Genomic DNA, 57,671 nt, shown 5'->3' on the forward strand with positions numbered 1-57,671 from the left:
ACAAGACCGAACTGGTCCGCGGTCCCGCCCGGCCCGGTCCATGGAAGAGCGTCGAGGACCTCGAGCTCGCGACCCTCGGGTGGGTGCACTGGCACAACACCACACGCCTACACGGATACCTCGGCGACCTCCCACCCGCCGAGTTCGAGAACGCGTTCTATGCTGAACAAACCGACCATCAACAGCTGGTAGGAATCAACAACAGCTGGTAGGAATCAAATAGGGCGAGTCTCCATCAAACCCAGTGCGATTCAGCTTGCCTGCAGGAAGTACGGGTCGGACAAGTTAAGTCCCTCATAGTGGTGTAGTCCCGCAGTGGCCGTGACCGTCGATGACGGCAGGGCGGTCACCGTGGGATCCTTCGAGTTCATCTCTCACAACTCTCTCAAAGGAAATCAACCACGATGACCGCTCCTCACATTGTCGACCCTGCTCACGTGCTCAGCAACCTCCTCACCGAGGCTTCGCCGGACATGATGTGCAGCCTGCTGCAGACGATGATCAACCAGCTCCTGTCCGCCGATGCCGATCTGGTGTGCGGCGCCGAATGGGGCCAGCCTTCCACGGGGCGGGTGGCGCAGCGCAACGGCTACCGCCACCGGCCCCTCGATACCCGTGTCGGCACCGTTGATGTCGCCGTCCCTAAACTCCGCACCGGGACCTACTTCCCCGAATGGCTGCTGGAGCGCCGCAAACGTGCCGAGGCGGCGCTGATCACGGTGCACGCGATTCCATCATCCCGCGATAGCGGGTGGCCACCGTCTTGGGCGCGAAGAAGCGCGCGATCTTGCTGCGCTGCTGCCGGTGCGGTTGGCCGTCCACGAACAGGATGGGTTGATCGGCCATGGTGCCGTCCGGGATGGATTCGGAGTTGAAGCCGGCCTGCGTGGTGGCGTCGCGCTCCCTGAGGATCTGGCGGACGGCATCGGTTGAACGCACCCGCCAGACTCCGTCGAAGCATTCCACGCTGGGGGAGGTGGCCTCCCCCGGTTCGACGGAGATCCGTCGGCAAGCACCGTCGCTCATCTCCTCAGCCTGCTTCGGGCCGCCCCGCTCCGTTCGGATCCACCGATCCGAACGGAGCCGGAGCCCGGGATCAGCTGGCCGGCGCTGGGGCGGGGAAGCGCTCCCACACCCGATGGCTGGCCAGGAGGCCGGCCAGCCCGGCCACCACATCGCCGGCCTCCCCGGTCAGCACGCCCGGCGCATCGAGAGGGACTCCGGCGGCCGTCAGCACCTCCCTGGACCCCGGCTCGACGCCGATCGCCTTGCAGTGCCGGTACATTTCGGCCACCAACTTCACCACCCGCGGATCGACGGGCTGGCCGACGGTGTCCTGGCCTGCCTTGGCGTCGAACGTCGGAAGGGCATCCGGTGCAGGCTCGGGCGCGTCGACCACCATCAGTGCGTCGAACTCGATGGAAGCGGCGGTGAGGAACGTGCGATCCACCACCACGTCGCCGAGCTTGCCGCCATGCGGGGCCGTGACGAACGGCACCATCCCCGCGGCCATGACGGCATCCTTGGCGGCGGTGATCGCCTTCGGCGGTGTGTCGGCGTCGACCACGAGAGCCACCTTCCGCCCGGTCACCGGCCATTTCTCACCCACCTGCGACAGCGCAGGGCTGGGTTCCACGTCGGCCGGCGGAACCGTCGGCTCAGGCACCGGCAGGCCGAGACCCTGCGCCACCTGGGCGCACAGATCCGCGTCGATGTTGGCCAGGCATGCCAGTTGGCGCACCTTGATGGCCTCCTCGTAGCACTTGCCGAGTTCGAAGGTGTAGGCCCGCGCCAGGTGCTGCCGCTCTACTGGGCTGAGGGAACGGACGAAGAGCGTCGCCTGGCTGAAGTGATCCTCGAAGCTCGCCGGGCGCTCCCGCGTCTTGTCGCCCGCCACCGGCGTGGGGATGTCGATGAATCCTGCGTCGTCCTCGGTGGCCTCCGCAGGGTTCCCGCCGTCGAGGGAGTTGGGCTTGTACGGCGCGACCCCGCCGTGCACGGCGTGCTGGTGGAAGCCGTCGCGGAACATGTCGTTGACTGGGCAATGGGCCCGGTTGATGGGTATCTGGCTGAAGTTCGGGCCGCCCAGCCGGGTGATCTGTGTGTCGACGTAGGAGAACAGCCGCGCCTGCAGGAGCGGGTCGTTGGTGAAGTCGATACCGGGCACGAGGTGAGCGGGGTTGAACATCACCTGCTCGGTCTCGGCGAAGAAGTTGATGGGCCGCCGGTTGAGCGTCATGGTGCCGATGATCTCCACCGGGCACAGCTCCTCGGGCACGAGCTTCGTCGGGTCGAGCAGGTCAATGCCCTCGAACGTCTCTTCCTCGGTGTCCGGCATCACCTGCACGCCGAGGTCCCAGGACGGGTAGGCGCCCGCGTCGATGGCGTCGTAGAGGTCGCGACGGTGGAAGTCGGGGTCGTTGCCGGCGGTGAGCTGGGTCTCTTCCCACACCTGCGAGTGCACGCCCTGTCGCGGCTTCCAGTGGAACTTGACCAGGCTGGTCTCACCGGCGTCGTTCATCAGGCGGAACGTGTGGACCCCGAAACCCTCCATCATCCGATACGACAGCGGGATGCCGCGGTCCGACATGTTCCAGGCCGTGTGGGCCTGCGCCTCGGTGTGCAGGGACACGAAATCCCAGAAGGTGTCGTGCGCGCTCTGCGCCTGGGGGATCTCCTTGTCAGGTTCGGGCTTGACCGCGTGGACGACATCGGGGAACTTGATGCCGTCCTGGATGAAGAAGACCGGCATGTTGTTGCCCACCAGGTCGTAGTTGCCCTCAGAGGTGTAGAACTTCGTGGCGAACCCGCGGGTGTCGCGGACCGTGTCCGACGACCCACGGAACCCGACGACGGTCGAGAACCGCACGAACGTCGGCGTCTCGACCCCCTTCTTCAGGAACGCGGCGCGGCAGATCTTCGTCGCGCGCCCGTTGGCCACGAACACGCCGTGCGCGCCGGTGCCACGGGCGTGGACCACCCGCTCCGGGATGCGCTCGTGGTCGAAATGGGTGATCTTCTCCCTCAGGTGGTGGTCCTGCAGGAGAATCGGCCCACGGGGCCCGGCCTTGAGCGAGCGGTCAGTCTCACGAAGCCGCGCGCCCACCGACGTCGTGAGGAACTCGCCCTGCTGGCCCACCGCCTCCGGAGGCGCCCCGGTGGGGGCTCCCGTCGGGGTGACCGTGTCGGGCCCCTGCTGTGAGGGCTTGGGCGGGGGCGGCGCCGTGGGGGCGGTCGGTTCCTCCACGGCCGGGTTCTCGACACCGGGGCCGGGCGGCGGAACGGAGAGGGCGCCCTCGTCGACGGCGGCCTGCTGGGGCTTGGCGGACTTCTTCGCGGGAGACTTCTTCGTGGCCATGCGCGACTCTCCTTGATCGGGCGCCTGACGGCTGGATCCGACGGCGTTGGGGATCGGTCGAGTTTAATCAGGGGATCGGCTCACCGGCGGGCGTTCATCCCGCCAAGAACGCGTGCAAAAGGGTGGCTGACATGACATGAAGAAAGGCCTAGCCGGTCATGGACCGGCTAGGCCTTCCGCTGGCGCGCTCGGCAGGATTCGAACCTGCAACCTTCTGATCCGTAGTCCCCGCGTTTGCTGTTCGGCAGCGTTCGCTTGTGTCCGATATTACCCCTCTGACAATGCCAGATGCTGGGATAACGTTCTAGAGCGTTCGCAGGGGTACACACTGGTTGCCCCCATCGTTGCCCCCATGCCACTGCCCTCCTACGCCACTCCACGGCGCGTGGCTCGCCAGGCCCACGCCCCACAAGAGAGGCGATTCATGGCTCCGCTGTTCGCCCACTCTCGGCAGGATCCGCCACGCTTTAGGCCTCTAGCCGTGCTCGTTAGTAATAGGCCAGAAGTTCCGCGTTTGCCTGATTGGACGAAGAGGCCTCTTAGTAACTGTTAGCCCTGCATCCCACATGGTGCGTCGGCACAGCGGGATCGAGCAGCACGCACCTGCCGGGAGCCCCTGGGCCCGCCGGTCACTGGTCATCGCTAGGGTGGGCCTCACCGAGCCACCGACGACCAGGGAGGGACGACGCCACATGGCCCCCACTACCAAGGAAGCCCAGCGCGCTGAGTTACACAAGACCATTTGGCGCATCGCGAACGACCTGAGGGGCAGCGTCGATGGCTGGGACTTCAAGAGCTATGTGCTCGGCATGCTGTTCTACCGGTTCATCTCCGAGAACCTCGCCTCGTATCTCAACGGGTTCGAGCGTGACGCGGGCGTGGCTGGATTCGACTACGCGGAACTGAGCGACGACGCGGCAGAGTTCGGGCGCGAAGTCACGGTCGCCGAGAAGGGCTTCTACATCCTGCCCTCCGAGCTGTTTGTGAACGTGCGTGCCCGCGCGAAGCACGACGCCAACCTGAACGAGACGCTCGAGCGGGTGTTCACCAACATCGAGGGCTCCGCGCTCGGCACCCCCAGCGAGAACGACCTGAAGGGCCTCTTCGACGATCTCGACGTCAACAGCTCCAAACTCGGCCCCACCGTCGCCCGCCGCAACGAGAAGCTGGTCAAGCTCCTCGACGCCATCGGCGACCTCCCCCTGGGCAACTTCGAGGACAACACCATCGACCTGTTCGGTGACGCCTACGAGTACCTGATGACCATGTACGCCTCCAGCGCCGGTAAGTCCGGGGGCGAGTTCTACACCCCGCAGGAAGTCTCGGAACTCCTGGCCCGCATCACGGTGGTGGGCAAGACGTCGGTCAACAAGGTCTACGACCCGGCAGCCGGATCCGGATCGCTGCTGCTGAAGTTCGCCAAGGTGCTGGGCAAGGACAACGTTCACAACGGGTTCTACGGCCAGGAGATCAACCTGACCACCTACAACCTGGCACGGATCAACATGTTCCTCCACGACATCAACTACGAGAAGTTCGATCTGGCCCACGGCGACACCCTCACCGACCCCGCCCACTGGGACGACGAGCCGTTCGAAGCGATCGTGTCCAACCCGCCCTACTCCATCAAATGGGACGGCGACGCCAACCCCCTGCTCATCAACGACCCCCGCTTCTCCCCCGCCGGGGTCCTGGCCCCGAAGTCGAAGGCCGACCTCGCCTTCACCATGCACATCCTCAGCTGGCTGGCCGTCGACGGCACCGCCGCCATCGTCGAGTTCCCCGGCGTCCTCTACCGCGGCGGCGCGGAACGCAAGATCCGCCAGTACCTGATCGACAACAACTACATCTACGCCGTCATCCAACTCCCCCCAGACCTGTTCTTCGGCACCACCATCGCCACCTGCATCATCGTGCTGAAAAAGTCGAAGACCGACAACCAGGTCCTGTTCATCGACGCCTCCGCCGAATTCACCCGCGCCGGGAACAAGAACAAGCTCACCGACCCCCACCAGCGCCGCATCCTCGACGCCTTCACCGCCCGCGTCGACGAGGCCCACTACGCCACCCTCGTCACCGCCGACGACATCGCCGACAACGACTACAACATCGCCGTGTCCTCCTACGTCGAACAAGAAGACACCCGCGAAGAGACCGACATCACCGCCCTCAACGCCGAGATCGCCCGCATCGTCGCCCGCCAACAGGAGTTGCGGCTGGCAATCGATGAGATCGTCGCCGACCTCGAAGGAACCGACGCGTGAGCCGCATTGACGACCTCATCGAGGAGTTGTGTCCAGATGGTGTCGAATTCAAACCACTCGGAGACGTATGCACCGTCTTTAATGGTTATGCCTTCAAGGCGGCCCTGTTCAATTCAGATCATATCGGACTACCGGTCGTTCGCATTCGCGATGTGAATACAGGCTTCTCCGACACATTCTACTCAGGCGAGTTCGATGAGAGGTGGATCGTTGAACAGGGCGACATTCTCATCGGGATGGACGGCGATTTCCGCGTGAACCGATGGAAGTACGGTCGAGCGCTACTCAACCAGCGGGTCTGCCGGTTGCAGAGCTTTTCTGCCGAGATCATGCCCGACTTCGTCTACTACCAGATTCAAGAAGTACTGGATCGGATTCACGCATCGATCACTGGGTCGACCGTCAAGCACCTCTCATCCCGGGAGCTGGAGTGCTCGCGCGTCCCGGTCCCTCCGATTGAGGTGCAGCGCGAGATCGTCCGCATCCTGGATCACTTCACGGAGCTGGAGGCGGAGCTGGAGGCGGAGCTGGAGGCGCGGCGTTCACAGTATGCGCACTACTCGACGGCCATGCTTTCCATGGCAGAACACGCGGCATCGGGCATCACACTCGCTGACGCTGTGTCGCTGATCATCGATCACCGAGGCAAGACGCCCCGGAAGCTTGGAGGTGACTGGAGCAAGAACGGTCACCGTGTTATCTCAGCACTCAACATCAAAGCCGGGAGCGTTGACGATAACGACCACCACTACATCGACGACACAATCTTCGCCAAGTGGATGCGCGAGCGGCTACTCCCAGGTGACGTCCTGCTTACATCTGAGGCCCCACTTGGCGCACTAGCCTTCATAGACCGTGAGGTTGACTGGGCGCTGGGCCAAAGGCTCTTCGCTTTGCGGCCACGACCGGATGTTCTTGAGGGGCGCTACCTGTACCACCTCTTGAGGATGGGCCCACCGCGCCTAGAGCTGATGGCTAGGGCAACTGGTTCGACGGTCGCGGGAATCCGGCAGGCAGAACTGGTCAAGATCAAACTCTCTCTGCCGAGCCTTCCCGAACAGCGACGCGTTGCTCGGACACTCGATTTGTTGGAGGCACTCACACACGGGCTCGACGTCGGCCTGCCTGCGGAACTCGCCGCCCGTCGTCGACAGTATGAGTACTACCGCGACAAGCTACTCACCTTCGAGGAGAAGCGATGAACGGCAAACACATCGAACTCTTCCTGGTTGAGGGCATTCCTGGTGGAGTCACGACCGCGGAGATCGCCGGCTGGACCGGGCACGTGCTCTCCGGTCCACGAGCTGACCTGGCCGACATCCTCAAGCGCGACGAGGCCCAGCGCAACGGGGCCTACTTGCTTCTCGGCGACGACGATGACGCCGTCGGGGGCGTGAACTGCTACATCGGCCGCACCGAGAACTTCCGCAACCGGTTCAAGGATCACAAGGCCAAGAAGGAGTTCTGGGACCGGGTCGTCCTCATCACCGCCAAAGATGACGGTTTCAACGAGGGCCACTGGGGCTACCTCGAGGCACGGCTGGTCGACCTGGCGAGGCAGGCCGCCCGCGTCACGCTCCGCAACGACAACACGCCCCAGGGCCGCAAGCTCTCCGAGGCCCAGGCCTCAGACATGGAGTCCTTCCTGAACCACCTGCAGATCATCTTGCCGGTCCTCGGGGTGAACGTGATCCGCACCCGCACCGCCCCCCAGGTGGAGCCCACACCGTCCACGGACTCCCCCGTCTTCACCCTCACCCGGCCCCACCTGGGTGTTCAGGCGAGGGCACAGCTGTTCGGTGATGAGTTCACGATTCTGGCCGGGTCGTTGGTGGTGGGTGCCTGGTCGGGCACCGGGAAGGCGCAGAGCACGCAGCGGGCATACGCCTCATACCGTGCGCAGCACCAGAAGTTGGTAGCGGACGGCTCGATCGTCGTCGAAGGCAAGGTGGGGCGCCTGACCCGTGACGTGCCGTTCACGTCGCCGTCGACCGCTGGCGCTATCGCGCTTGGCCGTTCCTGCAACGGGCGGGTCGAGTGGGTGTGGGAGGGCGGCACCTACGCTGCGTGGGAGAACCGGGGCCTTCCGGAAGCGACGGAGGGGATGTGACGGGGGCGACGCATTTCGAGCCGATCGCGATCAGTGCGGAGAGCACGGTGGTGGCCGAGTACCCGGCCGAGGCGTCGTCGGCTACGGGGTATCAGTCGGAGGCCGAGCTGGAGCGGGAGTTCATCCGGATCCTGGAGTCGCAGGCCTATGAGCGCCTTCACGTGCACAGCGAGGCCGATCTGGTGGCGAATCTGCGGCGCCAGTTGGAGGTGCTGAACCAGATCACGTTCTCTGATGCGGAGTGGGAGCAGTTCTTCACCAGCCAGGTGGCCAGCGCCAACGCGGGGATTGTGGAGAAGACGGTCACCATTCAGGAGGACCACGTCAAGCTGTTGCGCCGAGACGACGGGTCGACGAAGAATGTGCGGTTGATCGATAAGGAGCACATCCACAACAACAGGTTGCAGGTCCTGAACCAGTACGAGACTGGTGTCGGCGACGGTGGCGGGGCGCACGCGACGCGCTACGACGTGACGGTCCTGGTCAACGGGTTGCCGTTGGTGCATGTGGAGTTGAAGCGTCGAGGCGTCGACATTCGGGAGGCGTTCAACCAGATCGACCGCTACCAGCGCGACTCGTTCTGGTCCGGCACGGGCCTGTTCGAGTACGTGCAGCTGTTCGTGATCTCCAACGGCACCCTGACGAAGTACTACTCCAACACCACCCGCCGCCAGCACCTGGCTGAGGCGTCGGGGTCGAAGCGCGTGACGAAGACGTCGAACTCGTTCGAGTTCACCTCCTGGTGGGCGGATGCGAGCAACCGGCCGATCCAGGATCTGCCCGCGTTCGCGAAGACGTTCTTCGCCCGGCACACGCTGCTCAACATCCTGACCCGCTACTGCGTGCTCACCTCGGACCGGCTGCTGCTGGTGATGCGGCCCTACCAGATCGTCGCCACCGAGAAGATCCTCAGCAAGATCCAGATCGCCACCAACTACAAGCAGCTCGGCACCCTCGCCGCGGGCGGGTATGTGTGGCACACCACCGGCTCGGGGAAGACGCTGACCAGCTTCAAGGCCGCCCAACTCGCCACCCGGATGCCTGGTGTGGAGAAGGTGCTGTTCGTCGTCGACCGCAAGGACCTGGACTACCAGACCATGCGCGAGTACGACCGGTTCCAGAAGGGTGCGGCCAATTCCAACACCTCCACGGCCGTGCTGAAGAAGCAACTGGAGGACCCGTCGGCGCGGATCATCATCACCACCATCCAGAAGCTCGCCACCTTCATCGCGGGGAACAAGGGCCACGAGATCTACAGCGGCCACGTGGTGATCATCTTCGACGAGTGCCACCGCTCCCAGTTCGGCGACATGCACACCGCCATCACCCGGGCGTTCAAGCGCTACCACCTGTTCGGCTTCACCGGCACCCCGATCTTCGCCGCCAACTCCGGCACGGGTGGCAATCCCCAGCTCCGAACCACCGAGCAGGCCTTCGGCGAGAAGCTGCACACCTACACAGTCGTCGACGCGATCACCGACAAGAACGTGCTGCCGTTCCGCATCGACTACGTCAACACCGTCCAGGTCGGGCAGGTCGTCGACAAGCAGGTCTCCTCCATCGACACCGAACGGGCCCTACTCGCGCACGAGCGGATCGCCAAGGTCGTGGCCTACACGCTGGAGCACTTCGACCAGAAGACGAAGCGGTCGCAGGCCTACACACTGGGCGCGAAACGCGTGCGGGGGTTCAACGCACTCTTCGCCACGGCGTCCATCGACGCGGCCCGCCGCTACTACAACCAGTTCCACCTCCAGCAACAGGACCTCCCGCCGGATCAACAGCTCAAGATCGGGTTGATCTACTCCTACGCCGCAAACGAAGCCCTCGACGACAGCGTGATCGACGAGGAGGGCTTCGACACCTACGGCCTCGATGCGTCGGCGCGCGACTTCCTCGAGGACGCCATCCAGGACTACAACGACCTCTTCGGCACCAGCTTCGACACCTCGGCCCAGCGGTTCGAGAACTACTACAAAGACCTGTCGATGCGGCTGAAGAACCGCGAGATCGACCTGGTCATCGTCGTGAACATGTTCCTCACCGGCTTCGATGCGACCACGCTCAACACGCTATTCGTGGACAAGAACCTGCGCGCCCACGGCCTCATCCAGGCCTACTCCCGCACCAACCGAATCCTCAACTCGGTCAAGACCTACGGCAACATCGTGTCGTTCCGGGACCTGGAGCAGCAGACCAACGACGCCATCGCCCTATTCGGCAACCGCGACGCCCGCGGCGTGGTCCTTCTCAAACCGTACGCTGACTACTACGCCGAGTACGGCGAGAAGGTCACCGAACTGCTGGACCGCTTCCCCCTGCACCAGCAACTGATCGGCGAGGGCGAGGAGAAGGCGTTCATCGGCCTGTTCGGCGCCATTCTCCGCCTGACCAACATCCTGACCGCATTCGACGATTTCGCCGGAGAGCAGTTGCTGACCGACCGGCAGAGCCAGGACTATCGCAGCCGCTACCTCGACCTCCACGCGCAGTACCGAGCAGTCACGGACTCCGAACGGGAGACCATCAACGACGACGTGGTGTTCGAGATCGAGCTGGTCAAGCAGGTGGAGATCAACGTCGACTTCGTCCTCATGCTGGTCGAGCAGTACCGTCAGCAGCGCGGCGACGGCGACGACAAGGAACTGCGCGCCACCATCACCCGTGCCGTCGACGCGTCTCCGTCCCTGCGCAGCAAGAAGGACCTCATCGAGGAGTTCGTCGACTCGGTGTCGACGCAGGGGGAACTAGACCGCGAATGGCAGACCTATATAGTCGCCCGCCGCGACGCGGAACTCCAGGCCATCATCGATGAGGAGAGCCTCAAGCCAGCAGAAACCCGGAGCTTCGTCGACCACGCCTTCGCCGACGGTTCCCTCCAGACCGCAGGGACCTCCGTCACCAGGATCCTCCCTCCGGCCTCCCGCTTCGCCGCAGCAGGCGGAGGCCACGCCGAGAAGAAGAATCGAGTGCTGGCCCGCCTGGGAGCCTTCCTGGAGCGCTTCCTGGGGCTCGGATAGGTAGGCGCCGAAGGGGGCTCTATCCAGCATCGGCCGTTTCATCGTTGCTGTCCACGAGCTGCGTGACGGAAGGATGGCCTAGCGGCATCAGGCGGCCTTCGACAAGGTCTAGGTACTGCTCGGGCTCCCCCAGGAGCTCGACCGGCATGCCCGGTGTCAGCCCGAGCTTCCTGGCGTCAGCTTGGAACCTCTTGTACTGAGCTGGGGTGAGCACGTCCTTCGCCATCCCGGCTGCAGCGAGATGGAGATCTCCGAGCATCCTCCGCTGCTGCAGTGCTTTCAGGGGCCTGAGAGCTGTCATTATTCCGGAGCCTCCCGGAAGTGGGGAACCCCACCTGACGGCGTGCCAGCGGGCCTCCAAGGCCTTCCAGGAGGCCTCGGTGGAGACATCCCTGAGCTTGGTCAGCCCGTAGGTCTTGAGCCTGTGGCCCTGCAACTCCGCCTCGAACCTGAAAAGCCTGCCGTCTCCTTCTGTCACGGAACATTCGATGGACCGGTTGGCCAGTTCAGCCTGCTTGTCGTAGAGCCGGTCTTGGCCACTCCGTCGGGTGGAGTTGGACAAGGTCCAGCCCGCGGTGCTGTTGGTGTGCTCGGCTCGGCTGCGTCCGTACCTGCATGGGATCGCGGGCAGCACACGCTTGATGAGTGCGGCATCGCTGACGATGAAGTTGCGGGCAACATCCAGCCGCTTGATCGTCACCCGCCCAGGCCAGTCCTCCTCCCAATGCTGCAACCCGCCCCGGCCGGTGTGGATGAAATCGGGACCGGAATAGCGGCTCACTTCCCTGATGACCCCCTCAACGACCTTCTGCAGGTCTGCGACAGGAAGGAGGCGGGTGGATTTGCCGTGGATCAACCGCGCAGCGTTGAACTCCACATGGCAGACCTGATTTTGTGCGAAGAGTGTGACGCGTGCATTGCCATTCGGAAAGTGCACGAAGCCGATGTGGGTCTCGTCTTCGACGTGGGTACCCGGGCGGATCTGGCTACTGGTCCTTGCCCAGAACGCGGCATGAGTGAGGGACTGGTTGGGGTCCACCCGGAAGGAGAGCTTGACGGTGTCCACTCCCCAATCGGTACGGAGACTGTCTACCCCCGCTCCCGCATCATGCTCCTCCTCCAGATCGTGTGGAGACTGGAGTGCTGCATGGCGTTCCTCCATACCTCCGGCAATCGTCCTTTCCCTGTCATCCTTCGTGGCTCTGTCAGTAAGGGAAGGTGGACGGTTTTTGTCCACATGGACGGGGGTGGACGCACCTGGTGCTGCGGAGCCGATCGGCTCGACCACGGTGGAAGGCAGGTACAACGAGGATGCAAGTGTGTTCATTGTTCGCTCCAATCGGCGATTGGCGCGTGATCCATGTGCCACTGAAGTGGCGTGCTCCGAGTGCGCGGTGGGTTGGTTCAGTGGGTGGTGTGACGGAGGGCGTCGAGAAAGGTCTGCAGCGCGTCGGCGGGGATCCGGGTGGAGTTCCCGATCTTGACCTTCTCCAGGCTTCCCTGGTTCAGGAGTTCGTAGACTCGGGTTCGACCGATGCTGAGGAGGGAAGCGGCCTCTTTCACGGTGTAGAGGAGTGGTGCTGGCATAGGAGCGGTGCCTTTCGTATGGCGCATGTGGGTGTACATCCATGACACCGCAGCTGATCGCGGCTGTCCGCGTAAACCCATCTGGATTTCTTCGCTCCTCCTGCTGGGACTCTGGCCACTGCCCGCCGAGCGCTGGATTGCCCGTGTATGAAGCCTGGCAGGCTCTCCGGGTCCGTCCACTAAAGGGTGGGGGGTACCGGGCCTACGGAGTCTGGTCTAACCGAGGAGTCGGAAGGTCGCTCAAGCGGTCAGTCGCGCGGCAACGTTGGTAATCCCAAGAGCGCCGTCAGCGGGGGTGAGGTGGCCGTAGATGTCGACGGTCGTGCGGATGTCCGTGTGCCCCATGACCTGCTGCACGATATGCATACCCACTTCCTGGAGCAGCAGGGTCGCTGCCGTGTGGCGGGCGGCGTGCACTCGCACAGGCGGCAGCCCGGCAACTTCCAGCAGCTTGTACCAATGCTTGCGATCGTTGGCCGCGTCGATGGGGGTTCCCGCCGAGCTGACGAGCACGTAGCCGTCAGGGTTGTAGGTGCCCCCAGAGCGCAGCAAGATTTCCTTCTGCTCAAGCCGGAGCGCACGCAGGGCGTCCACCAGAGGTTGCGCAAGGTGCAGCGTCCGATGCGACCTGACCGTCTTGGGCGTGGAGCGGACCAGCCCCTTCCCCGTCTGCCGCTGAAGGCTGGCCCTGACCACGAGGTGCGGGTTCGGAGCGTCCAGCTCGACGTCCCGCCACTGCAGGGCGAGGAATTCTCCCTGACGCAAGCCCAGCGTCAACGCCAGGAGGAGGCGCACACGGGCCTGTACATCTTCGGGCGCGAGGGACCTCATCAGTTGTTGAGCCTGGCCCTCGGTCAGTGCTTGGATCCGCGCGCTGTCCTTCTTCAGGTGGTGGGCCAGCCGCACGGAATTGGCGAGGAGGTCGCCGTGACGGATGGCCATGTCGAACGCCTGGCTCAAGATGGTCCGGGCCTGGTGAATCGTGGAGCGGCTCAGCCCCTGGACGGTGCCCAGCTCATGCTGCCAGCGCTCGACGTCGGCGACCCTGACCGCGGTCACCTTGCGCGTACCGAAGTAGGGGACCAGGTGACGGGAGATGGAGCCCTCGTAGCCAATGCGGGTCTTGTACTTCAGGTCCGGGCTCCTCAGGTCCATCCAGTGCTGCAGCAGTGCGGCGACGTTCTTCGGCTGCCCGAGCCGACGCGCACCCAGAGCTGCCTCGCTCTTTCGTTCCTGCCACTTCCTGACGGCCTCGCCCTTGGTCTTGGCCGAGACCTTTCGCCTGATCGGGCCCGAACCTTCTTCGATGTAGCCCTGGACGTACCACCGCCCATCGCTCTTGTAGATCGAGTCCTCGCCGTTGCCGCGCTTGCCAGCCATCTCTTGCCCCTCGTGTCCGGCGGCCCCGGATGGAGCCGCTCTCCTATGGACGATGCCGAACAAGAACTGCGGTGTCTGGGTCAACCGAGGTCAACTTCGTGCGCCTTCACGAGCTGGTTGCCCCCATCGTTGCCCCCATCAATGCGAAAAGAGGCCCCCGAGGGAGCCTCTCATGCCTCCCAAATGGTCCTCACTTGGGGTGATGCTTGGCGCGCTCGGCAGGATTCGAACCTGCAACCTTCTGATCCGTAGTCAGATGCTCTATCCGTTGAGCCACGAGCGCTTGGGCAAGAAGAGACTATACGCGGTTCTTCGCCGATTCGCCAAAACGGGGCCTGGTGCACGGAAATCCGCGTCACCGTCGTGTCGCATTCCTGCTAGTTCAGGCAGTCGTCGTCAGTCACACTGGAGGCATGCACACCGACGAAGCCGCCTGCCTCAGGGCGATCCGCGCGAAGGACGCGCGCTTCGACGGGGTGTTCTACACTGGCGTCACGTCCACCGGCATCTACTGCCGGCCCTCCTGCCCGGCGCGCACCCCGCAGGCCGGCAACGTGCGGTTCTACCCCACCGCTGCGGCCGCGCAGGCCGCCGGGTTCCGCGCATGCAAGCGTTGCCTCCCGGGGGCGGCCCCGGGGTCGCCGGAATGGGACGTGCGCGGCGACACCGTCGGCCGGGCCATGCGCCTCATCGACGACGGCGTGGTGGACCGGGAGGGCGTCCCGGGGCTGGCCGCCACGCTGGGCTACTCGCCGCGCCAGTTGCAGCGGCTCCTCGCCGACGGCGTGGGCGCCGGGCCCGTCGCTCTGGCCCGCACGCGGCGGGCGCACACCGCGCGCACCCTGCTGGAGGCGACCGACCTGCGCCTCACGGATGTCGCCTACGCGTCGGGCTTCTCCAGCCTCCGCTCGTTCAACGCCACGATCGCCGAGGTGTACGCCGCCACCCCCACCGAGCTGCGCGCCCGCACCCGACGGCGGCCCACGCCGTCGAGCGGGGGCCTGACCTTCGTCGACCTCACCCTCCCCACCCGCACCCCCTTCTGCCCCTGCAACGTGTTCGGCCACCTCATCGCGACCGCGATCCCCGGCGTCGAGTCCTTCCACGACGGCGCCTACCACCGGACCCTGCGGCTCCCCTCGGGCTACGGGGTGGTCTCGCTGTGGCCGGCCGCCGCCGGTGGCGTCCGCGCCCGCCTCGGGCTCACCGACGTCTCACAACTCCCCACCGCCATCTCGCGGGTGCGGCGCCTGCTCGACCTCGACGCCGACCCCGTCGCGGTCGCCGACCACCTCGGCCGCGACCCCCACCTGGGCGCGCTCGTGCGGAAGCATCCCGGTCGCCGGATCCCTCGCAGCGTCGACGGTGACGAGTTGGCCGTGCGGATCGTCCTCGGGCAGCAGGTGTCCACCGCTGCGGCCCAGACCCACGGGGCGCGGTTGGTCGCGGCGGTGGGCGCCGCCGTCGAGACCCCCGTCCCGGGGCTCACGCACCTGTTCCCCACCGCCGAGGCCGTGGCAGAGGTCCCCGACTCGGCGCTGGCCTTCCCGGACTCGCGCCGCCAGACGCTGCGTCGGCTGGCCCGCGCGCTGGCCGGGAGTGAACTCGATCTGGGTGTCGGGGCCGACCGCGCGGAGGCCCGGCGGACGCTGGCCGGCCTGAAGGGGATCGGCCCCTGGAGCATCGAGATGATCGCGATGCGCGGGCTCGGCGACCCCGACGCCCTCCCCGCCACGGACCTCGGCGTCGTCCGCGGCGCCGAGGCACTCGGCATCAGCCCCGCCGGCCACGACTCCTGGCGCCCCTGGCGCAGCTACGCCACGCAGTACCTGTGGGCCCTCACACCCCACGCCGTCAACACCATCCCGGGCCGTCCGGCCTGCCACCCGGAGGATCAATGAGCACCTACAGCATCATGGACAGCCCCATCGGCGCCCTCACGATCGTCGAGCGCGACGGCGGGCTGGCGGCCATCTACATGGTCGAGCACCGGCACGCGCCCGGCCTGGAGACGTTCGGCGAACGGGTGGACGACGCCCTCCCCGAGGTCACCCAGCAGCTGCGCGAGTACTTCGACGGTGAGCGCACCGACTTCGACCTGCCGCTGAACCCGGTGGGCACCGAGTTCCAGCGCTCGGTGTGGTCGGAGATGGCCGCCATCCCCTACGGCGAGACGCTGACCTACGGCGACATCGCCGCGGCGCTGGGGAACCCGTCGGCCTCGCGTGCGGTCGGCACGGCCGTGGGCCGCAACCCCATCAGCATCGTGGTGCCCTGCCACCGGGTGGTGGGCAGCTCAGGGAAGCTCATCGGCTACGCCGGGGGCGTGGACCGCAAGGAGTACCTCCTGGCCCACGAACGCGGGCTGACCCGGTAGCTGTCCTTCAGATGTGGTCACCCCCACCGATGCGGGCACGGTGACCCCATCTGGAGGGCGTTCACGGGGTCGAGGTGAGCCGCTCCAGGACCTCGAGCGCGCCGGGGACGCTTTCGACGGGCACCAGGAGGTGGTCGTGGTGCAGCCCGGCCAGCATGTTGCAGCTGATCCCGGCCCCGGCGAGGGCGGTCGATACGGCGGCGGTCAGCCCCACCGCCTGGAGGGACGAATGCACCTCGAGCGTGATCCAGCCGAAGACGCCGTCGAACTGCTTGTCGTAGTCGAGCGCCACCTCCTCCTCGAGGATCAGCGTGCGGCCCTCCTCCTCCACGATCACGGCCTGGGCCTCCACCTCGAGCGCCTCCCAGTCGTAGTCGTCGAGGGTGTCGTCGGCCCGGAGCACGTAGACGAAGCGCCCGTCGCGCACGGAGGGGGAGAGTTCGCGCAGCATCGCGCCGAGATCAGTGAGGCCAGCCATGGGCATCAGCCTAGGGCCGCGGGCGGGAAGCACAGTGGCGCGGAGCGTCACGCCGGCGGGGTGAAAGCCCCGGAGACGCAGAAACCCCCGAGACGGGGGTTCTGGTTCACTGGCGGAGGTGGCGGGATTTGAACCCGCGATCGAGTTGAAGCTCGAAACCCGCTTAGCAGGCGGGCGCCATAGACCGGACTAGGCGACACCTCCAGTGCCGAACCAGCCTAGCCGAGCACAATGGTGAGCGCCAAAACAGTGCGGGTTACACTGGCGCGCAGGACCACCCAGGGAGCATGGATGAGCGACGACAAGCCGCGACGGGGCTACAGCCTCGGCGACGAGCCTGATTTCGACCTGCCCGAGGAGGGCTCGGAGGAGACGTCGGCGCTGCACCGCTCCCGCCTGGAGGATCACAGCTGGTTCCGGGCCAGCGCCAAGCCGACGCCCGTCCCGCAACGCGCCCTGCAGGCCCGCGACGAGTGGGCCGACGTGCCGTTCGGTGAGGAACCCAAGCCCCGTCCCACCGCGAAGCCGCGCCCCACTCCCCCGGCTGTGACGCTCGGCGGTACCCCCATCGCAGAGCCTGGCGCGTCGCTGCATCCCGACGAGGTGAAGCGCCGCAAGCTGCGCACCTCCCTGCTGCTCACCGCCGCGTCGACTGTCCTGCCCGGCTCCGGCCTGCTGGGCGCGCCGCAGCGCTGGTTGAAGGTCGTCGGCGCGGCCACCGCGCTGGGCTCCCTGGGCCTGGGCCTCTACTTCCTCAACTGGGCGCTCCGCGACACCGCCAGCTTCGCCAGCATCGCCGTCGACCCCGACTTCCTGAACCGCGCCAGCGTCTCCCTCATCGTGCTGGGCCTGGTGTGGGTGGCGCTCATCGCCACCACGCACATCGCCACCCGCCCCGGCGGCCTCCAGCACGGGCGCAGGCTCCTGGGCGCCGCCATCGTGGCCGCCCTGGCGTTCGGCGTCAGCGCGCCGTCGGCGTTGGGAGCCCGCTACTCGCACGACCAGATCATGCTGGTGGAGAGGGTCTTCGGCCCCGGCGGCGACACCGGCGACGGCGGCGTGCAGTCCACCTCGCGCCCCACGCTGGCCACCGAACCGCAGGTGGACCCCTGGAAGGACGTCCCCCGCGTCAACGTGCTGCTGCTGGGCGCCGACGGCAACGAGGCCCGCGCGGACGAGGTGGAGAAGTACAGCGTCCGGACCGACACCATCATGGTGGCCTCCATCGACACGGCCACCGGCGACACCCTCCTGGTGCAGATCCCCCGCAACGTGCAGTACACGCCGTTCCCGGAGGACTCCGAGATGGCCGAGGCGTTCCCCAGGGGCTTCCGCGGCGAACCAGAGGCGGAATGGCTGGTCAACAGCATCTGGGCCAAGGTCGAACTCGACTACCCCAACCTGCTGCAGGGCAACACCTACCGCGGCGCGGAGGCCCTGAAGGAAGGCGTCGAGGGCATCACCGGCCTGGAGATCGACTACTTCATGATGCTCGACATCGACGGTCTCCAGCAGCTCATCAACGCCATGGGCGGAGTCGTCGTCAACATCAACGAGCCGCTCCCGAAGGGCACGGCCACCAACTGCCGCGATGAGGACCGCTGCCTCATGCCCGGCCCGGACCAGCGCCTCAACGGCTACGACGCCATGTGGTACGCCCGGAGCCGCAAGACCACGTCGGACTACTCCCGCATGGCGCGCCAGTCGTGCCTGATTGACGCGGTGATCAAGCAGGCGAACCCCGCCACGATGTTGACCAGCTACGAGGGCATCGCGCAGGCCGCGTCCCACATGGTCACCACCGACATCCCCCAGCGCGACCTCAAGGCCTTCGTGCAGCTGGCGTTCCGCGTCAAGGACGCCAAGGTGCAGCGGCTGGTCTACTCGCCGGGCAAGAACGGCTACTCGTACGCGGATCCGGATTTCGAGGCGATGCGCCAGTCCGTCGAGGACGCGCTGAACCCGCCGTCGCCCACGCCCACAGCGGTCGCGCCCACGTCGGTTGCCCCCACCTCGGCAGCCCCCTCGACGCCGGCGCCCGCCGAAGAAGAGACCACGGCGTCACCGTCGCCCTCCGGCACGCCGGAGGAGTTGCAGGAGGGTGCGCAGACCGTCGCCGACGCGTGTGCGTGGAACGGCGAAGCCGAGTAGTCGGGGCCTAAATTCCCTTGACCGTGCGGAGACGCTCGCGGAGATCCGTGACGACATCGTCGACCTGCTTCGGGTCGTTCCCCGGGAACATCAGGTAGGTGGCCCGCTCGTGCCCGTGATGAATGGTCACCCGGGTGCCGCTCTGGGTCTGGGTGACCTTGCTCACGTCGAGCCAGCGGCCCTCGCCCTCGACCTCGCGGCCGCGCACGCGGTAGCCGTCGTCGTCGAACGTGACCTCCACCGCCAGGCGGCTCATCGACGTGAAGGCCAGCACCAGGAGGACCAGCCCGGTCACCATCACGACGCCTCCCAGCACCGCCCAGAGCACGTGCCAACCGGAGCTCAGCGACGCGACCAGGAGCAGCGCGCCCAGCAGGCTGCTCACGGCGGCGATCGCGAAGGCCCGCACAGGGGGACGCGGCTGGATGAGGTAGACCGTCTCAGGCATGGGCTGAGCCTACCTGCCGCCACCCGCTACCATGGTGGGGCACTGGCGAGGTCGCATAGTGGACTAGTGCAGCCGCCTTGAAAGCGGCCGAGTGGCAACGCTCCGTGGGTTCGAATCCCACCCTCGCCGCCAATTCGGAGGAGAACATGCCACCCAGGTCGCCGCTGCCGCCCCGTCACGGGCTGCAGGCAGCGTGGGTGCGCACCCCGGACAGGGATCCTGACAACGCCCTCCCCTGGCCCACCATGCGCGAGTGGCTCGTCCATAAACTCGCCACCTCTCCGGAGGACGTCGACGAGATGCTCGCCCGCGGCGCGTTCGTCGACGACCGAGGCCGGCCGTGGACCGGGCGCGAGGTCTACCGCCCGCACACCTTCGTCTGGTTCCACCGCGAACTCCGCGACGAGGCGGAGGTGCCCGGCGAACTGACCGTCCTCCACCGCGACGAGCGCATCGTCGTGCTGGACAAGCCGCACTTCCTCTCCACCATCCCCCGCGGCCGGCACGTGGTGCAGAGCGCCGTGGTCAAGGCCCGCCAGGCGTTGGACCTGCCGGAGCTGTCCGCCGCGCACCGCCTGGACCGCGGCACGGCCGGCGTGCTGCTGATGACCACCGAGAAGCGCTGGCGCGCCGCCTACCACTCCGTGTTCACGGAGCGAACGGCGGTGAAGGTGTACCGGGCCATCGCCCCGTTCGACGAGGGGCTCAGCTTCCCGCGGCGGGTGGAGTCGCACCTCATCAAGCGCGTCGGCACCATGCAGGCCGAGACCCTGGAGCGCGAACCCAACGCCTTCACGGAGATCGACATCGTCGAGGTGCGCGGCAGCCACGCGCTCTACGAGGTGCGTCCGCTCACCGGGAAGACCCACCAGATCCGCGCGCACTTCGACCAGCTGGGCATCCCCCTCCTCGGAGACCCCCTCTACCCGGACGTGCTGCCCACGGAGATCGACGACTTCTCCACCCCGCTGCGCCTGCTGGCCTATTCGTTGGAATTCCCGGATCCGGTCGACGGCGAACCCCGCCGGTTCGTCTCCCGACGCAGCCTCAATTGGTCCTGACAAGCACCTCCACCGGCTCGAGGTCAGTCACCACAAGGGGATGACGTGATCCGGTGCCGCTGTTAGGGTGACGTGATGAGGTGGCCTCTGCGACGACGACGTGCCTTGGGCTCCGGCCTGCTGGGCCTGCTGATGGCGCTCGGGTTCCTGATCGTCCCGGTGAGCGACACCGCTGTCGCGCTGGACGTCTACACCACCCCCGGTACGCACACCCTCAATGGTCGACAGTGGCGCACCACCTGCGAGCCGTACTCCTCCACCGTGGAGCGGTGCCGCACCGAGATCCAGGCAACCACCGTCACCTACAGCGCGGGCCGCTACGTCGAGAAGTACGGCTGGACCTTCAACAACCTCACCTACAAACCCTCCCCCCGGGCGCAGTGGGTGGGCAACGTGCTGGCCACGCCCGGCGAACACACCAGCGGCGGGCGACGCTGGAAGACCGAGTGCGACACGCAGTGGACCGGCCGCGGGGCCTGCCGGTCGTCGATCTGGATGACGACGTACACGCGCGGCTCCTCGGGCGGCTACGTGGCGCGCGATCAGTGGGTGTTCAACAACATCGTGCGCTTCACCGACTCCGGGGTGGTCGCCTCATTCTGTGAGCCGGACTCGGCGGTCGGCGGCCTTCGCTACACCGATCCGGGGGCCGCTTCAGGAAGCCCGGAGCCCTCGGACGCAGTCGCCGTCCCAGGAAGCCCGGAGCCCTCAGAGCCAGGTGCCGCTACGGAGGGCACCGCCCCTGCGACTGCGGCTCAGGACACAGCCGAGCCGCTCGTCGAGGCGACCCAGCAAGCGTTGGCCGCATCCGTGACCATCCGGTCGGTGCAGCACCCGGTGTATCCCACGGGAGTGCTCTACGACCGGCTCGGCGACATCGAGGTCACCGGGACGGTCAGCGGCGGCGACGACGGGGCCGCGGTCGCCGTCGAGCTGCGCGACGCCGCGGGTGTGGTGCGTTCCTCCTCCACCGCGACCCTCAGCGGCGGCGCCTTCACCGCCAGGCTGGCCGGCGGGTTCGTCGGCCAGGCCACCCTCGTCGTCACCTCTGCGGGAGGCGAGGCGACCCGCGCGGTGGAGCTCCGCCGCGCCGACGTCAGCCTGACCTCCGCCACCCGCATCGACCCGCTCGGCACGGCGACCATCACAGGCCGCGTCGCCCCCGGCATCGGCGACCTCCTCGTCCAGGCCTACGCGGCGGTGCCTGGCGGCTGGTTCAAGACCGGCGAGGCGCGGACCACTTCCGACGGCAGCTACCAGCTGACCTACCGGCACGGGCTCGGCACGCTCGGCACCACGCAGGTCAGGATGTGCGCCAATCTCCCCTGGGGGTCCACCATCCCCAGCAGCGCGTCGCTGGGCATCGAGCGGGCCCGCATCGCCAACCCGGTGATCTCGAACACCACGGCCGCCGAGGTGTCGGCCACGTACCGCAGCGGCTGCCCCGTGGGCCCCAGCGGCCTGAGCACCATCCGGATCAACCAGCAGTCGATGGACGGGCGCGTCTACCGGGGCGAGATCATCGTGCGGCGCTCGCGCGCGGCGGAGGTCGCCGAAGTCTTCCGGCGCACGTTCGAGGCCGGCTTCCCGGTCTACCAGATGACCAATCCAGACGTGTTCGGCGGCGACGACTTGGCGATGATGGCCGCCAACAACACCTCGGGCTTCAACTGCCGCACCGTGGTGGGCAACCCGTACGCCATGTCGCCGCACAGCTACGGCTATGCGGTCGACGTCAACCCGTGGCAGAACCCGTACCGCGACCCCACCGGGAAGTGGCACCCCAGCACCGCGTACGTGCAGCGCACCCCCGTCGTGCCGGGCATGCTCACCACCACCAGCGCCCCGGTGAAGGCGTTCCAGTCGCACGGCTGGAGCTGGTTCTCCGGGTGGGACTGGCACCATTTCGAGAAGCGATGAGCGCCAGGTTCGCGCGGCACTCGGCGCTCGCGGTGGCAGCGCTGCTGTCGGCGTGCGCCCCGTCCCCGGAGACGCCGGAACCGACGGTGGTCCCACCCACGCCCAGCGCCTCGACGGCCGCCGGGCCCACCTCCACGCCCAGCGCTGAGCCCACCGTCGAGCCCTCCCCGTCGACCGCCACGCCGACGGTGGACCCGAGCCCAGCAGGAACCCCGGCCTCGAGCGCCGCTGCGGGAACCGCCGCCCCGCCCTCGGAGCCGCCCCCGGCGCCCACCGCACCGGCGCCCAGCACTGCCGGCGGGCTCGCCCCCGGTGACGTCGCCACGGCCGAGGGATGGCGGCCCACCGCCAGGCCCGGCAGCCCCGACGAGGGGTTCATGGGCAACGACACCTGGGTGCACGCCACCTCGCCGGAGCACTCGGCCTACGCCGCCGTCGCGTTGGGCTGCACGGAGATCCGCCCCTACCCGCAGCCCGTGGCGGCCCTTGAGGGCAACCTCAGCGACGACGCAGGCAACGCCGGCGTGGGCCTGACGCTCGAGTTCGCCACCGCCACCGACGCCTCGGCGTACTTCGCCGAGTGGCTGCGTCAGGCTGAGGCCTGTGTCGGCACCGTCACGGAGAAGGTCAGCGCCACCGACGACACCTGGGTGGGACGCCGGAACCTGGGCACCGTGTGGTCAGAGACCGTCGGAGTCAGGGGCGACCAGGTGCGCCTCCTGATCGTCGACTCCCCCGACGCCGACCTCACCGGCGCACTCGGGACCACCTGAACCTCACCTCGGAACCCACTGCCCTGAGCACAGCGGTCGGCCCCACCCCGCCCGAAGGAGGGGTGGGGCCGACCGTTCGACGGTTACGGCTGGCAGGCCGGCATGTCGAAGTGACCCGGCGTGTTCGGGTAGGCAGGTCCTGCCGCCCGCTTCATGTCGGAGTTGTAGACCATCGCCGTCTCGGTGAAGGCGGAGGTGCCCTTCGTGGTCACATCCCCCACCGTCTGGCCGGCCCCGGCCGACCACGCCAGCTGGTGCACGAAGTCACGCACCGCCGGCGACATGACCCGCAGGTCGTTGAAGCCGCCGTAGGCCGCGTTGCAGTGCGAGTACAGGTTGAAGGCGCCTGTGGTGTCCATCAGCCGGTCACCGGAGTTCGGGCCGTTGGCCGTCACGTCACCCTGCAGCACGTCCCTGTCGAGGCCCCCGTAAAGCCAGTCCACGCCCTGGTGGTGCTGGTTGTTGGCGACATCGGCGTCTGCGGTGTCGGTCATCTCGAACCAGGCACACGGGTCAACGAGCTGTGCACCGAGATTGACCGGCCAGTCGCTGGTGGTGCAGCTGGCGAAGCCGCCGCGCGGCGCCCAGTCGATGATGTCCGAGCCGATGACGTCCTGCTTGGCCGTGTCCAGTTCGCCCGCGCCGCCGAAGACGAGGTCGACGAACCGGTCGTTGTCGCCCCGCGACGAGGCGTCGAACGCGCCGTTGGTGAGGCAGTCCGTCGTTGCGGCGTCGGCCAACGGGTCACACCCGCGGCCGCCCCACAGGACGTCCTCACCGTTGCCACCGAAGATCCGGTCTCCGCCGGAGTCGCCGTTGACCAGGTCGTCGTCAGCACCGGCGTCGATGACGTCGGAGCCCAGCCCGCCACGGATCCGGTCGCGGCCACCTTCCACCGTGCCCGGATGGGGCATCACGTTGGTGGTGCTGGAACCGAGCCACACGCCGCCGTTGGTGTCGTGCAGCAGGTCGATGCGTCGATCCAACACGCCCCGACGGAACCCGGTGAAGGTTTCGGCGGGCGGCTGCTTGAGCGACACCGTGAACCCTGCCGGGCCACGGTCGCCGTCGAGGTAGGTGGTCTTGACGCCGCCCCGGTCACCCAGGATCGCGTCGTCACCGGCCTCGCCGAACAGCTCGTCGCTGCCCAGTTCGCCGTAGACCTCGTCGTTGCCGTTGCCACCACGGATGGTGTCGTTGCCGTCCTGGCCCCAGAGGCCGTCGTCGCCGTCGTCACCGTAGATGATGTCGTCGCCGAAGGCGCCCACCGGCTCACAGGTGGTGCCGCTCGCGCTGCAGAACCTGGTCGTCGGCTCGCCGGAGGCCGGATCGGAGACCCGCACCGCGGTGGCACCCGAAGGCACTGCGCCGATCGGGTACCGCTCAGTGAACACGGCCTCGGAGAGCTCGCCCGGCATGCCCTGGAGCTTGCGCAGCAGGGTGCCGTTGTCGCCGATGACCACGTCGTCGGCGCCGTTGGCCTCGATGATGTCGCCCGTGTCGCGGAATGCGCGACGCGAGCTGCCACCGATGATGTCGTCCTGGCCGTCGGGTGCGCCCGGTCCCATCAGCTGGGCTGCGGCACTCGCCGAGCCCGGCCACCCGGGATCCGCCAGAACCGTGGCCCCGGGCGTCTTGGCCGACGCCTCACCGATCGGCAGGTCGCCGCGGATGGTGTCCGCGCCGCCGTTGCCCTCGATGTAGTCGCCGTCGCCGTCGCCGGAGATGACGTCTGCGCCGTCCTGGCCCCAGATGCCGTCAACGCCGTCGCCGCCGCTGAGGCGGTCGTCGCCGTAGCGGGTGGCCGCGCCACCGGCCGCGAGATCGAACCATTCGACCCAGCGTGCCGTGACCAGGCTGCCGCCGTCGGAGCCCATCCGCTTGAGCGCCGCGATGCTCGCCTCGCCGGTCGACGGACGCGTGATGCGCCCGTTGTCGCCCAGCAGTGCGTCGTCGCCGTCGCCGCCGAAGATGGCATCGGCCACGTCGGGTTGTCCGACGGTGGTGTCGCCAGTGCCGGACAGCGCCCAACTCGAGCCGCCGATGAGATCATCGTCACCGTCGTTGCCCTCGATCCAGTCGGTCCCGGCCCAGCCCTCGATGAGGTCTGCCCCGGCGTTGCCGATCAGGCGGTCATGCCCGCCCTGGCCCAGGATGACGTCGGTGCCGTCGCCGCCGTAGACCTCGTCCGCCCCTGAAGTGCCCGCCGTCGGCGCGTCGCCGAGGTCGAGCGGGACGATCGAGCGCCCATCGGTGATCCGGTTGCGCAGGATCTGATGGTTCTGCGCCAGCGGGACGACCGCGATGATGGCGTTGTCGCCGGCGATGAGGTCGTCGCCCTCTTCACCGAAGAGGCGGTCGCCGACGTCGGGTCGGCCGATGCCTGCGGAGGCCCGCTCCCACGAGCCGCCCACGATCATGTCGTGGCCGGCGCCGCCGAAGACGGTGTCTGCACCGTTGTTGCCTTCGAGGTGGTCTTCACCGCCCTGGCCGTACACCGTGTCGTCGTCGAGACCACCGAAGGCGGTGTCGTTGTCGTCGCCGCCCCAGACGGTGTCCTTGCCACCCAGCGTCGACGGCTGGTCCGTTGTCGCCAGGTCGACGGGCACGCTGAGCGCGGCCGCCGTGGCGTTGTCGCCGATCAACCGGTCACGACCCTGGTCGCCGTACAGCTGGTCGGCGCCGTCGGCCTTGCCTGCCGCCCTGGTGCCACCGACGACGAGGTCGTCGTCGTGACCACCCGAGGCCCAGTCATCGCCGGCGTTGCCCTCGATGACGTCCGCGCCGTTGCCGCCGTAGAGGAAGTCGTTGTCGGCGTTGCCGAACACGTCGTCCTCGCCGTCGCCGCCCCAGACGGAATCAACCCCTGCGCCGCCCCAGAGCTGGTCGTCGCCGCCCTGGCCGTCGAGCTTGTCGCTGCCGTGCTGGCCGCAGACCAGGTCGTTTCCGCCGCCTGCCTGCACGCGGTCGTCGCCGCCGCCCGCTGAGACGGTGTCGACGCCCTTCCCGCCGATGATGAAGTCGTTGCCGTCGCCGGTGGCGGCGGTCGTCGACTCTGCCACCGGGTCGGACACGACCGTCGCGCCGGCCTTGCACTGCTCGGCCTGGTTGAACTTGTCACCGTAGATCAGCGCGGCGCCGTCGCCACCGAACACGTGGTCGTTGCCGAGGCCGCCGACCAGCGTCTTGGTGTTGGGCGTCGCTCCCGGCGGGAGCGCGAGCGCGGTCACGCTGCGGAGGGGGCCGTAGGTGACGCCGTCGATGGTGTGCGGATCCACAGCGGGGTCCCCCACCACGGCGGGCTCTGCCGACAGGTAGTCGTCGCCCGGGCCGCCGTAGAGCTTGTCGGTGCCGAGGCCGCCGACGAGCACGTCGTTGGCGTCGCCGCCCACCAGCTGCGTGGACTGGTTGCTCAGCGAGCCGCTGGTCAGGTAGTCGACACCCTTGCTGCCCCAGACGAAGTCGTTGCCCTCGCCCGAGTTGACGATGTTGAACGTCGTCACGTCGGCGTCGTCGGAGCCGACATCGTCCACGCCGTAGTCGAGTTCAGCGCCGGTGAAGATCACGTCGTTGCCGGCCCCACCGTTGAGGCGGTCGTTGCCGTCGTCGCCGATGAGCCTGCTGCCCGTCGAGCTCAGCGTCGGCGTGTTGGTCGTCACCGAGATGGTGTCGTCGCCGGCGTTGCCGCGCACCTTGGTGGCGCCTAGACCGACGCGGATGGTGTCGCCGGCCCAGTTGTCGCCCTGGGCCTGGGTCGTCGGATCCTTCGCGGAGGCGTAGGCGATCACGGCCCCCACCGGGATGTCCGGCGGGTCGCTCTCGGCGTCCACTGCCTTGACGGTGGTGAGCGCAGAGGTGTTCTGGGTGAACGCCAGGGTGGCGTCGCCGGCCACCTTGTTGTCGCCGTCACCGACGGTGATGTTGTCGGCACCAGCGCCACCGGCGACCCACGCCTTGGAGACGAGACCGTTCACCGTGAGTCCGGTGTCCACCGTGGTGATGACGTCGTCGCCACCGGCGCCGTCGATGTACGCCGGGCCGTTGCCCGCCGTGATCTGGTCGGCGGATCCGGTGCCCTTGACGACGACCTCACGGTCGAACGCCGTGGTTGCCGGCGGCGGTGCGCCCTCAGGAGTGACCTCCGTCTGGCGCTGGCCGTCACCGCTGAACGTCAGCTTCATCGGCACAGGACTGTTGGTGCCGTCCACGACGACGCGCTTGATGCCCGGGTCGTGGAACTCACGCGTGATGCCGAGCATCTGCACCTTGATGCCGTCGTAGGCGCCGTCGGTGCCGTCGATGTTGGCCGTGGTCTGCGCGTAGTGGAGCTGCGTGACCTTGATGACCTCGGCGTCGCCGTCAGCCTTGGCGCCCCACGGGGCGCCGCGGTAGGAGTCCGTGCCGAGCTTGCCGGTGAAGACGTAGAGCGTGTCACCCACCACGCCGCCGACGTTGGGCGGAGGCGGCGAACAGTCCACCTTCACGGTGAAGTCCAACAGGGTCAGTTCCACCAACCGCACCGAGAACGACACGGAGAAGATGCTCACGCCGATCTTGATGTTGAGTTGCAGGAACAGATAGACCCGGCCAGACATCTGGAACAGACACAACGGGTTGACCACCAGTGCCTGGACGAATTCCGTCAGCCTGAACTTCCCGTCGTTGTTCGGATCGTTCCAGTAGAGGCCGACGGTGAGACCCAGCCCACCCTCGACGCCCACGGACACGACCAGGACGCTGACCATCGCGCCGGCGGCGATCTCGCCCTTGAGCGTGACCACCGGGAGCGGCTTGCCGTTCTCGTCATTGGTGTCGAAGTAGAGACCGTCGAGCACGCTGACCGCGAGCTCACCCGCGGAGGCGGTGTCGCGCATCTCGATGGCCTTGCGGATGCCGTAGGTGTCCATGCCGGCCCGGATACGCGCCGTGATCGACGCCGAACCCGACAGGGTCAGCAGCACCGGCGGCGGTGCGTAGACCGGTCCGAACTCCTGGCTGAAGGCGAAGCCCAGCGTCAGGTTGCCGGAGTCGAACTTGACGATGTCGATGTCGCCGCCCATCAGCAGGGCGAACGCCTTGGTGGGTTCCTGGAAGATCGGGAACGTGATGCCGGCCTCATTCGCCTTGCCTGCGGGCGCCGATCCCCCCGGAACGGTGAAGGTGGCGGGCGCGGACCCGTCGGCCTTCCCGTTGAGATCCGACAGCAGGGTGGCGTTCGGCACGCCACCGGTGATCAGGCTGCCGGCCACGTCCGGGGTGAGCGTCGTGTCGAGCGCCTCGTCGCCGAGCACGTCGAAGCTGCCGATCGTCACCCAGCAACTGGTGGTGCACTTGGGCAGCGAATTGAGCAGCGTGATCACGTTCGTGATGCGCTTCACCATGGTGAGGTCGGGTCCGTCAGCGAGCGTGCTGAACGTCTCCGCGAGGGTGAACAGGCTGATGTCGCCACCGCCTGCGGCCTTGCTGACGTCGGACAGCACCGGCAGCGGCGCGTAGAGCGCGTCGATGATCGGCTGGATGGGCCCCGTGACGCTCTTCACCTTCTCCAGGATGGGGCCGAGGATGTCCGAGAACACCTTGCCGGCGTCGATCTGGAAGTCGTTGAACGCGATCGTCGGGGTACCGACGCTGGACCGCAGCGAACCGCCGTCGTTGTCGGCGGAGATCGTCCAGCCCAGCTCGAAGTTGACCTTCACACCAGGCAGGAGCGAGTCGTCGCCGTCGATCTCGATCCGGGACTCGATATCCCAGTCGATGGTGACAGCGGCGCCGATCGACACTGCGAACAGGTCTCCCATGGCGGCCGTGCTGAGATCGGCGAACGTCAGCTTGGCGCTGTCGCTCGGCGCACACAGGGCGTCAGTGGCGGCGAAGCAACTGCCGGTCTGCCCGGGCTTGTGTAGATCCACCTTGAAGTGGCCGGTGAACACCTCAGGCGCCCCGGCCGAGGTGATGTCCACGCCGATGAAGGCGAGCTTCGCCTCCACCTTGGCGGGCATGGTGACGTTCAGCTCGACGCCGAGTTCGGGGCTCGCCACGGCGTTGCCGTCGACGGTGTCCCAGCCGTCCTGCGTGGCCACGTAGAAGCCGTCGTTGAGGTTCAGGCCCACCTTCAGGTGGAGCGCGAACTTCGCGCCCACGCTGACGGTGCTCTGACCGCTCGCCGGGTCAGCCTTCAGGGACAGGCCGGGGATGCCGATGTCCAGCGGACGCGACGCGCCGGTGAACTCATCGCGCACTGTCACCTCGAGCGTGACCCCGCCCACCTGGTTGGCGGGGCAGTCGATCAGCTGGGGCTTCTCGAGGACGAGGGTGTAGGCGGCCGCTGTGGCCGTCCCGTTGTCGGTGTAGGTCAGAGCGGAGCCCACGTCGAAGAGGAACATGAACTCGGCGTCGGTGGAGAGCTTGCGCAGCACCTTGTAGCCGGTCGCTCCCGCGACAGCAGTCCAGTCCAGCTTCACGCCCACGCTCGCGGACAGTGCAGCCTGCTCGACGGAGGCCACGCTGCTCGCGACGGTGTCCTCCTTGGCATCCGCCGGGCCCTGATAGGCGACGACGCGGTACTCGTACGTCTGCTTCACGGCGTCCGCCGCCGGAACAGGCACGGCCACTGCCGTCAGGCCCGTAGCCGGCTCCAGGAACGCCTTGCACTCCAGGCCGACCAGCGGGGACACCGCTTGGAGGCCGGCTGCGGTGAGCTTCTCGTCGAGGCGCTTGTTGACCTCTGCCACCCAGTCCTTGGGGCTGAAGCTGGTCAGGCCGCCGAGCACCTCATTCTTCAGCGTGGTGCGCAGCGTGCCGAGGAAGTCGGCGCCCTGCTGCAGGTCCTTGCCGACGAGCGGCAGCTTGCCCTCGAACGAGGCCGCCCGCAGTGCCACCTCAGCTGTGGCCAGGTAACTGTCGAGGCCGTGCTCGAACTGGCCGAAGTCCAGCACCGCAGCGGCGATGCGCGCGGCGAGATCAGCCGGGATGTCGAGCTGTTTGAGCGCGTCGTCGGGCGCGGGCAGGTTGCCGCTGGGCAGCAGGTCGGCCAGGTTGGACGAGCGCGGCAAGCGCACCTTGAGGGCGCCCACGGAGGTGTAATCGCTCACGCCCTTGGCGAAAAGCGGCACGTTCGCACACGCCATCAGGGGGGTGGTGATGCCGGTCTCACAGGTGACGTTCTGAGTGGTCATGCCCGTGGGGTTCAGCTTCACGCCGGCGCCCGCCATGAACGTCGCCCAGTCCACCGGAGTGTTCGCCGTGGCGCCGTCGACGCCGATACGCACGCCGAGATCCACGGCCACCTTGGCCTTCTCGGCGCCTTCCGCGCCGGACGGGTCACCCAGCGACAGCGACAGCGGGCCGAGGGTGCCGGTGAGAACACCCTCGCCGGAGGCGTTGGCGTGCACCGAGATGCTGGAGTCCTCCATCACCTTGAAGCCCGGATCCGCAGTGCTGAGTGGCACCAGGATCCCGACGTTGACGGAACCCGTGACGCCGGCCTGCGCCTGGCCGGTCGCCTTGACCGTGACCACGTCGCCGAGCGCGCCGAGGTCCACTGCGATGGGGGTGTCGGTGCGGTAGCTGCGGTTCCAGGCCACCTTCAGCACGAGGCTGGCCGGCGCCGGCGCCGTCCCGGGCACGTAGGCCACCGAGAGCGGTGTGCCGCCGAGCCTGGAGTTGAGTTGCGTGACTAGGTCCTGGATGGTGTCGGGGTTGTTGGCCACGAGCCAGTCGACGGCGTCGAGCAGCGCGGCGCGAGCGGTGTAGCGCGTGCCGGCCACCGGGGTGGCATCCCAGTTCTTGACCATGGTCAGGGTGGTGCCGTCATCGCTGACCGACTCCACGATGTTGACCTGCGTGCCGACGGTGATCGCGCGGCCCACCATGGCTTGGGTGAACTTGGCTGCCGCAGTGGTGCGGGTGCTGTCGACGAGGGTCTTGGCGCCGTAGCTGACGCCCTTGTCGCCGTTGGCTTCGTCGCTGAGCACCAGGTCGCGCAGGGAGCGGCCGATGCCCGGCAGCTTGGTGGTGTAGGCGCCGGTGGTGTCCTGGGCGGGGTCCGCCTCGGCGATGTTGTGCACCAGCGTCTGCAGCTGCTTGATCACCATGTTGAACAACGCCTTGGGGTTGTCAACGGAGAAATCGAGCGAGGTGAGCTTCGAGAAGTTCGGTGCGGTGAAGACGAGGGTGTCGGGGTCGGTCAGATCCGTCCAGTTGAGGGTGAACGTCACGTCGTTGCCGACGAAGCCCTCGAGCTCCGGCACGGTGATGCTCGCCGTCGCCTTGGCGCGGATGTTGATGTCGGGGGTCAGCACGGCGCCGGGATCGGTCACGAGCATGCTGACGAGCTTGCTGAGCCGGATGTCGTGCTGCGCATCGCCGATGGGTTTCAGCGCCATCGAGACCATGGGGTCGGTGCCGGTGTCGCTGCACGCGTCGTTCTGGCTGGAGCGGCACATGACGAGGTCGCCCTTGATGTTGACCTTGAAGAAGCCGGCACGGGCCTGCATGTCGATCGTCGATTCGATCGGGAAGTCTGCGGTGTAGATGGTGGAGCCGGTCCGCAGCATCACCCGGTCGGTGGGCAGCGGCCATTCGTCGACCTGCATCTTCATGCCCGCGACGGTGGTCTCGTACGGGCAGGGCTGACCTGCCTTGTCCGCCGGCGCGCAGGCGATGCCCGTCACCGGGTCGTTCAGGTCGAGCACGACGGTGATGGTGGCCTTGTGGGTGGCGCTCACCACTGCCGCACTGGCTTCGGCGTTCGCGCCGAGGATGCCCGCGCCGTCGTCGTTGGTGAGCACATCGGCGAACGTGATGGCGCCGGTGCGCTCCTCCGGGCCCGAGATCACCCAGTTAACGGTGCCGGTGGGCGTGGTGGGTGCCCAGTTGCCGGTGAGGGTGATGGAGTTGTCGGTGTTGCTGGCGATCTCGCCGCCCGATGAGCCGGCGACGACCCGACGTCCGGACAGGTCCTGGCCCGCCCAGGGGGTGCCGGAAACGGTCATGGTGGTGTCGGTGAAGGTGCTGCTGGTGCCCGAGAGGTCCTGTGCGGCCTTGTCGAGGTTCCCGGAGGCCGTGCCCGAGAACTCCAGCGGGATGACGAACTTGTTGTTGGTGGAGTCCCAGCTGACCGTGCCGAGATCGAGGCTGGCGTTGAGCTTGGTCAGGAGGTCCTGCAGCGAGCTGAACTTGGGGGTGCCCAGCCTCGCCGGGTCACCGTCGGACCAGACGTTGTCCGCGAGGAAGGCCTTCAGCGGTTCGGCGATGGCGATGACGTCGGCCAGGGTCCCGCGCATGAAGGGCAGGTCCAGGTTGCCGGTAGGCACGCCACCGGAGTCGTAGTTGCGCTGCTGGATCGCGTTGATGGCGGTGATCACGCGGGCGAGCCCGTCGGCGAGGTTCTGGAGGTTCATGTTCTGGAACTTGCCGAGGGTGGCGTCGAAGCCGGTCGCGGTGACCTGCGGCGCGCCCTGCGTGATGTCGGGCCAGTCGACGGCGACGGTGGCGTTCACCTTCGTCGGGAAGCCCGGGATGGTCACGGACGTATCGGCGCCGAGGGTGAACTCGCCGGAGATGGAACTCTCGCTGTCCACATCGAGGTCTGCCTGCACGAGGCCCTCGAGCGAGCCGGCCGCGGCCAGCTCAGCCTGGTTGCCCACGAAGGCGAGCTTGCCGTCGTTGTTGGGGTCGTTGAAGGTGGCCACGGTGTGGTGTTCGACCGAGAGGTCCGAGTCGGGCAGCGTCACGCCCAGGATGCCGACGGCGGCCTTGGCGTTGGCGGTCACGGTGGCGGTGACGTCGATGTCGAGGCGGGGCGACCGGGTTGTGGGGGCGGTGTCATGGATCATCCACACCCCGCCGCTGCCGTCTTCCTGGATGCTGAACTTCAGCTGGGCCGTGACCGCGGCGGAGACGCCGCCGGTGACGGAGAGGTCGACGCCGGTGGCGGCGTCGGCGAGGTGGAGGTCCAGGCCGGTGACGGTGCGGTTCACGGTCGCCGTGAAGTCGACGCGCCAGCCGGCGCCGACCTGCGTGGCGTTCGTGATCAGCGTGCCGCTGCGCCCGTCAGGAAGCGTGAGGGGGAAGGTGCCCGTGGTCAGGTCGGTGAAGTTCTCGACGCCCGACAGGGTGTCGACGACCACCTTCTGGATGAGGTCGTCCACACCCAGCAATGCCCCCGGCGACGACGTCACCAGGGGCAGCGGCAGCGCCAACGCACCTACCGTTCCGAGGTCCTCGGACCAGGTGGCCAGGTTCCCCGTGGGGTTCGTCGACAAGAACCCCTTGATGTCGGCAACCCCTTCTTCAGGGGCCGCCCAGGCCCTGTTGAGGGAGGCTGCGAAGAACCCGCTGAGAAGGACTGCAATGGCGATCATCCACGCCAAGGGTCGACGAATGCTGACTTGTTCCATGACTTCTTCCCCAAGAATTGATTAGGCACGGCGGAACGCACGGAGGCACCCGCAGTCGGGCCTGAATGTACGGGGGCTGCGTCCTGCCTCCCCCTGGCCAGCACTGGCTGAGGCCGACGCTAGAACAGTCGTTACGGAAAGGTCAATAGGTGGGGAATTCGGCCTGGAGTCGGCACTGTGACACGCGCGCCATAGGTGCGGTGATTCGCCTAGCCCAAGGCTGTTTGATCATGAAACAAAGGCTGCCGAGCCAGTTTGGAAACGGTTCTGTACCTCGGCGTGTCGTCAACTCCGGGGGTCAGTGGACCAGCACGATTTTGCCCACATTGTCGCCTCCGGCGAGCTTTTCGTGGGCGGTGCGCACCTCGTCGAAGGGAATGCGCGTCTCTGGGGAAAGTTTGATTCGGCCGTCATTCAACATCGGCCATACCTGCGCCTCCACGGCGGCACAGATCTCCGCCTTTTCCGTGTCCGGCCGGAAGCGCAGCGAGGTGGCGGTGATGCTCGCCTGCTTGGAGAGGAGCGCGCCCAGGTTGAGCGTCCCCTTCACCCCGCCCTGCAGGCCGATGACGACGATGCGGCCCCGCTTCTTCAGGGCCTTGACGTTGGCCTCGAGGTACTTCGCGCCGATGATGTCCAGGATGACATCGGCACCGCCGGTGGCCTCCCGGAGTTCCGAGACCCAGTCGCCGTGGTAGTCGAACGCGAAGTCCGCCCCGTGGTCCCTGCAGTGCTGGAGCTTCGCTTCGCTGCCCGCGGTGGCGACGACGACGGCGCCCAGCGCCTGGGCGTACTGCGTGGCGAAGGTGCCGATGCCGCCGGCGCCACCATGGGCGAGGAACACCTCACCGTGGGCCAGGTTCCCCACGCGCAGGTTCGACAACACGGTGGCCGCCACTTCCAGCACCCCGGCCGACGAGACCAGGTCCACTCCCGGCGGGGGCGAGATGAGCTGGCCCTCCGGCGCGACGAAGAACTCCGCGTAGCCGCCGCCTGCCAGCAGCGCCACCACCTCGTCACCCCGCTTCCAGCGCTCGACGCCTTCGCCCACCTCTTCCACGACACCGCTGGCCTCGAGGCCGATGATGTCGGTGATGCCGGGAGGGGGCGGGTAGTGGCCCTGGCGCTGCAGGAGATCAGCCCGGTTGACGCCGGAGGCGACCGTACGCACCAGCACCTCGCCAGGGCCGGGGGTGGGCTTCGCCGCCTCGCCGATGTTCAGGACGTCGACATCTCCGGGGGCCTCAACGATGACAGCGCGCATGTGTTCCACCCTAACGCGCAGCGGACGGCCGCGTCAGCCCTCCCTGTCGACCACCTCGGTGACCGTCATCGGCGGGAAGTCCGGCCCCGGTTCCGTATGGATGAAGCCGGTCAGCCGGTCGTAGAGACCCAGGATCCGCGGCTCGAGGTGCTGCCAGGTGCGCTCCGCGGCCTTCTCCGCCAGCAGCTCGGCGGGCACCGGCGACTCCAGGTTCTGCCGCACCGCGCGCAGGTAGTCGGCCAGGTCGCCGCTGCGGAACACCGTGCCGGTGCCCTCACGCCGGGTGAACGCCCGCATGGCGGCCGCGTCGGCGTGCACCAGCGGCAGGCGCGCGTGGAGGTACTCGAAGAGCTTGTTGGGGAGGGCCAGATCGTGGTTCGGCGACCCCTTGGGGATGGCCGAGACGGCGACATCCGCGCCGCTCAGGTAGTACGCCAACTCGTGCTGGTCCACCGGGGGCGCGAAGTGCAGGCGACTCTGGGCCACCCCGGCGACATCGGCCACCTTTCGCAACTCGGCCTCGCGGGGGTGCGGGTACGGAACCGCCACCAGCGCCAGGTGCACGTGCTCCGGGAGCTCCGCCAGGCCCCTGATCAGCAGGTCCAGGTTGCGGGCCCGGCTCAGGACCCCCGAGTACACGAGCAGCTGAACGTCGTCGCCCAGGCCGAGCGCCTCCCGCACCGTGCGCGTGCCGACGAAGGGGTACTCCACCGGATAGTGCAGCGCCACCGTCGGGCGCCGCGGCAGCCGGAACCTGGCCTTGAGGTCGTCTGCGAGGGGTTCGGCGACGGTGAGCACACCGTCGGCGTGCACGATGCCGGCCGCCTCCGCGTGCACGAGCATCTCGTGCCGCGCGCGGGCGCCCCGTTCGACGGCGGGGAGGCCGGCCCAGTTCTCGCGGGCGTCGTAGACCATCCGCACCTCGGGGCCGAGCCGGCGCAGCGCGACGCGGGCCGCGTCGAACACGTACGGGTGGTGGACGTGCAGCACATCGGGCTTCAGGCTCACGAGCAGCTGCGCGAGGGTGCCGGTGTGCGCCTCGATGATGGCCTCGGGGCGCTGCGACGGCGGGGTCACCAGCGCCCGGACCCGCGCGGGGGCGTCGCGCTGCAGTTTGGCGACGAGGCGCTCCGGCAGCGAGGTGGGCTTCGGCGGTGCGGCCGGCGCATTCTGCAGGGGCACCCGGATGATCCGCACGTCGTTCATGACGGCCTCGCCGGGGGCACTGCCAGGCTGCTCCACCGACACGATCGAGACGCGGTAGCCGCCGCGGCTCAGGGTCTGGGCGATCTTCTTGGCGCGGGTGTCGATGTCGACCGGGGCGTGCCGGAACAGCACCACGTGCGGCGGTTCGACGGCGGAGCCCGGCGCGCGGAAGGGCGCCTCAGCGGGCGTGATCCGGGCCCGGCCGCTGCGGGGGTCCGTCTCCGTGAGGATGGCGAGCCTGGAGAACTCCTTCAGGATGACCGCTTCGTTGTGCTGCCAGGAGTACCGCTCGGCGAGCGCCGCGAGGTGCTCGGCCGGCACGGGGGCCGCCAGCGCGGCCGTCAACTGGCGGCCGAGGTCCTCCGCGTCATGCGAGCGGAACACGCGGCCCATGCCGTTGTCGGTGACGAACTGCGCCAGCAACTTGGCGTCGGACGTGACGAACGTGAGGCCGGCGTGGAGGTACTCGAACAGCTTGTTGGGCATGGCCTGGTCGTGGTTCGGCGACCCCCCGGGCATGGGGTGGACGGCGACATCCGCGCCGCTGAGGTAGTGGATCAGCTCGCTCTGGTCCACGGCGGGCACGAAATGGATCCGGTCCGCCACGCCCAGCCCCTCGGCCTGCTCCATCAGCTCCGGCTCCATGGGATGCGGCAACGGCATCGTGACGATGGCCAGATGGGCGTCGGTCGGCACGTGCGCCATGGCGTCGATCAGGGTGTCCATGCCGCGGGCGCGGCTCATCACGCCGGAGTAGACGATCAACGGCGTGCCGTCGTCGACCCCTGCCGCCTCGCGGACGGTGCGGGGACCGGTGGGCTCCGCCAGCACCGGGTAGTTGCGCAGCTCGATGGCAGGGCGCTCCAGGGCGTACTGCTCCGTGACGATGTCGGCGATCTGTTGGTTCACCGACGTGACGTGGTCTGCGAAGGGCATGAAGCGACGCTGCAACTCGAGCAGCGTGCGGTGGGCCACGATGTCGCCGATCTCCTTGTCCGGGAGGCCGGTGAAGTTCTCGCGGATGTCCAGCGAGACGCGGACGGGGTGGCCGGCGGAGCGCAGGGCGTCGAGCGCCTGCCACGCGGCGGGGAGCACGTTGGGGTGGTGGGCGTGCAGGATGTCGGGCCGCAGCGAGATCAGCAGATCCGTGAGGGTGTAGGCCGTGTGGTCCGCGATGGGCAGCGTGGTGGCGAGGTCGAGGTCGCGGTAGAGGTCACGGTGCGCGGCATCGGGACGCAGCGGCGCCGTGACCGTGTCGAGCGCCCACCCCACGCGGTGGGCCACGCGTCGGCCGAGCCGGCCGGCGACGAAGGGTGCCATCTGGGCCGTGAGCTTCGCGTAGTGCGCGGCGGCCTTGGCCGAGGCCGCGTCAGCACCCTTGACCCGCTCGGCATAGATCCCGCGGCGGCGACGCAGCGCGCGCACCTGCTCGACGGCCGGGTCCGGCGCATTCGGATCCGTCGGCACCGATTTCAGCAGCGACTCCTTGGGCCGGAACGCCAGCGGCACCCGGATGACCCGGATGGCGTCGTCCAGCAGGAACTCCTCGGACGTCCCGCCGGCGGGTTCCAGGGAGATGATGATGGGCTCGAAGCCTCCCCTGTGCAGGGTGCCCGCGATGCGCTTGGCGCGGGAATCGAAGTCGACGGGGGCGTGCCGGAACAGCACGACACGGGGCTTGCGGTCTGACACTGGGTGCCCCTTTCTGCAGGGAGACGAGCCACCGCAACTCTACAGACACCGGCACCCGCCCCGGCTTATCGTGTGGCATGACGAAACTCACCAGACACGATGCCAGTGAGCAACTGCCCCAGTGGCGCTACCTCCTCGGCCGGATGCACCTCCTGGTCGACGCCGGCTCGTTCGACGAGGCCCTCAGCTTCGTGAACGCCGTAGCGGCACTGGCCAACGAGCACGACCACCATCCGGAGATCGACGTGCGTTACAACCGCGTGCACCTCGCGGTCGCCAGCCACGACGTCGGCGCCATCACGGACCGCGACGTGCGGTTCGGCACCGCCGTGACCGAGCTCGTCCGTGAGCGGGGCTTCACGTCGGAGCCCGGCAGGCTGGCGCAGCTCGAGATCGCCATCGACGCCCTCGACATCCCGACGGTGGCCGCCTTCTGGCAGGCCGTCACCGGCTGGGACCTGGACGACGACGCCCTCACGGATCCGGATTTCATCGGTCCGCCCATCTGGTTCCAGCAGATGGATGAGCCCCGCTCGCAGCGCAACCGGATCCACCTCGACCTCACCGTCGCCCACGACGAGGCCCCGGCCCGGCTGAAGGCGGCCACCGACGCGGGTGGCACCATCATCAACGACACCGAGGCGCCCAGCTTCTGGGTGCTCGCAGACCCGGAGGGCAACGAGGTGTGTGTCTGCACGTGGGAGGGCCGCGACGCGTGGACGACCTCCGACACCTGACACCCCCGTCGCGGGTGCGCCGGGACCGCACGGCGCTGTGCCAGACTGGAGCGCGTGAAGTTCATGAGCGTCGTCGGTGCCCGTCCCCAGTTCGTCAAGCTCGGCCCCATCGTGCGGGCCGCCCAGCAGCATGACGACGTGGAACACATCATCGTGCACACCGGGCAGCACTACGACCCGCTGCTGTCAGATGTGTTCTTCCGGGATCTCGGCATCCCCGCCCCCGACGCGCACCTGGGCGTGGGCTCCGGCACCCACGGCCGCCAGACCGGCGCGATGCTCTCCCAGATGGACGGCGTGCTGGAGGAGTACCAGCCAGACTGGGTGTTGGCCTACGGCGACACCAACTCCACCGCCGCCGCCGCGATGGCGGCAGTCAAGATGCACGTCAAGCTCGCGCACCTCGAATCGGGCCTGCGGTCCTTCAACCGGCGCATGCCGGAGGAACACAACCGCATCATCACGGACCACCTCTCTGATCTGCTGCTCGTGCCGACGCAGGTGGGCATGGACAACCTCGCCAAGGAGGGCCTGGCCAACCGGGCGCTGCTCGTCGGCGACGTGATGACCGACGTGTGCCTGGCCACCCGGGACGCAGTCGCCAACGACGCCCCGCAACTGCCCCAGGGCGTGGACCCGGAGCAGCCGTTCGCGCTGGCCACCATCCACCGCGCCGACAACACCGACGACCCCGAGCGCCTCCGCGCCATCCTCAGTGCGCTGAAGGCCGCCCCGGTGCCCGTCGTGTTGCTGGCCCACCCGCGCCTCGTGGCGCTGGCCAAGAAGCACGGCCTGGCGCTGTCGAACGGCTCGCTGTTCGCCGTCGAGCCGCTGGCCTACCCGCAGATGGTGCGCGCCGTCATGGCCGCCGCAGGTGTGGTCACGGATTCGGGTGGCCTGCAGAAGGAGGCCTTCCTCCTCGGCACGCCCACCACCACGATCCGCACGGAGACCGAGTGGACCGAGACCATCGACAGCGGGTGGAACATCCTCGACCCCGAACTGACCCAGCTCTCCGACGTGATCGTCCGGCCCGCCCCCACCACGGACCTGGGCCAGCCCTACGGCGACGGCCACGCCTCCGAGCGGGTCATCGAGGCGCTCCTCAACTTCGCCGGCTGAGGCCAGCCCGCCTCACGGTTGGGAGCCCCACGCCCAAAAAACGATCACCCGGCCTGGATCAGGCCGGGTGATGTCGTTGGTGTGGGATCAGCCGAGGCCGATGACCCGGATGTCGACGCCGGGGAAGTCCACCGGGTCGAGGCTGCGTCGCCCGTCGACGATGGCGCTCACGCCAGGCAGGTCTTCCTTGGTGAGGGTGCGGTACTCGATGTGGTCCGTCTGAACGACCGCGTAGTCCGCCTCTTCGCCCAGGTGGTAGGGCGCGAAGCCGTACTTCGCCAACTCCTCGTCGGTGTACATCGGGTCGTGGACGCCCACCTCGGCGCCGCGCTCGCGGAGCTCGGCGACCACCGGGAACACCCCGGAGAACGCCGTCTCCTTCACGCCGCCGCGGTACGAGGCGCCCAGCACGGCGACGCGCTTGCCGCTCAGGTCACCGGCCACATCGGCCAGCATCGAGACGGCGTACGCGGGCATCGCTGCGTTGGCCTTGCGGGCGGTCTCCACGACGGTGGCGTCGGGATCCGTCCACAGGTACAGGCGCGGGTAGATCGGGATGCAGTGCCCGCCCACGGCGATACCGGGACGGTGGATGTGGGAGTAGGGCTGCGAGTTGGAGGCCTCGATGACCTGGTAGACGTCGATGCCGCTCTTACCGGCGAACTTGGCGAACTCGTTCGCCAGGCCGATGTTCACGTCGCGGTAGGTGGTCTCCGCCAGCTTGGCCATCTCTGCGGCCTCGGCGGAACCCAGGTCCCACACGCCGTTGCCGCGCGGCAGGTCCGGGCGCTCGTCGAAGCTCAGCACCGCCTCGTAGAACTCCTTGGCGAGCCGGGCGCCCTCCTCGGAGAGGCCACCGATCAGCTTGGGGTACTTGCGCAGGTCTTCAAACACCCGGCCGGTGAGCACCCGCTCCGGGGAGAACACCAGGTGGAAGTCGAGGCCTTCCTTGAGGCCGGACCCCTCCTCCAGCATGGGCTTCCAACGGTTGCGGGTGGTGCCCACGGGAAGGGTGGTCTCGTAGCTGACGAGCGTGCCGGGCTTCAGGCCGGCGGCGATGGAGCGCGTGGCGTTGTCCATCCACTCGAAATCCGGGATGCCTTCGGCGTTGACGAACAGCGGGACCACCACGACGACGGCGTCAGACTCCGCCACGGCCGCGCTGGTGTCGGTGGTGGCGCGCAGCCGGCCGGCGGGCACCAGCTCGGAGAGCTTCTCCTGCAGGTGCGCCTCACCCGGGAACGGCTCGGTCGCCTGGTTGACCAGGTCCACGACGCCCTGCTGCACGTCCGCACCGATGACCTCGTGGCCCGCGTCAGCGAACTGCACCGCGAGCGGCAGACCAATCTTCCCCAGCGCAACGACGGTGATCTTCACCTGAGATTCTCCTCACCATTCAGCATTCCGGCCCTCGCCGAACACAGCCCACAGCCTACAGCGTCAACAACGGCGGCTATGCAGCAGCCGTCACTGGCCCGTCATCGAGAGTCGGCGCGGGAAGGGCCTCAAGAATGGTGTCGCGCAGCCAGTCGTGGGTCTCCTTTGCATAGTGGAACGGCGACGCGCCCCACTTGTGCTCGTCGTCGGAGATCACGAGTTCGTCCGGGATCCGGGCGCTCGGCATCCCGCCGTCGCGGAGGAAGGCGTAGTAGATCGAGTACTTGGCCAGCACGATCTCGGGGCTCCAACCCGCGTAGGGCTTGACTGGGGTTCCGGTGATCGTGGTCGTCGCGAACGGGGTCTCCACCAGCAGTGTGCGCTCCAACATGCCCAGCGAACTCAGCTTCTCCAAGAGGTGCCGCGCAGCCGGCTTCCACAGCTCGAAGTGTTCCCTGGTGCCGAGCTTGAGCCGGGGCGCCGTATCGAACAGTTCGCCGAGCAGCCCGCTCCTGTTGAGGTAGGGCGTGCGGGTGGCATAGGTGCCGCCAGGCAACTCGATCACACCGAGGCGCTCCACCAGGAGGTCCATCACCAGGAGGTCGGTCTGCTCATGCACCTCTTCGATCCGGCCGAAGAGGGAAGAGGTCAGGTCGCCCGCCATCTGCCGATCTTCGAAGCCCGCTGGTTCGAAGCCCGCCGGGAGTTCGGCCGGCGGCGAGGCGGCACTGATGAGAGACTGACGTGCCACGTAACCGGTCAGCTCGTGCTCGTGCTGCAGTTGTTCGAAGGTGTCGCGGATGACGCATCCACCCGACATGAAGATCCCCGCCATCGACCGGCCCGCTCCTTTTCGGCCGGCGCACGCCGGATCCGCTCGCGACACCATATCTGTTGTTTCCCCGGACGGGTGCCTTCGCCCCTCTTTTGCGCGGTGTAGGGCATGAACCGGCAGTGCCGCGGTCCCTGTCCGGGTTAGCCTTCAGCAGTAGCGACGAAGGGGGCCCGCCATGGCAACGGAACCGACGCTGGTGCGTCGAGGCAGGTTCGAGCCGGCGACGTGGACCATTGCCGGTCTCGCCGTGCTGAGTTACCTGGCGTGGTGGTGGCTCTTCCGGAGTTGGTTCCTCGCGGGCGACGATTACGCCTTCCTCGCCGAACCGGGCCGGCCGTATGGCCAGTTCACCGCCCAGTACTGGTGGGATTCGCTCGTCGACGACTGGGGGCGGCGCAACGGACGGGTGTCCGACGCGGTGCTCAGGCTCCTGCTGAGGCCCGGCATCTGGTTCTTCCCGCTGTTCGCGCCCGCCATGCTGACCGGCACCGGTCTCGCGCTCGGCTGGGCGGCCTCCCGCGGCCGGCCCCCCGGCGCCCCGAGAGCCTGGATCTACGCCGCCGGCCTGGGCACGATCTCTGGTGTGTGCTGGCTCGTGCCGGGCATCTTCGGCGACGGGATCTTCTGGGCGGCCGGCGGCGTGAACTACGTGGCCCCGTTGGGGATGTTGGCCGTGTGTATCGCTGTCTACGCCCATCTGCTGCGGGGCGGCAGGATGGGGTGGCCGTTCGTCTTGGCCGCCGCTCTGCTCGTGGCGCTCACGGACGCCATGCAGGAGGTGTCGTCCGGGGCGGGCATGATCCTGGCGGTGGGTGTCGTGCTCGTTGCCGGCTTCCGGCTGAGCGCCAAACTGTGGGTCCTCGTCGGCGCGGCGATGATCTCCTTCGCGGTGCACATGAGTTCGCCAGGACTGTGGAACCGCACAGGACAGGTGGTTCAGGATTCCCCGTTGGCGGAGCAGATCCTGCACGGATCGGCGGTGTCGTCGTCCATGCTGCTCAGCCGGTCCTGGCCTCTGTGGTTCGCCCTGGTGGCGTTGCTGGCTGTGGCAGCGGTGCACCCCTCGACGGGCCGCCGTGCCACGGTGTGGCTCTCCTCGGCAGCGTACGCCGCAGGCGCCTTCTTCGCGGTCGCCGCTGCGTACCGGGTCCGCGTCCCCTCCCTCGCGACCGCCGAGTTCCCGGAACGCTACACCTGGCTGGTCGTGCTCCTGTTCGTCCTCATGATCGCCACCGTCGCGCTGGTGGGGTTGGCGCTGCTCGCCGGCACTTCCCTGCTGGGCACCCCGGCGGTCTTGGCGTGGGCGGCGTTCGCCGGGTCCTGCATCTTCGTCTTCGCCTCCGGGGTCGCCAACACCAGGGTCCATCTCGTGCCGTTGTGCCTGCTGGCCCTGACCGTGTTGTCCTGTCTGGCCGCCATCGTCGTGACCCGACAGAGGAGTAAGTACCTGGCCGTGCTGACCGCCGCGGCGCTCCTCGTGCCGTCCGCCGTCTGGTTCGACGCGACGCGTCGGGGGCTCGGCCAGAACGAACGCTTCGTGGCCAACCGCATCGTCGCGCCCATCGAAGCCGCCCGGGACGCCAGCGGGCCGACGGAGGTTCGCATCCCGTACAAGCTCCCCCGGCCCGATCTCACCTACCCGCGCGCGTTCGTCTCGGGTTACCTGCGCACCCTGCACGTCTACTACGACCTGCCTGACAACGTCACCCTGGTACCCGAAGAGGGCTGACGCGAGGCTGTACCCCAGCGGCGGGCACAGCACGAGGGCGACCCCCACTGTTCTCACAGCGGGAGTCGCCCTCGGTGCAGCGCCTCTGGCGCCGGTGTTCAGATTAGTTCAGGAAACGGAGATGAACTGGCCGGTCTTGCCCGATTCGATCATGGCCTCGCACACCTCGACGACGCGGGCGCCCTGCTCCATCGTCACGATGTCCGCCTCCTTGCCCAGCACGGCGTCGCGGAACTGCTCGTGCTCGGTGCGCAGCGGCTCCGGCTTCGCGATGGCGTAGCGGGTGACGTCGCCTTCGGAGACACCGCGGAACTGCGCGATGTCGGCCCAGGTGGTCTGGACGTTGCCGTTGGCGTAGAACGTCAGGTCGGCGGTCAGAGTGTCCGCAACGAACATGCCCTTCTCGCCGGTGACGATCGTCAGGCGCTCCTTGGTGGGCGTCAGCCAGTTGACCAGGTGGTTCGACATGAGCCCACCCTCGAGCTGGCAGGTGGCCGAAACCATGTCTTCGTATTCGCGGCCGGTCTTGCTCATGGTGCGGGCGGCGACCAGTTCGTACTTGCGCTGGGTCACCCAGGCGGTGAGGTCGATGTCGTGGGACGCCAGGTCCTTGACGACGCCGACATCGGCGATCCGGGCCGGGAACGGGCCCTGACGGCGGGTGCAGATCTGGTACAGGTCGCCCAGGTCGCCGCGCTCGAGCCGCTTGCGCAGCTCCTGCAGTGCCGGGTTGTACCGCTCGATGTGACCCGTGGCGCCGATCAGGCCCTTGGCAGCGAACGCCTCAGCGAGACGCTTCGCGGCACCGGTGTCTGCCGCCAGCGGCTTCTCCACCAGCGCATGCACGCCGGCCTCCGCCAGCGCCAGGCCGATCTCCTCGTGGTACCGGGTGGGGGTGGCCACCACGACGTAGTCGAGCTTCTGCTCGATCAGCGCGTCGATGCCGGGCAGCACCTCCAGGTCACCGGCGACGGAGAACGGGTCCCCCGCCGGATCCGCCACTGCCACCAGGTCGACACCGTCGATGGAGCGCAGGTTGCGGGCGTGGTGACGGCCCATGGAGCCCAGGCCGATCAGGCCCGCTCGAAGGTTCGCCACTGTCATGCACCGGCCTTGGCGAGCGTGTTGACGGCGGTGACGATGCGCTCGAGGTCTTCCTGCGACAGCGACGGGTGCACGGGCAGCGAGAGGCACTCCACGGCGGCCTGCTCGGTGTTGGGAAGCTCGACGTCGGCCTGGAACGGCTTGAGGCGGTGGTTCGGCACGGGGTAGAACATGCCCGAGCCCACGTTGTACTCGTCTTTCAGCGCCTTCGCCAGCTCGTCGCGGCCCTCGGCCACCCGCACGGTGTACTGGTGGTACACGTGCACCGCACCCTCGAGCACCGGCGGCACGACAACACCCTCCAGGTTCGACGACAGGAACGCGGCGTTGCTCTGCCGCTGCTCAGTCCAGGCGCCGACCTTCGTCAGCTGGACGCGGCCGATGGCGGCGTGGATGTCGGTCATGCGGTTGTTCAGGCCCACAACCTCGTTGTGGTACTGCTGCAGCATGCCCTGGTTGCGGTAGAGACGCAGGTTGCGCTCAATCTCGTCGTTGGCCGCCGAAACCATGCCACCCTCACCGGAGGTCATGTTCTTGGTGGGGTACAGCGAGAACATGCCGAACGTGCCGAACGCACCCACCGGCGTGCCGTTGAGCGAGGCGCCGTGCGCCTGCGCGGCATCCTCGAACAGCATCAGGCCGTGCTTGTCGGCGATGGCCTGCAGTTCGACCATCTTCGCGGGGTGACCGTAGAGGTGCACCGGCATGATCGCCTTGGTGCGCTCCGTGATGGAGGCCTCCACCGACGCGGGGTCCAGCGTGAAATCATCCAGCGCGATGTCGGCGAACACCGGAGTGGCGCCGGTCAGCGCGACCGAGTTGGCCGTCGCGGCGAAGGTGAACGACGGGACGATGACCTCGTCGCCGGGGCCGATGCCGGAGCTCAGCAGGCCCAGGTGCAGACCCGACGTGCCGGAGTTGACCGCCACACAGGCACGGCCCAGACCGAAGTGGGCCGAGAACTCCTCCTCGAAGGCCTTGACCTCAGGGCCCTGGGCGAGCATGCCCGAGCGCAGCACGCGGTCGACCGCCTCGCGCTCCTCATCGCCGATGATCGGCTTGGCCGGTGGGATGAAGTCGTTCACTGAGAAACCTCCACGAGAGTGTTGTCGTCTTGTTCTTGATATTTGTCGCCGGTCTGGGGGCACACCCACAGGCCTTCGGTGTCACCCTGCTCGAGCGGCACGCCGGCGCGGCCCACCCAGCGGATACGCCGGGCCGGGACACCGGCCACGAGCGCGAAATCCGGTACGTCCTTCACGACGACGGCACCGGCCGCAACCATGGCCCAGCGGCCGATGGTGACGGGCGCGACGCACACCGCGCGCGCCCCGATGGAGGAGCCCTGCCTGCAGGTCACGCCCACCGGCTCCCAGTCGTCGCCGCGCTTGAGCTTGCCTTCGGGGTCGATGGCGCGCGGGTAGTAGTCGTTGGTGAACACGACCGCGGGACCGACGAAGACCCCGTCCTCCAGCACGGCCGGCTCGTAGACCAGGGCGTAGTTCTGAAGCTTGCAGTTGTCACCCATCTGCACGCCGGTGCCGACGTAGGCGCCGCGTCCGACGATGCAGTTCTCACCGAGGACGGCCTTCTCACGCACCTGGGCCAGGTGCCAGATGGAGGAGCCTTCTCCGATGGTGGCGTCGGGTGAGACGTCCGCCGAATCAACAATGCGAACCATGCTTGGGTCCCTTCGAATATCGCTGCAAGCGAGCATACAGAATGCGCGTCCGGGCCGGACATCGGGCCGCGCCCAGTGGGCCGCGGCCCCGGCGCGCCACTAGCGGGCCGCCGGGCCGACGAGGGTCAACGCGAGCACGATGAGACCCCCAGTGGCGACGGCGAGGGCCAGCGCGGCCGGCAGGACCCCGTCGGGCAGCTTCACCACGCCGGAGGTGAGCGACCGGTGGGTGTACCGGTACCGCCGACGCGAGGCCGCCCCGAGCGCCAGTGCGGTGAGGATGCCGGCCCCGCCCAACAGCCACGCCCATACGCCCACCGTCTGGGCCGCGATGCGGGCGTAGACCAGGGCGCCGAGGCCGAGGGCCAGGGACGTCCGCTGCCACGCCAAGCCGGTGCGTTCCGGCTGGAGACCGGGGTCGTAGACGCTCATGCCAGGAGGAGGCCGGCCAGGATCAGGACACCCACCAGCGCGACGATGATGGCCACAGGCAGGGCGAAGAACGCCGTCGGCAACGGCTGCGCACTGCGGAGGGCCTTCTCGTAGCGCGCCCAGCTCCACCAGGCCATCGGTGCGCCGGCCGTGCCGGCGACGAGCAGCACGATGGAGGCCGCCATGCGGAAGCCGCTGTGGATACCCGGCCCCAGCACCTCCAGCGCGATGCCAGCCGCCAGAAGGGCGAGGGAGGTGCGGATCCAGGCGAGGAAGGTGCGTTCGTTGGCCAGCGTGAACCGCGCGTCCGGCTCCTGGCCGGTGTCGTAGACGAAGCTGGGGAAACGTGGCCGGGTCATGGCGTCAGTATGCCCGCGAGCTTGCCGATGCGGACCGCCGCCTCATCGTACGGGCTGGGCCGCTGGCGGAGTTCCTCGCCCGCGGCGCGGGCGTTCGCGACGAGCGCCGCCCGGTGGTCGGCCTCGGCGGCGAACCTGCGGAGGGCCGCGACGGCGGCGGGCACGCCGTCGACGATCACTCCGGCGCCGGTCCCCTCCACCAGTTCCCGCACGCGGGGCAGCGGCGTGGCGACCGTGGGCATGCCCATGGCGAGGTACTCGTACACCTTCGACGGCATGGCGTCGCGGAAGGCCGGGGTGTCGGCGAGGAGGCACAGACCGACGTCGGCGCCGGCGGCGATGCGCCAGGATTCCGCGGGGGGTTGCCGGTCGTGCCAGGTGACGGTGCGCGCATCCCGGCGGGTGAGCCGCTCGTCGAGCCAGGCGCGGTCCGCCGCGGCGACGGGGCCGACGAGGTCGAGGTGCCAGGGCGTCGGGTCGTCGACAGTGGCCGCGACCGCCTCGACCATGTCGCGGAGGCCCCGGGTGGTGCGGTTGTCGCCGATGTAGACAGCTCTGCGGTAGCCCAGGGTGCTGTCACCGGGAACCGCCGGCATCGGGGGCAGCAGCGTCACGTCCGGGACGTTGCGCATCACGAAACGACGGGGAGCGTGGCGCGGCGGCACGTGGTCGTCGGCGACCAACACCAGATCCGCGCGGGTGATGATCCGGTTGAGGAGGGACACAGCGCCGCGCAGCACGGCGAGCAGCGGCTTGGGCACCCACGCCCTGTCGCGCAGCAGCTCCCGGTAGTCCTCGTGGACGTCGGCCACCCAGGCACGGCGCAGCACCCGCGACGACACCCAGGCTGAGAGCGCGGTGTCGGGGTCGATGGTGATCAGCACGTCGCAGCGGGCCTGCCAGGGCCACAGCAGTGCGCGGAGGCCGCGCTGCACCTTCCCCGCCGGTCGGGCACCTGCCCCGGTGGAGGACAGTCCGCGCACGCGCACCCGGCAGCCGGCGCGTTGCAGTGCTGCCACGGTGCGGTGCAGGCGGGCGTCGGCGACGTCGTGCCCCGTCGTGACGATCGCCACGGTGGGGGTCAGAAGTCCTCCATGACGATGGAGTCGTCGCCGACCTTCAGGAAGTCCAGATAGGCCTGGCACACTTCCTTCGGGTCGCCCCGGCGGATGAGCTTGCCCTTGTGCAGCCAGACCACCTCGTCGGAGAGTTCCTGGATGGTGCCCAGCGCGTGCGACACCAGCAGCATCGTGCCGGCGTGGTCCATGAGCTCGGCCATCTTCTGGTTGGCGCGGTCCTTGAACTTCGCGTCGCCGGCCGAGAGCGCCTCGTCGATGATCAGGATGTCCGGGTCCATGTGCACGGCGACGGAGAATGCCAGCCGGGAGAACATGCCCGAGGAGTAGGTGCGCATCGGCATGTCGATGAAGTCGCCCAGATCCGCGAAGTCCGCGATCTCGTCGAAGCGCTCCGTGACCTGTTGGCGCGTCAGGCCGGCGGCCAGCCCGCCCAGGACGACGTTCTCGCGGCCGGTGAGGGCCGAGTTGAAGCCGACGCCCAGCGCAAGCAGCGTGGAGACCTTGCCGTCGATCTCGATGCGGCCCTGCGACGGCGGCAGGATGCCCGCCACGGCGCGCATGAGGGTCGACTTGCCGGCGCCGTTGGCGCCGATGACGCCGGTGCACTGGCCCTTCGGCACGTTGAACGTGACGCCGCGGAGGGCGCGGACCTCCCGGTAGTTGACCTGCTGGCCGCGCAGGCGCTTGACCATGGCGTTCTTGAGCGTGTTCTTGCGCTCCATGAACACCTTGTAGGTGATGTGCAGGTCGTCGATGACGATGGCGGCGCCCTCGTCGGACGTGGGGGGCGCGACGGAGGAGTGGACCTCCGGCTCGGGTGCTCCGGGCTGGCGCTCCAGGTACTGGGATTCGTCAGAGGCGGACAGCGAAATCACGCTCCCTAGAGATGAAGTACAGGATGCCGCCGATGCTGAGCGCCAGCGCCCAGGCGACGGCCGTGGCCACGTAGTACCACGGTGGGTTCTGGCCGTGCAGGGCGTCGCCCCAGATGCCGAGGATGCCGAACACCGGGTTGAACAGGATCCACTCGCCCGTGCGCTTACCGATGGGGTTGGTGAGGAACTGCTCGCCCGTGTACAGCACCGGCGAGGCGTACAACCAGATGCGGATGATGTACGGCAGGAAGTTCGCGGTGTCGCGGAAGTAGACGTGCCAGGTTGCCACGATAGAGCCGAGCCCCATGCCGATGAGCGCGGCGAGCAACACCACAAGCGGGACCCACAGCAGGGTCCAGGCGATGGGTTTGCCGAAGACGACGTGGATCACGGCGTAGACGATCATCGTCGGCACGAACCGGCGCAGAGCCAGGTAGGTGTTGGCGAAGATCAGCAACTGCTTCGGGAAGTTCATGTTGAGGATGAGCGAGCCGGCGTTGGTCACCGAAGTGGCGCAGGCCTGCACGATCCCCGAGATGAGGAAGAAGAGGAAGAGGCCGCCCGCGATCTGCGGGAAGTCGGCCCGCGGGACGCCGTTGGCGTCGAGCTGGCTGCCGCCCCCGATGATCATCACCAGGAGGAAGTAGACAGCCGCGAGCAGGAGCGGGTTGAGCACCAGCCAGGCCTGGCCGAGGAACGTGTTGGTGTTCCCGGCGCGGATGTTGGTGTCACTCATCTCCTTCGCGAAATCGAGGCGGTGCCACAATTCCGTGAAGTACGCCCGGAGGTTGGGGATGCCCGCTTTGTGCGGTGTATAGACGCGCCGCGTGGACGTCTCAGCAGTGTTGGCCACTTAACCTTCTCCCCGGTGATCCGCGTGCGCGGATGCCAGCTTCTCGTAGACGGCCCGCAGGCGGGCGGCGTCGGCATCCCAACACAAGGCGGGACGTGCCGCCTCGACATTACACACGTAGCGCCGGAAATCAGCAACGGCCTCCCTGATTGCGCGCGCGAGGTCGTCGGGGTCGCCTGGTGTGTAGAGGGTGCCCAGGTCGTGCTCGCGCACCACCTTGGCCAGTTCACCGATGTCGGTGGCCACCACCGGCAACCCGAGGCTGACGGCGTGGAACAGCTTGTTGGGCAGGGCGAGGCGATGGTTGACCCACTTGTCGGAGTGGGTCACCAGGGACAGGCCGGCGGCCGACATCAGGGCAGAAGCCTCGTCGAGCGGTAGTGCACCCAGGACGGTGACCCGGCCAGGATCGAACGACGTGAGCCAGGTCTGATCCGCCGGGCCGCACATGGTGATGGGCAGATCCACGAGCTTGCTGGCCGCCGCGATGGTCTCGAGTTCGCGGTAGGCGGCGATCCGGCCCGCGTACACGAGGCCTGTCGGCGTCTCCGGGACGGCGGGGTGGCCGTCGCGCAACGGGAAGGTGTTGCGCACCACCGTGACGTCCTGCCAGCCGTGGACACCCTGCAGCGCATCGGCGACACCGTCGCCGACGGTGATGATGGCGGAGGCGCGGGAGCCACACTCGCCCTCGACGCGCTTCTCGCGGGCGTCGGCCAGGGGGGTGGGCCGGAACTCGCGCGGGAGGCCCGTCCACAGTTCGTGCGAGTCGTAGACCAGGGGCACCTTTCGTTCGCGGGCGAGTTGGTCGCCGGCGGCGAGTGCCGTGAAGTCGTGGGCGTGCACCACGTCGAAGTCGCGCTGCTGTGCATCCTTGACCGCACCTGCAGCCCACCGGCCGAAGGATGAACGGCGGTGCTCAGGCAGCAGCAGCCACCGGGCGAAGCGCAGATGGGGAGGCAGTTTCTTCCCCGCCAGCGACGGCTGGCCCTCCCCGCGGAACACCGACGACGTGCCCACCGACGACACCGTGATGCCCGGCCCCGGCACGAAGTCGTCGGGGACGGAGCGCCCGATGATGTGCACGGTGTGCCCGGCGTCGACGAGGGTGCGGGCTTCCCGCAGCACCCGGGTGTCCGTGGCCACCGAGGTGGCCACCAGCATGAGGATCTTCATCAACGGGCCGGCTCGCCCAGTCCCATGAACTCTGCGAGCACGTGGGCGCTGTGCCGCCCGTCGTGCCACCGCTTGGCGTACTCGCGGCCCCGGCTGCCGAGCACCGCGGCCCTGGCCGGGTCCGCCGCAACGTCGAGCAGCACGCTGCGGAGCGTCTGCGACGTGGCTTCGACGATGGGGACGTCGTCCTGGATGCGCTGCCGCACGCGGTCTGCCACGTGGCCGATGACCACCCGGCTCCCGGACATGGCCTCGACGGCGGTGATGCCGTAGTCGCCGAGCCGGATCTGGTCGATGACGATGTCGGCGGTGAGCATCTGCTCGCGCATCTCGTCGCGGCTCAGTTCATTGAGGCCCCGGTAGACGATGAGGCCTTCGGCTTCGAGTTCGCGGCACACCGCGTCGACGTCCTCAGAGCCCTTGATGGAGCGGCGTGAAGGCACGTGGAACACGATGGGGAGACCGCCGTGGGCCAGGGGCGACATGGAGGTCCGCCATTCGTCGGTGTCGACGACGACGGGCAGCCAGGTGGCCTGCGGCAGGTAGTCGAGGAGGTCGTTGGTGGTGACGAAGACGGGGCCGTCGAAGCTCAGCACGTGCGGCGTGAGGTCCTCCACCTGACGCTGCAGGATGGCCGTCAGTTCCTCGGTAGGGTCCCTGAACGGCGAATCCGGCTCGAGGGAGGCGTGGATGCGCGGGTTGCGGATGTCGGAGCCGTGGAAGACGAGGCCTTGGCGGATGCCCTTGCGCGCGAACCACCCCACCTCGTCGTAGAAGTGCGCACCGAACTTGGCGCCGATGACCGAGCGGCCCGATTCCGTGAGGACGTGGGTGACGCGGTCCTCGAGCTTGGCCTGGAGCTGCTTCTGCCAGGCGGGCGAGACCCACTGGCCGTAGGTGACCGTCTCGTCGACGGGGAACGTCAGCGACTGCTCGCGGTGCCGCCACACCGACTCAGCGATGGCCTGCGGGTACTCACGCATGAGCGCCTTGGCCCAGAGCTGGGGCAGGCCGCCGGTGTTGGCACAGCCGATCCGGATCCACGGCCTGGGCTCGAACAGCTTCGAATCAGCGAGGGTGGCACGCTGCCGGAGCATGTCGCTGCGGATGGCCGCCAGGTTGTCGTGCAGCTTGGTGGGCTCGAGGCCCGGCAGGAGCTTCGGGTCCGTGATCTGCTTGGCCACGTCGACGATCACGTGCTCGAAGTGCTCGAACGTGTGTTCCGCCACGAGTTCATCGGTGAGCTTGGCCCGGTACTGGCCCAGGTTCCCGAGCAGCTTCTTCGCCGCCTCGGCCAGCGAGGGCGGGTTGGAGTGCAGGAACACCTCGCCGATCCCCAGCGTGGTGACACGTTCAGAGAGCCAGTCCATGTTCGAGGTCAGGATGGGCAGGCGTGCCTGGACGGATTCGAAGTACTTGTTCGGCGCTGCCCAGTTGTGGTTGCCCACGGGCAGGAACGGCATGACGGCGGCCGTGGCGGAGGCCAGGTATTCGGCCACCTCGTGGGTGGGGGCGAAGGGCACGAAGTGCACCCGGTCGCGCACGCCGTGGGTGGTGGCGATCGCTTCGAGCTCGTCGGTGTAGGAGCTTTCGCGTCGGGCGCCGATCGCCAGGTGCACGCCTGGCAGGTCCTTCAGCGCCACGACGGCGTCGTGGACACCGCGGTGGTAGCTGAGCCCGCCCGCGTAGACGAGCAGCGGCGCCTCGTCGTCGATCTTGAGGAAGTCGCGGATGGTGAGCGTGCGGCCGGTCTCCGGCAGGTTTCCGATAGGCGCGTTGGGCACCAGCGGGGGCACCTCGCTCAGGGAGTACTGCTTGGCCAGGAAGTCCGCGATGGGCTGGCAGACGGTGACCGTGGCGTCCACCTTGGGCATCGCCTCGGTCTCGAGCGCGGGGAAGCCCAAGGTGACGTTCTGGTCGTCGCTGGCCAGGCCGTAGACGTACTCGCGGGCGTCGTAGAGGAGCCCCATCTGCCTGCCCTTGGCACGCTGGATGTCCGCCACCTCGGCGCCCATGGGCAGCAGGTGGACGTCGGTCACGATGAGGTCAGGCTCCAGCCCGGCGATCACGTCGCGCAGGGCGTCCGTCATCACCGGCACGTGCGGTAGCGCGGAGCGCCAGTCGAACGGCGCGTCGGGGTCGGGCTTGGGCGCAGTGACCTTCTGGGCCGTCTTGTTGACCAGCCCCTGCGCCGGACGCAGCACGCGCTTGTTGGCCTGCTTGACCACGGCTCCGGCTGTCTCCTCGACGCGGGCGATGGCCTTGGCCACCTTCTGCGGAGGACGGCGGTGCAGCACGAGGTGGAACGCCTTGCGGACGATGCGATAGAGGATCGACGGCGGCTTTGGTCCCGCGGCGGGCGCCGGCCCACCGCTCTTCGGCCGGGCCTGGCAGAGGATGTACGGGATGCCCGCAATCACCCCCTCGTTGGGGATGCCGGTGCCGAAGCCGACCATGGTGACGCGATAACCCGCAGCAACCAGCGCCAACGCATTGCGCTGCGCGCGTGCGTCGATCTCGATGTTGTTGGGTAGCGCGATCACAGCATGGGGTCGCTGCATGCCTGGCCTCCAGCCTGCCGACAGTACTAGGCGAGCATCCTACCTTCTGCCGCGGCGCACACCGCTTCGGCGCACAGCGGTCATCAGTGGTGCGCATGGTGGCAGATTCCGCGACGGGAATCCGGCATGCCCGCAAGGTCGGACAGCGTATAGAGAGCGCGATCCCTGCGGCTACAGTGGCGCCGTGACTAAAGTACTCACCTCCCTGCCCGTCGGCGAGCGCGTCGGTATCGCGTTCTCCGGTGGCCTCGACACCTCCGTCGCCGTCGCGTGGATGCGCGAGGCGGGCGCCGTGCCCTGCACCTACACCGCAGACATCGGCCAGTACGACGAGCCGGACATCGACTCCGTTCCCGGGCGCGCGGTGGAGTACGGCGCCGAGATCTCACGGCTGATCGACTGCAAGCCGCAGCTCGTCGAGGAGGGCCTGTCCGCCCTGGCGTGCGGCGCGTTCCACATCCGCTCGGCCGGCAAGGCGTACTTCAACACCACGCCGATCGGGCGCGCCGTCACCGGCACGCTCCTGGTGCGCGCCATGGCTGAGGACAACGTCTTCATCTGGGGCGACGGCTCCACCTACAAGGGCAACGACATCGAGCGGTTCTACCGCTACGGCCTCATGGCCAACCCGCAACTGCGCATCTACAAGCCGTGGCTCGACGAAGAGTTCGTGCGGCAGTTGGGCGGCCGCGCGGAGATGAGCGCCTGGCTCACGGAACGCGACCTCCCGTACCGCGACCCCAAGGAGAAGGCCTACTCCACCGACGCCAACATCTGGGGCGCCACGCATGAGGCCAAGACCTTGGAGGACCTCAACGTCTCACTCGAAACCGTTGAGCCCATCATGGGCGTGAAGTACTGGGACCCGTCGGTGGGCATCGACACCGAGGACGTGACGGTCCGCTTTGAGCTCGGTCGCCCCGTCGCCATCAACGGCGTCCGCTTCGACGACTCGGTCTCGCTGGTCATGGAGGCCAACGCCATCGGCGGTCGCCACGGACTCGGCATGAGCGACCAGATCGAGAACCGCATCATCGAGGCCAAGTCGCGCGGCATCTACGAGGCGCCGGGCATGGCGCTCCTCTGGATCGCCTACGAGCGCCTCCTCTCGGCCATCCACAACGAGGACACCCTCGCGAACTACCAGGCGCAGGGCCTCAAGCTCGGCCGCCTGCTGTACGAGGGCCGTTGGCTGGACCCGCAGTCGCTGATGCTGCGCGAATCCATCCAGCGCTGGGTCGCCTCCGCCGTGACCGGCGAGGTGGACCTGCGCCTGCGCCGCGGCGACGACTACACCATCCTCGACACCCGCGGCCCGCACCTCAGCTACCAGCCCCACAAGCTCTCGATGGAGCGCGTGGAGGACGCCGCGTTCGGCCCCACGGACCGCATCGGCCAGCTCACCATGCGCAACCTCGACATCGCGGATTCCCGCGAGAAGCTCGAGCTGTACGCCCAGCAGGGCACCCTGCTGGCCGGGCACGCGGCGCTCATCGGGCAGTTGGAGCGCGGCGGCGCAGCGGCCATCGCTGAGTTGGGCGCCACCGGGCCCTCGGATGTCGACGAGGCCGTGGAGCGCTCCTCGATGGACACCGGTACCGACTGACCCCACTGATCGCCATCTCTGCCCTGGACGGCTCGCTGGTAAGGTGCCGAGCGTGGACCCGGACGACGTGACTTTTCAACAGGCAGCCCAGGACAACGAGAGGCTGCGGAAAGCCCTTGCCGCAGACCTCGAGGTCGTCCGCGCGGAGATGACGACGCTCGTGGCCGAGCTCGAATCGGCCCGGGATGACGCGCGTGTCATGGCTGAGCGACTCGTTGAGCGCGACATCGCCCATGACGCACTGCGCGACCAGCTCGCCGCGGCCGAGGCTTCTCAGAAGGAATCGGCTGAGGTCATCGCAGCCCAGAAGCGCCACATCGAGCGGTTGAAGAAGCAGTTGCAGCGCCCCATCCGAGTCCTGGCCAAGAAGGCGCTCGGGCGTGGGAATGGCTGAGCCCACGCACTGGGAGGAACTGCTCGCCGAGGACCTCGACTTCGTCGTCGTCGCCCCCACGTATCCGCGTGCCTGGCGCCACGGCGGAGAGTTCATCCGCTCCCGGGTGCACGCCTACGTGGCGGCCGGCCTCAGGGGTGCCGTGATCGACACTTCGGGCAAGGGCTCCCGCGTGCTGCGGGCGCGCGATTCCGCCACCGAAATCTTCGTCACCCACACCGACGACCTCCCGTCGGCGCTGGACGTGCTGCAGCGTCGCGGCGTGCCGGTGCTCGCCCACTCCCCGTCGCCCACCGTGTCGGGAATGCTCACCGAACGGCTCCCGGGCCTGCGCCTCATCGTCTGGTACCACGGCTACGAGGTGCGCGACTACCGGCGCCTGGCTGGCAACTTCACCACCGCCGAACTCGCGCTCCGGCGAGCCACCCTGGACGAACTCAACCGCGTCCGGTTCGACGCGGCCCGCAGCCTGTTCTCCTGTGGGGATGCCGCGATCGTGTTCGTCTCGGAGATGCAGCGACAGAACTCGCAGTGGGACGTCGGCGCGGAGGCCGTCAACTCCCACGTCATCCCGAACCACATCGACACGGCTCACTTCAGGGCCCGCGAGAGGCAGCCGCACGAGGCCAACCGCATCCTCCTGATGCGCAGCTTCGAGCAACGCAACTACGGCAACGACATCGCCATCAACGCGATCGGCCTGCTCAAGGCCAGGCCGGGCTTCTTCGACCTGCAGTTCACGGTACGGGGCTTCGGCCGGCTGTTCCAGCGCAAGGTCGCCCCGCTGCACGGTCTTCCCAACGTCACCGTCGAGAACCGCTACTCCAGCCCCTCCGAGATGGCCGCGCTGCACTACGACCACGGCATCTTCCTCTGCCCGTCGCGCTACGACACCCAGGGCGTGATGCTGGGCGAGGCGATGGCCAGCGGCATGGTGACGATCACCAACCCCGTCGCGGCCATCCCCGAGTACACCGACGCCACCTGCAGCCTGCTGCCCCGGCCGGACGACCCCCGGGCCTTCGCCGAGGCCATCTGGTACCTCGTCGAGCACCCGGAGGTGCTGCCCGAACTGTCGCGTAATGCGGCCGCGAGGGTGGAGCGCCAGTGTGGGGTCGAGGCGACGATCAACCGCGAACTCGACCTGATCAGGACGTTCACATGACGCTCTATTCCCCTGTGGTCTTCACCGATGACCCGACGGTGGCCGAGCAGTCGCTGGCCCGTGGCTGGCGGGTCGTGTCGCGCCACCCGGACAACCCGCAGGTCATCCGCCTGACGGGCAACCCCGTGCTGTGCGGCATCCCGCAGCCCACCATGAGCATCGCCAACGGCTCACTTGATGCGGAATCCACCCCTGTGTGGAACTACGTCCTCAACTGGCTGTCGCAGCACGTGCCGCGCCCCATGCCGGTGGTCGCGCCGAATGACTGGCTCACGGAACTCGCGCTGTGGGCGGCCGGATCCCGGGATTGGCCCTTCGGCGTGCTGCTCACCGGGCAGCCCGTCCTCACGCCACAGGCCATCGCCCTCATGACCGCTGCCAAGGGGTTCTACGTTCCGGACCCGGCCGTCGCCGAGGCCTTCACGCGCTCCTGGCCGGCTCCCGTGCAGCATCTGGAACCCACCCCGCTGGTCGACCTGGCGAGGGAACACCCGGTGCCGAACACGAAGGCGCTCGAGGGGGTCACCCGGGTGTTGCTGGTGGCATACTACGGTGGCCCCTCGCCCACGGTGGGAGTGCAGCGCGTCAACTACTGGTTCGAGCAGATGGAGATGCTCTCCGACGGTGCGGTCACCATCGACTATGCAGTGGCCACTCCCTGGCCTGACGCGCCGGAGCACGTGCACCGCGTCCCCGATCTCTGGACGGGCAACCTCGTGTTCAACGGTTCGCCGCTCAGCCCGGCCGCCACCACGCTGCTCGCTGACGGGGTCGCCCGGCCCTACCCGTACAGCAGGCAGGTGGCGGGCTTCTGGAACTGGGCGCTGGAGCGCTATTTCGACAAGCGCGACGACGAGTACGACGTCGTGATCCTCTCGGGCAATCCCTACCCCTACTTCGATTTCGCGTCCTACGCCCGGCGACGCTGGACCGCGCGGGTGATCCTGGACTACCGGGATCCATTCGTCGGCAACCCCCGCCACACATGGGGCGCAGAGGCGAAGAAGGACGCTGAGTACCTCGAGGCCGGCTGGAACCTCGACGCCGATATCGTCACCGTGGTGAACCAGGGCTGCAAGGACGTCACAGTGCGGGGC

Annotated in this window: 40 protein-coding genes, 3 tRNA genes and 1 pseudogene (1 of these 44 running past the window's edge); 20 read left to right on the plus strand and 24 right to left on the minus strand. The window is 68.0% G+C overall.

The window, feature by feature from the left end; all coding sequences use genetic code 11:
- Nucleotides 1–212 (plus strand): IS3 family transposase (locus H5393_RS12505; protein WP_182766944.1); only part of this gene is annotated, 212 nt, incomplete at its 5' end.
- 192 nt (nucleotides 213–404) lie between these two features.
- Nucleotides 405–728, plus strand: a pseudogene (locus H5393_RS12510) (transposase); the annotation flags it as partial.
- Here H5393_RS12510 and H5393_RS12515 read toward each other — a convergent pair.
- Nucleotides 715–1,026 carry a hypothetical protein gene (locus H5393_RS12515; protein ID WP_182767034.1) on the minus strand — a complete coding sequence of 104 codons (312 nt, stop codon included), beginning with the start codon at nucleotides 1,024–1,026 and terminating at the stop codon, nucleotides 715–717. The pseudogene H5393_RS12510 and the gene H5393_RS12515 overlap by 14 nt on opposite strands.
- A gap of 70 nt (nucleotides 1,027–1,096) precedes the next feature.
- The gene (locus H5393_RS12520; RefSeq protein ID WP_182766945.1) at nucleotides 1,097–3,358 is read right to left on the minus strand and encodes a catalase; all 2,262 of its coding nucleotides are present in this window, start codon (nucleotides 3,356–3,358) and stop codon (nucleotides 1,097–1,099) included.
- Between the two features lie 692 nt (nucleotides 3,359–4,050).
- Between H5393_RS12520 and H5393_RS12525 the strand changes: the two genes are divergently transcribed.
- The 4 genes from H5393_RS12525 to H5393_RS12540 are packed head-to-tail and all read left to right on the plus strand — an operon-like array spanning nucleotide 4,051 to nucleotide 10,752.
- Nucleotides 4,051–5,622 (plus strand): type I restriction-modification system subunit M, encoded by a 1,572-nt coding sequence (locus tag H5393_RS12525; protein ID WP_182766946.1) that lies wholly within the window; start codon nucleotides 4,051–4,053, stop codon nucleotides 5,620–5,622.
- Nucleotides 5,619–6,824, plus strand: coding sequence for a restriction endonuclease subunit S (locus H5393_RS12530; protein ID WP_182766947.1), 1,206 nt, complete (start codon nucleotides 5,619–5,621; stop codon nucleotides 6,822–6,824). Before H5393_RS12525 ends, H5393_RS12530 begins: the two co-directional genes overlap by 4 nt.
- On the plus strand, nucleotides 6,821–7,732 hold the full coding sequence (locus tag H5393_RS12535; protein ID WP_182766948.1) for a GIY-YIG nuclease family protein: 912 nt from the start codon (nucleotides 6,821–6,823) through the stop codon (nucleotides 7,730–7,732). Before H5393_RS12530 ends, H5393_RS12535 begins: the two co-directional genes overlap by 4 nt.
- On the plus strand, nucleotides 7,729–10,752 hold the full coding sequence (locus tag H5393_RS12540; protein WP_182766949.1) for a type I restriction endonuclease subunit R: 3,024 nt from the start codon (nucleotides 7,729–7,731) through the stop codon (nucleotides 10,750–10,752). Before H5393_RS12535 ends, H5393_RS12540 begins: the two co-directional genes overlap by 4 nt.
- Nucleotides 10,753–10,771: 19 nt before the next feature.
- On the opposite strand, the gene H5393_RS12545 is transcribed toward H5393_RS12540, so the two are convergent.
- The 4 genes from H5393_RS12545 to H5393_RS12560 all read right to left on the minus strand — a co-directional run bounded on the left by H5393_RS12545 (nucleotide 10,772) and on the right by H5393_RS12560 (nucleotide 14,002).
- Nucleotides 10,772–11,818 carry a hypothetical protein gene (locus H5393_RS12545; protein WP_182766950.1) on the minus strand — a complete coding sequence of 349 codons (1,047 nt, stop codon included), beginning with the start codon at nucleotides 11,816–11,818 and terminating at the stop codon, nucleotides 10,772–10,774.
- A 338-nt stretch (nucleotides 11,819–12,156) separates the two neighbouring features.
- Nucleotides 12,157–12,339: a helix-turn-helix domain-containing protein gene (locus tag H5393_RS12550; RefSeq protein ID WP_182766951.1), complete on the minus strand. Its 183-nt coding sequence runs from the start codon at nucleotides 12,337–12,339 to the stop codon at nucleotides 12,157–12,159.
- 240 nt (nucleotides 12,340–12,579) lie between these two features.
- Nucleotides 12,580–13,719: a site-specific integrase gene (locus H5393_RS12555; protein WP_182766952.1), complete on the minus strand. Its 1,140-nt coding sequence runs from the start codon at nucleotides 13,717–13,719 to the stop codon at nucleotides 12,580–12,582.
- 207 nt (nucleotides 13,720–13,926) lie between these two features.
- Nucleotides 13,927–14,002, minus strand: a tRNA-Arg gene (locus tag H5393_RS12560).
- A 130-nt stretch (nucleotides 14,003–14,132) separates the two neighbouring features.
- On the opposite strand from H5393_RS12560, the gene H5393_RS12565 reads away from it, so the two are divergent.
- Together H5393_RS12565 and H5393_RS12570 are read left to right on the plus strand one after the other, a co-directional pair.
- Nucleotides 14,133–15,620 (plus strand): DNA-3-methyladenine glycosylase 2, encoded by a 1,488-nt coding sequence (locus H5393_RS12565; protein ID WP_182766953.1) that lies wholly within the window; start codon nucleotides 14,133–14,135, stop codon nucleotides 15,618–15,620.
- Entirely contained in the window at nucleotides 15,617–16,096 is a 480-nt protein-coding gene (locus tag H5393_RS12570; RefSeq protein ID WP_182766954.1) for a methylated-DNA--[protein]-cysteine S-methyltransferase, read from the plus strand. Before H5393_RS12565 ends, H5393_RS12570 begins: the two co-directional genes overlap by 4 nt.
- A 61-nt stretch (nucleotides 16,097–16,157) precedes the next feature.
- On the opposite strand, the gene H5393_RS12575 is transcribed toward H5393_RS12570, so the two are convergent.
- The gene (locus H5393_RS12575) at nucleotides 16,158–16,574 is read right to left on the minus strand and encodes an ACT domain-containing protein (RefSeq protein ID WP_182766955.1); all 417 of its coding nucleotides are present in this window, start codon (nucleotides 16,572–16,574) and stop codon (nucleotides 16,158–16,160) included.
- 110 nt (nucleotides 16,575–16,684) lie between these two features.
- Nucleotides 16,685–16,778, minus strand: a tRNA-Ser gene (locus H5393_RS12580).
- Between the two features lie 87 nt (nucleotides 16,779–16,865).
- Here H5393_RS12580 and H5393_RS12585 point away from each other — a divergent pair.
- Nucleotides 16,866–18,725 carry an LCP family protein gene (locus H5393_RS12585; protein WP_182766956.1) on the plus strand — a complete coding sequence of 620 codons (1,860 nt, stop codon included), beginning with the start codon at nucleotides 16,866–16,868 and terminating at the stop codon, nucleotides 18,723–18,725.
- A gap of 7 nt (nucleotides 18,726–18,732) precedes the next feature.
- Here H5393_RS12585 and H5393_RS12590 read toward each other — a convergent pair whose 3' ends face one another.
- Complete coding sequence (locus tag H5393_RS12590) at nucleotides 18,733–19,173, minus strand: hypothetical protein (protein ID WP_182766957.1); 441 nt, start codon at nucleotides 19,171–19,173, stop codon at nucleotides 18,733–18,735.
- A gap of 44 nt (nucleotides 19,174–19,217) precedes the next feature.
- On the opposite strand from H5393_RS12590, the gene H5393_RS12595 reads away from it, so the two are divergent.
- From H5393_RS12595 to H5393_RS12610, 4 genes are all read left to right on the plus strand, one after another.
- A tRNA-Ser gene (locus H5393_RS12595) sits at nucleotides 19,218–19,305 on the plus strand.
- 113 nt (nucleotides 19,306–19,418) lie between these two features.
- On the plus strand, nucleotides 19,419–20,234 hold the full coding sequence (locus tag H5393_RS12600; RefSeq protein ID WP_209455241.1) for a pseudouridine synthase: 816 nt from the start codon (nucleotides 19,419–19,421) through the stop codon (nucleotides 20,232–20,234).
- A 75-nt stretch (nucleotides 20,235–20,309) separates the two neighbouring features.
- Nucleotides 20,310–22,154, plus strand: coding sequence for a M15 family metallopeptidase (locus tag H5393_RS12605; RefSeq protein WP_182766958.1), 1,845 nt, complete (start codon nucleotides 20,310–20,312; stop codon nucleotides 22,152–22,154).
- A complete protein-coding gene (locus H5393_RS12610) occupies nucleotides 22,151–22,927 on the plus strand; it encodes a hypothetical protein (protein WP_182762853.1) in 777 nt (258 codons plus the stop codon). The genes H5393_RS12605 and H5393_RS12610 overlap by 4 nt, the downstream gene beginning before the upstream one ends.
- A gap of 83 nt (nucleotides 22,928–23,010) precedes the next feature.
- Here H5393_RS12610 and H5393_RS12615 read toward each other — a convergent pair whose 3' ends face one another.
- From H5393_RS12615 to H5393_RS12625, 3 genes are all read right to left on the minus strand, one after another.
- Nucleotides 23,011–33,291, minus strand: coding sequence for a calcium-binding protein (locus tag H5393_RS12615; RefSeq protein WP_182766959.1), 10,281 nt, complete (start codon nucleotides 33,289–33,291; stop codon nucleotides 23,011–23,013).
- Between the two features lie 334 nt (nucleotides 33,292–33,625).
- The gene (locus tag H5393_RS12620) at nucleotides 33,626–34,591 is read right to left on the minus strand and encodes an NAD(P)H-quinone oxidoreductase (protein WP_182766960.1); all 966 of its coding nucleotides are present in this window, start codon (nucleotides 34,589–34,591) and stop codon (nucleotides 33,626–33,628) included.
- Nucleotides 34,592–34,624: 33 nt separating this feature from the next.
- Complete coding sequence (locus tag H5393_RS12625) at nucleotides 34,625–37,489, minus strand: glycosyltransferase (protein WP_182766961.1); 2,865 nt, start codon at nucleotides 37,487–37,489, stop codon at nucleotides 34,625–34,627.
- A gap of 77 nt (nucleotides 37,490–37,566) precedes the next feature.
- Between H5393_RS12625 and H5393_RS12630 the strand changes: the two genes are divergently transcribed.
- Both H5393_RS12630 and wecB read left to right on the plus strand, forming a co-directional pair.
- Complete coding sequence (locus tag H5393_RS12630; protein ID WP_182766962.1) at nucleotides 37,567–38,226, plus strand: VOC family protein; 660 nt, start codon at nucleotides 37,567–37,569, stop codon at nucleotides 38,224–38,226.
- A 54-nt stretch (nucleotides 38,227–38,280) separates the two neighbouring features.
- Entirely contained in the window at nucleotides 38,281–39,348 is a 1,068-nt protein-coding gene (gene wecB, locus H5393_RS12635) for a non-hydrolyzing UDP-N-acetylglucosamine 2-epimerase (RefSeq protein WP_076062551.1), read from the plus strand.
- Nucleotides 39,349–39,435: 87 nt separating this feature from the next.
- Here the strand turns inward: wecB and H5393_RS12640 are convergent, their stop codons facing one another.
- Nucleotides 39,436–40,725, minus strand: a complete 1,290-nt coding sequence (locus H5393_RS12640; protein ID WP_182766963.1) for a nucleotide sugar dehydrogenase — start codon at nucleotides 40,723–40,725, stop codon at nucleotides 39,436–39,438.
- Nucleotides 40,726–40,801: 76 nt separating this feature from the next.
- Nucleotides 40,802–41,560 (minus strand): DUF6270 domain-containing protein, encoded by a 759-nt coding sequence (locus H5393_RS12645; RefSeq protein ID WP_182766964.1) that lies wholly within the window; start codon nucleotides 41,558–41,560, stop codon nucleotides 40,802–40,804.
- 175 nt (nucleotides 41,561–41,735) lie between these two features.
- Here H5393_RS12645 and H5393_RS12650 point away from each other — a divergent pair, with 175 nt between their 5' ends.
- Nucleotides 41,736–43,289 carry a DUF6056 family protein gene (locus tag H5393_RS12650; protein WP_182766965.1) on the plus strand — a complete coding sequence of 518 codons (1,554 nt, stop codon included), beginning with the start codon at nucleotides 41,736–41,738 and terminating at the stop codon, nucleotides 43,287–43,289.
- A gap of 108 nt (nucleotides 43,290–43,397) precedes the next feature.
- Here the strand turns inward: H5393_RS12650 and H5393_RS12655 are convergent, their stop codons facing one another.
- The 10 genes from H5393_RS12655 to H5393_RS12700 all read right to left on the minus strand — a co-directional run bounded on the left by H5393_RS12655 (nucleotide 43,398) and on the right by H5393_RS12700 (nucleotide 53,409).
- On the minus strand, nucleotides 43,398–44,387 hold the full coding sequence (locus tag H5393_RS12655) for a Gfo/Idh/MocA family protein (protein ID WP_182767022.1): 990 nt from the start codon (nucleotides 44,385–44,387) through the stop codon (nucleotides 43,398–43,400).
- Between the two features lie 2 nt (nucleotides 44,388–44,389).
- On the minus strand, nucleotides 44,390–45,478 hold the full coding sequence (locus H5393_RS12660; RefSeq protein WP_076062543.1) for a DegT/DnrJ/EryC1/StrS aminotransferase family protein: 1,089 nt from the start codon (nucleotides 45,476–45,478) through the stop codon (nucleotides 44,390–44,392).
- Complete coding sequence (locus H5393_RS12665; RefSeq protein WP_182762870.1) at nucleotides 45,475–46,074, minus strand: N-acetyltransferase; 600 nt, start codon at nucleotides 46,072–46,074, stop codon at nucleotides 45,475–45,477. The genes H5393_RS12660 and H5393_RS12665 overlap by 4 nt, the downstream gene beginning before the upstream one ends.
- Nucleotides 46,075–46,173: 99 nt before the next feature.
- A complete protein-coding gene (locus H5393_RS12670) occupies nucleotides 46,174–46,506 on the minus strand; it encodes a DUF202 domain-containing protein (protein WP_182762872.1) in 333 nt (110 codons plus the stop codon).
- Nucleotides 46,503–46,865: a YidH family protein gene (locus H5393_RS12675; protein ID WP_182766966.1), complete on the minus strand. Its 363-nt coding sequence runs from the start codon at nucleotides 46,863–46,865 to the stop codon at nucleotides 46,503–46,505. Before H5393_RS12675 ends, H5393_RS12670 begins: the two co-directional genes overlap by 4 nt.
- On the minus strand, nucleotides 46,862–47,938 hold the full coding sequence (locus H5393_RS14935) for a glycosyltransferase (RefSeq protein WP_220488411.1): 1,077 nt from the start codon (nucleotides 47,936–47,938) through the stop codon (nucleotides 46,862–46,864). The genes H5393_RS12675 and H5393_RS14935 overlap by 4 nt, the downstream gene beginning before the upstream one ends.
- 8 nt (nucleotides 47,939–47,946) lie before the next feature.
- A complete protein-coding gene (locus tag H5393_RS12685) occupies nucleotides 47,947–48,819 on the minus strand; it encodes an ABC transporter ATP-binding protein (protein WP_370585988.1) in 873 nt (290 codons plus the stop codon).
- Nucleotides 48,797–49,672, minus strand: a complete 876-nt coding sequence (locus H5393_RS12690) for an ABC transporter permease (protein WP_370585989.1) — start codon at nucleotides 49,670–49,672, stop codon at nucleotides 48,797–48,799. The genes H5393_RS12685 and H5393_RS12690 overlap by 23 nt, the downstream gene beginning before the upstream one ends.
- On the minus strand, nucleotides 49,673–50,848 hold the full coding sequence (locus tag H5393_RS12695; protein WP_182766967.1) for a glycosyltransferase: 1,176 nt from the start codon (nucleotides 50,846–50,848) through the stop codon (nucleotides 49,673–49,675). It abuts the gene before it with no gap.
- Nucleotides 50,848–53,409 (minus strand): glycosyltransferase, encoded by a 2,562-nt coding sequence (locus tag H5393_RS12700; RefSeq protein WP_182766968.1) that lies wholly within the window; start codon nucleotides 53,407–53,409, stop codon nucleotides 50,848–50,850. Before H5393_RS12700 ends, H5393_RS12695 begins: the two co-directional genes overlap by 1 nt.
- Nucleotides 53,410–53,593: 184 nt before the next feature.
- On the opposite strand from H5393_RS12700, the gene argG reads away from it, so the two are divergent.
- The 4 genes in view from argG to H5393_RS12720 are tightly spaced (at most 52 nt apart) and all read left to right on the plus strand, a layout consistent with a single transcriptional unit that may run on beyond the window.
- Nucleotides 53,594–55,015, plus strand: a complete 1,422-nt coding sequence (argG, locus tag H5393_RS12705; protein WP_182766969.1) for an argininosuccinate synthase — start codon at nucleotides 53,594–53,596, stop codon at nucleotides 55,013–55,015.
- A gap of 52 nt (nucleotides 55,016–55,067) precedes the next feature.
- Nucleotides 55,068–55,409: a hypothetical protein gene (locus H5393_RS12710; RefSeq protein ID WP_182766970.1), complete on the plus strand. Its 342-nt coding sequence runs from the start codon at nucleotides 55,068–55,070 to the stop codon at nucleotides 55,407–55,409.
- Nucleotides 55,402–56,574 (plus strand): glycosyltransferase family 4 protein, encoded by a 1,173-nt coding sequence (locus H5393_RS12715; RefSeq protein ID WP_182766971.1) that lies wholly within the window; start codon nucleotides 55,402–55,404, stop codon nucleotides 56,572–56,574. Before H5393_RS12710 ends, H5393_RS12715 begins: the two co-directional genes overlap by 8 nt.
- Nucleotides 56,571–57,671, plus strand: the 5' portion of a protein-coding gene (locus tag H5393_RS12720; RefSeq protein WP_182766972.1) for a hypothetical protein. The gene runs 636 nt beyond the window's last position; the window shows 1,101 of its 1,737 coding nt (coding positions 1–1,101); it begins with the start codon at nucleotides 56,571–56,573; its stop codon lies off the right edge, out of view. Before H5393_RS12715 ends, H5393_RS12720 begins: the two co-directional genes overlap by 4 nt.

The sequence above is a fragment of the Tessaracoccus sp. MC1756 genome, from assembly GCF_014164735.1.
Classification (GTDB): Bacteria; Actinomycetota; Actinomycetes; order Propionibacteriales; family Propionibacteriaceae; genus Arachnia.

What these genes read in the sequence shown, in the direction of transcription:
- H5393_RS12695 (WP_182766967.1), bottom strand. Translation starts at nt 50,848, where the DNA reads ATGAAGATCCTCATGCTGGTGGCCACCTCGGTGGCCACGGACACCCGG.
- H5393_RS12650 (WP_182766965.1), top strand. Translation starts at nt 41,736, where the DNA reads ATGGCAACGGAACCGACGCTGGTGCGTCGAGGCAGGTTCGAGCCGGCG.
- H5393_RS12585 (WP_182766956.1), top strand. Translation starts at nt 16,866, where the DNA reads ATGAGCGACGACAAGCCGCGACGGGGCTACAGCCTCGGCGACGAGCCT.
- H5393_RS12550 (WP_182766951.1), bottom strand. Translation starts at nt 12,339, where the DNA reads ATGCCAGCACCACTCCTCTACACCGTGAAAGAGGCCGCTTCCCTCCTC.
- H5393_RS12715 (WP_182766971.1), top strand. Translation starts at nt 55,402, where the DNA reads ATGGCTGAGCCCACGCACTGGGAGGAACTGCTCGCCGAGGACCTCGAC.
- H5393_RS12575 (WP_182766955.1), bottom strand. Translation starts at nt 16,574, where the DNA reads ATGGCTGGCCTCACTGATCTCGGCGCGATGCTGCGCGAACTCTCCCCC.
- H5393_RS12665 (WP_182762870.1), bottom strand. Translation starts at nt 46,074, where the DNA reads ATGGTTCGCATTGTTGATTCGGCGGACGTCTCACCCGACGCCACCATC.
- H5393_RS12590 (WP_182766957.1), bottom strand. Translation starts at nt 19,173, where the DNA reads ATGCCTGAGACGGTCTACCTCATCCAGCCGCGTCCCCCTGTGCGGGCC.
- H5393_RS12615 (WP_182766959.1), bottom strand. Translation starts at nt 33,291, where the DNA reads ATGATCGCCATTGCAGTCCTTCTCAGCGGGTTCTTCGCAGCCTCCCTC.
- H5393_RS12605 (WP_182766958.1), top strand. Translation starts at nt 20,310, where the DNA reads ATGAGGTGGCCTCTGCGACGACGACGTGCCTTGGGCTCCGGCCTGCTG.
- H5393_RS12610 (WP_182762853.1), top strand. Translation starts at nt 22,151, where the DNA reads ATGAGCGCCAGGTTCGCGCGGCACTCGGCGCTCGCGGTGGCAGCGCTG.
- H5393_RS12565 (WP_182766953.1), top strand. Translation starts at nt 14,133, where the DNA reads ATGCACACCGACGAAGCCGCCTGCCTCAGGGCGATCCGCGCGAAGGAC.
- H5393_RS12630 (WP_182766962.1), top strand. Translation starts at nt 37,567, where the DNA reads ATGACGAAACTCACCAGACACGATGCCAGTGAGCAACTGCCCCAGTGG.
- H5393_RS12620 (WP_182766960.1), bottom strand. Translation starts at nt 34,591, where the DNA reads ATGCGCGCTGTCATCGTTGAGGCCCCCGGAGATGTCGACGTCCTGAAC.
- H5393_RS12600 (WP_209455241.1), top strand. Translation starts at nt 19,419, where the DNA reads ATGCGCGAGTGGCTCGTCCATAAACTCGCCACCTCTCCGGAGGACGTC.
- H5393_RS12525 (WP_182766946.1), top strand. Translation starts at nt 4,051, where the DNA reads ATGGCCCCCACTACCAAGGAAGCCCAGCGCGCTGAGTTACACAAGACC.
- H5393_RS12520 (WP_182766945.1), bottom strand. Translation starts at nt 3,358, where the DNA reads ATGGCCACGAAGAAGTCTCCCGCGAAGAAGTCCGCCAAGCCCCAGCAG.
- H5393_RS12700 (WP_182766968.1), bottom strand. Translation starts at nt 53,409, where the DNA reads ATGCAGCGACCCCATGCTGTGATCGCGCTACCCAACAACATCGAGATC.
- H5393_RS12570 (WP_182766954.1), top strand. Translation starts at nt 15,617, where the DNA reads ATGAGCACCTACAGCATCATGGACAGCCCCATCGGCGCCCTCACGATC.
- H5393_RS12535 (WP_182766948.1), top strand. Translation starts at nt 6,821, where the DNA reads ATGAACGGCAAACACATCGAACTCTTCCTGGTTGAGGGCATTCCTGGT.
- H5393_RS12670 (WP_182762872.1), bottom strand. Translation starts at nt 46,506, where the DNA reads ATGAGCGTCTACGACCCCGGTCTCCAGCCGGAACGCACCGGCTTGGCG.
- H5393_RS12645 (WP_182766964.1), bottom strand. Translation starts at nt 41,560, where the DNA reads ATGGCGGGGATCTTCATGTCGGGTGGATGCGTCATCCGCGACACCTTC.
- H5393_RS12675 (WP_182766966.1), bottom strand. Translation starts at nt 46,865, where the DNA reads ATGACCCGGCCACGTTTCCCCAGCTTCGTCTACGACACCGGCCAGGAG.
- H5393_RS12515 (WP_182767034.1), bottom strand. Translation starts at nt 1,026, where the DNA reads ATGAGCGACGGTGCTTGCCGACGGATCTCCGTCGAACCGGGGGAGGCC.
- H5393_RS12555 (WP_182766952.1), bottom strand. Translation starts at nt 13,719, where the DNA reads ATGGCTGGCAAGCGCGGCAACGGCGAGGACTCGATCTACAAGAGCGAT.